This is a genomic window from Azospirillum brasilense, from assembly GCF_008365405.1.
GTDB classification, from domain to species: domain Bacteria; phylum Pseudomonadota; class Alphaproteobacteria; order Azospirillales; family Azospirillaceae; genus Azospirillum; species Azospirillum brasilense_D.
The window spans coordinates 503,356-560,016 of sequence record NZ_QOKV01000001.1 but is presented as its reverse complement, the minus strand read 5'-3'; the positions used below and the strand labels follow the sequence as shown (position 1 = coordinate 560,016).

Below are 56,661 nucleotides of genomic sequence, written 5' to 3'. Positions count from 1 at the left end.
CTGACCGGAGGTGGGGCTTTGCGAAGCGCCGCCGGACGGCTACCCTGTCGGCCAAAACAGCGTACACCGCAACGAAACCAACACGCCGGAGGAGACCACCGCGATGCCCCAGCCCGATCACGTCATGGCCCTGCCCGTTCCCGAGACGCCCGACCTCGACCCGGACATGGCCGCGCTCTTCGCCAAGTGCGAGGAGAAGCTGGGCTTCGTTCCCAACGTGCTGCGCGCCTACAGCCTGCGCCCGAAGAAGCTGCGCACCTTCGCCCAGCTCTATAACGAGCTGATGGTTGGCGAGAGCGGCCTGTCCAAGCTGGAGCGCGAGATGATCGCCGTGGTCGTATCCTCGGCCAACCATTGCTATTACTGCCTCGTCGCCCACGGGCAGGCGGTGCGCAAGCTGTCCGGCGACCCGGAACTGGGCGAGATGCTCGCCTTCAACTACCGCGCCGCCACGCTGGAGCCGCGCCAGCGCGCCATGCTCGATTTCGCGTGGAAGCTGACCAAGGAGCCCTGGACCATGGGCGAGCCGGACCGGCAAGCGCTGCGCGACGCCGGCTTCGGCGAGGAGGACATCTTCGACATCGCCGACACCGCCGCCTTCTACAACATGTCGAACCGCGTCGCCTCGGCGGTGGACATGATGCCGAACCGCGACTACCACAAGCAGGACCGCTAAACGCTGGCCCGCTGACGCCGCGCAACCACCGGAGCCCCCCCGGATGCTGAGGTTCTTTGTCCGCCTATTCGCCCTCATCGGCTTCCTCGTGGTGGCCGCCGTGGTCACCGGGGTCGTCCTGGCGGTCCGGCACGAGCCCTCCCTGCCCGGCACCGTGGTGCTGGAGTTGGACCTCCGCGACCCGCTGGCGGAAGGCAGCGTGGACCGGCTGGGCAGCTTCCTCGGCCACGAGACGACCTTCCAGGAGGTGCTCGACGCGCTGGAGCGGGGGCGCGGTGACCCGCGGGTGAAGGGCGTTCTCGCCCGCTTCGGCGGCGACGGTGTCAGCTTCGCCCAGGTGCAGGAACTGCGGGCGGCGGTGGAGCGGTTCCGCGCGTCGGGCCGCTTCGCCATCGCCTTCGCCGAATCCTACGGCGACACCGGGGCGGGAAACCGCTCCTACCTGCTGGCCAGCGCCTTCGACGAGGTGTGGATGCAGCCGCTGGGGTTGCTCGGCCTGACCGGCCTGACCGCCCAGATCCCCTTCGCCCGCGGCGCGCTGGACAAGCTGGACATCCAGCCGCAGGTGTTCCAGCGCGAGGAGTACAAGAGCCTCGCCGACAGCGTCATGCGGACGGACTTCACGCCCGCCCACCGCGAGATGATGGAGTCGCTGCTCGGCGATCTGACCAACCAGATCGTCGACGGGGTGGCGGTGAGCCGCCGCCTCCCCCCGGCCGCCGTGAAGGCGGCGATGGACCGCGCTCCCTTGATCGACCGCGAAGCGGTGGACGCCAAGCTGGTCGACCGGCTGGGCTACGCCGACGAGGCGCGGGAGGAGGCGCTGCGCCGCGCCGGGGCCGCGCCCGACGCCGACACCATGGAGGCGGCGGACTATCTGGGCATCGCCGGCCCGCCCAACCGCAGCGGCCCGACCATCGCGCTGATCCACGCCACCGGCACCATAACCGGCGGTGACAGCGGCAAGCCCGGTCTGGGCGAGGTCACCGCCGGGTCCGAGACGATCGTGGAGGCCATCGAGGACGCGGTGGACGATCCCGACGTCAAGGCCATCCTGTTCCGCATCGACAGCGGCGGCGGCAGCGTGACCGCCTCCGAAACGATCCGCCGCGCGCTGGTCAAGGCCCGCCAGTCGGGCAAGCCGGTGATCGCCAGCATGGGCGGGACGGCGGCGTCCGGCGGCTATTGGATCGCCCTGGCCGCCGACCGCATCGTCGCCTCCCCCGCCACCGTGACCGGCTCCATCGGCGTGGTCGCCGGCAAGATGTCGGTCGCCGGCCTGTCAGAGCGGCTGGGCGTGCATTGGGGCGTCCTCGACACCGCCCCCAACGCCGGCCTGTGGTCACCCTTCCGCCCCTTCGGCCCCGCCGGGGAGGAGCGGCTGAACGCCATCATCGACAGCAGCTACGCCACCTTCCTGTCCCGCGTGGCGGAGGCCCGGCACCTCACCCCCGAGCAGGCGCGGGACGCCGCCAAGGGCCGCGTGTGGACCGGCGCCCAGGCCAGGAACCTCGGGCTGATCGACGAGCTGGGCGGAGTCGCCACCGCGCTGACGCTCGCCAAGCAGGCGGCGAAGCTGGCGCCGGACGCCCCGGTCACCGTGACCGGCTATCCCCGTCCGAAGCCGCTGTTCCGGGAAATCCTCGACCTCGCCTCGGGCAAGGGCGATCTGGTGGAGGCCGTGGCGGTGCTGGCCGGGCTGCGCCCGGCGCTGGCCGAACTGGCGCCGCTGGTGACGGCGGCCCGCGGCGGTGCGGTGGAGGCGCGCATGCCGCCGCTGGGCATCGAGCGGTGACGCATCGTTCGGGCGGCAAAGCGGCTGTTGGCCGCCCGTTACTCATCCAGTTTTTCGAAGTCGAACTTTAGCCTGCCGGATTTGACCGTGTAGGTTCCGCACCACCAGAGCTTGATCTTGTATCGGAGCGGTTGGGCAGCGTTGAAGCGTTGAAAAAAGATGTAGTAACCGCTTCTGTAGCGGACGTGAGCGGTTCCGACAGGTGTAGACGGAAAAAGAATATCGCGCCTGCTTTCGGGGTGACCATCAAACGATTCAACAAGATACTCAATTATCTTTCGGCCTTCAGGATTGATCTTCGCGCGCTCTGAAAGGAAATCTCTCGTAACATGCCGTGAGCAAATTATTTGAGCGCGCGACCCAGCCAAGGGAATATTGATCTTCGTCATATTCAGCCGCCTGATTTACAAAGCTTTCAGCCGGACCCCTCGGCCAACTTAGAAGCGCTGGCAACGACCTGACTGGCTGTGCTTTTTTGTCGAAGCGGGCTATCGGCCTTCCTGTAGACTTCCCATCCGGTCCCTTTGACCGACTTGGAGAGGTGACTAAAGAGTTGGTTCGCCTTGCGCTGTTGTTCGGGCGACGCAATCCGAGGCACAATTGGAACGGCCCCCGCGACTTTCAGCACATCCTCGATACGGTCGGCGGCCTCCGCGGCTGGCGTTGCCCTTAGAGCGAAAAACCGCCATCTCTGCGCATTTCTGGCGACGAGTGATTTCGACTTCGGCTTTTTCGCGCCCATATTGGTTAATCCAAATTCAATGAAAACAGTCTTGTCTACCACTAATTCTAGTACGACACGGAAGCATCCGCAACACAATTCCGGCTATGAATATAGTTACTTGACTTCAGTTCGCGGCCTCGCATCGCTTCAGAAGACTTTTGTATGCACAAAGATCAGGCCGGCGGAACGACCGCCGGCCTGCGAAAAGTGGCTGCGTTGCGCCGTGACGAAAGCGCGCCGTCTATGGAGCGTCGTCAATGGCGCGTCGCAAGCCCCGCCGAACAGAGCATCATCAGCGAACCGGCGCTGGTCCGGTTTTCACTTTCCAAGTAACTCTGAAATCCTGGTGAGCAGACCAACCGCGCGATTTCGTCCTTCGAAAAGACCGGCAGGAAGGGATTGTTCGACAGCTCCTCGTAAGCAGCCCTGGCCACTACTCTCAGGCTAAGCGGAATCGCCGCGATATATCGGTCGAGAGCACATTCGTCCTCGCGCTCCATCTGGCGCACTCCTTTCCTACGTTTCTCGTGATTAGTGGCTACGGATTAAAGATTGCGCAAAGCACCAATCGCGTAAAGCGACATAAGCGAACGAGGCAACAGATCCTGCACAGTGTTGTGCCCGTATCACATCATACGTTTTGGGTAAGCTGTGCGCTGGTAGCAAATCCCATCGATTTTTATCTTTCACCCCCGCCACGAAACGCGGCTCGGGGAAAAAGGAACGGCGCCCCGTCACGCAATGAGTTCAGGCATTTGATCTCACAACATCGAAAAGAATAAATATGGAAAACCACGACACATTCGAAAGTCTCAATTCCTCGATGAGAGAAAGCCGAAATCGAACATCATTGAATGAACTGCAAAAAAATCCATTGGTCATATGCGCAACGTTCAAAACAGCGCGCGCTCCATCCCGGGGCTGATCTTTGGAATGCCGACGCCGCGCACCCCTTCAAGGAGCCGATTGTCCGGATTGACCGGCATGGAGGCTTCCTATATAGCCGCTGGACTCTTCGCCGTTTCAAAGCCGCCGGTGCGCACGGAAAAGGATAGGCGCCGCGCGCGCGAGGGTTTGAATGTCACGGTCAGACGGCAAATAATTCAGTAGGCCGTCCTTTACTCCCGCAGACCTGAAGTGCTCCGTGGAACCAGAAGACAACGATCATCCCATCGCCGACGCCACCACGCCGCCCGAGGAGGGTGAGGAAACGGTTTCCGTCTATGGTCCCTATCCGGAGGGCCAGGATCGGGTCTGCTGCATCGTCGGCATCGGCGCCTCCGCCGGCGGGTTGGAAGCGCTCCAGCGCTTCTTCGACAATGTGCCGGGAGAGAGCGACCTCGCCTATGTGGTCGTCCAGCACCTGTCGCCGGTCCACAAAAGCCTGATGGTGGACCTGCTGGCCAAGCACACCGCCATGTCGGTGGTGCAGGCGACCGACGGCATGGCGGTGGAGCGCAACACCGTCTATCTGCTGCCCCCCGCCAAACACCTGGCCATCGAGGACGGGCGCCTGATCCTCACCGCCAAGGACGCCGCCGGCGGCATGAGCCTGCCCATCGACATCTTCTTCACCGCTCTGGCCAGGGACCAGGGGCCGCGGGCGCTCGGGGTGGTGCTGTCCGGCACCGGGTCGGACGGGACGCGCGGGCTTCTGGCGATCAAGTCGGCGGGCGGCTTCGCCGCGGCGCAGGACCCCGAATCGGCCCAGTTCGACGGCATGCCGCGCAGCGCGATCGCCACCGGGCAGGTGGACGCCGTGAAGACGCCGGACAAGCTGCCGGGCTGCCTGATCGAACACGCCAGCCGTGTGCTGTCCCGCAACCTGCCCGCCCCCGCCAAGCCGCAGGACCGCGACAACGATCCGCTGGCGCAGATCGTGGCGGCCATCCGCTCGGTGACCGGCGTCGATTTCTCGCATTACAAGCTGGCGACGCTGCTGCGCCGGATCGAACGGCGGATGCACACCGCCGGCCTCGACTCGATGAACGACTACGCCGCCCTGCTCCGCCGCAACAGCGCCGAGACGGTCAGCCTCTACAAGGAGATGCTGATCGGCGTCACCCGATTCTTCCGCGACGAGGGCGCCTTCGCCTCCCTGGCCGACAAGGCGATCCCATCCCTGCTGGCCAAGCGCAGCCCCACCGACATGGTGCGCGTGTGGGTCTGCGGCTGCGCCACGGGGGAGGAGGCCTATTCCATCGCCATCCTGTTCGCCGAGGCGCAGGAGCGGATGGGGCGGTCCTTCGACGTCAAGATCTTCGCCACCGACATCGACCAGGACAGCATCGAAATCGCCAGCCAGGGTGAATACCCGCGCTCCATCGCGGAGGACGTGTCGCACGAACGATTGGCCCGCTACTTCACCGCCCGCGGTGATCGTTATCTGGTGTCGCGCGACATCCGCCGCATGGTGGTCTTCGCCGCCCACAACATCATGCGCGACCCGCCCTTCACCAAGGTCGATCTGGTGAGTTGCCGGAACCTGCTGATCTACATGGATTCGCCGCTTCAGCGGAAGGTGCTCAGCCTGTTCCAGTACGCGCTGCGGCAGAACGGCTTCCTGTTCCTCGGCACCAGCGAGACGCTCGGCGACCTGTCGGCGGAGTTCCACGTCCTGGACAGCCGGAACAAGCTGTTCCAGAGCCTGCGCACCGGGTCCCACCGGTTGTCGCGGCTGCTGGTCCCCACCGTCGCCGCCCCGGTGCACCGCCACGGTGACGAGGCCATGTCGCAGGCGCAGGAGGAAGGGGCCGCCATCGACGAGGCGATCTCGACCCTGATGCGGGCCTATGTGCCGCCCAGCCTGCTGGTCAACGAGCAGATGAACATCATGCACGTGTTCGGCGAGGCGTCGGCCATCCTGAAGGTGCCGCCGGGCGAGGCCACGCTGAACGCGCTGAAGCTCCTGCCCTCCTCGGTCTCGATGGTGGTGGGGACCGCGTTGACGCGGGCCTTCCGCTCCGGCGAGGAATTCGCCCTGTCCAACATCCCGGTGAAGGACCGCGAAGGGCTGCCCGCCGTCAGCCTGCGCGTCAAGCCCTTCGTCGCCCGCAAGACCGGCCGGCGCTTCGCGCTGATCGTGCTCGACCCCAGCGCCCCGGCGCTGGCCCTGCCGGACAGCGACTTCGACTTCGACACCGACACCGCGGAGCGCATCCGCGGGCTGGAGCAGGAGCTGCTTTCCCGCGGCGAGAATCTCCAAGCCACCATCGAGGAGCTGGAAACCGCCAACGAGGAACTCCAGGCGACCAACGAGGAGCTTCTCGCTTCCAATGAAGAGTTGCAAAGCACCAACGAAGAATTGCAGTCCGTCAACGAAGAGCTGTATTCCGTCAATGCCGAGTATCAGGCGAAGGTGGAGGAGCTGACGGAGGTCACCAACGACCTGGACAACCTGCTGCGCTCCACCGAGATCGGCACGGTCTTCCTGGACAGCGGCATGGTGATCCGGCGCTTCACCCCGGCGGCGGCCCGCTTCATCAACATCATCCCGCGCGACGTCGGGCGGTCGATCTCGCACCTGTCGACCAACATCGACTACCCGGACTTCCTCAAGGACATCGAACGGGTCTTCCACGACCACACGCCGGTGGAACGCCATGTCCCGGTGCGCGGCGACCGCTGGATCCAGACGCGGATCCTGCCCTACCTGACCGAAAAGAACCAGGTCGCCGGGGTGGTCGTCACCTTCGTGGACGTCACCGCCGCCAAGGCCGCGGAGCATCGCCTCCAAACGGTTCTGGACAGCCTGCCGGAGCATGTGGCGGTCATCGATTCCGACGGCGCCATCACCATGGTCAACCACGCCTGGCGCATGTTTGGCGAGAAGAACGGCGCGCCGGCGCTGGACCGTTGCGGTCCGGGTACCAATTATCTTGATGTCTGCAGCGCCGAGGAAGGAACCGAAGGCGAGGACATCGCCCGTGCCGTGAACGACGGGTTGCGCCGGATTCTGTCCGGCGACATCGAGCGGTTCACCATCGAATACCCTTGTCATTCCGACAAGGAGGAGCGCTGGTTCATGATGCACGCCTGCCGTCTGGCCGGATTGTCAGGGGGAGCGGTGGTCAGCCACATCGACATCACCAACCGGAAGCGGATGGAACTGCGCGCGAGCGGACGGCGGAACGGCGAGACGACGTCCGGGCCGTTCGCCGCCAAGGATCCGGCGGCCGGAGGCGCGGCGTGAACGGCTTCCGCAACGAACGGCTTCGCAAGCGCGCGGAACAGGCCCTCAACTCGGGCGGCTTCGAAGGGGCGGAGGTCTCGGCGACCACGCTCAAGGAAGTCCTGCACGAGCTGTACGTCCATCAGGCCGAGCTGGAGATCCAGAACGAGGAGCTGCGCACCGCCCAGCAGGCGCTGGAAGCCTCGCGCATCCAGTATCTCCAGCTGTTCCAGTCGGTGCCGCTGGCCTGCTTCACCGTCAATGCCGCGGGCATCATCTGCGAGGCCAACGTCGCCGCGGAACGGCAGTTCGGCCTGCCGCTCCGCCGGCTGAAAGGTCGCCCTCTGACCCTGATGGTGGAGTCGCTGGACCACGGGCGCCTGTTCACGGCGTTGGCCCGGCTGCGCGACTCCGGGCAATGGACACGCCAGGAATACGCCTTCGTCGGCGCGCACAGCGCCATCGACGGGTTGACCGACGCCCGGATCGTCGAGTTGGAGGCCGGGCCGGACGGTGTCGACAAGGGCGACGTCCTGCTGACCATCACCGACGTGACGGAGCGCAACGCCTGGGTCGGCGAGCTTCAGAACGCCCGCGACGAGGCGGAGCGCACCCGCGCCGCCTACCATCACATCCTGCAGGCGGTGGCCGACGGCATCTGCGGTCTGGACGCGCGCGGCGCCGTCACCTTCGTGAACGCCGCGGCCCAGTCGATGACCGGCTTCGGCGCCAGCGAACTGGTCGGCCGCTCCTTCGCCGCGCTGATCGGCGGCGACGCGGAGGAGGAAGGCCGGCGCGCCTTGACGCTGTCGCTGGCCGACGGGCTGGTCCGGCAGGTGACCGGCGGGCGCCTGCGCCGCCAGGGCGCCGACGATTTCGTGGCGGAGCTGACCGTCTCCCCAATTCTTCAGAACGGGGCGATCAGCGGCGCGGTGGTGGCCTTTCGTGACGTGACCGCCCGCCGCGCCGCGGAACAGGCCCTGGCCGAGAGCGAGCGGCGGCACCGCACGTTGGTCCAGTCCCTGTCCGAAGGGCTGGTGATGCGCGCGGTGGATGGCACGGTGATGGTCGCCAACGCCATGGCGGAACGGTTGATGACCGGGCCGACGGGCGTGCTGCTCGACCCCCTTGCCCACCCGCTCGAAAGCCGCAAGCCGGGCGATCGGACGGGCCGCGCGGCGCGGCGGCGCTTCATCGGCGCCGACGGCGCCCGGCTGACCGGACTGCCGCCCGCCGCCAAGGCGGTGAACAGCGGGAAGCCGGTCGTCGAACAGATCGTCGGCATCGCCGATGGCGATGGCGCGGCGGCCCCCACCCGCTGGCTGCGCGTCTCCAGCCACCCGGTGCCGGGCGCCGACGGACGGCCCGAGGCGGTGGTGTCCAGCGTCACCGACATCTCCGCCATCAAGTCGATGGAGCGCGACCTGAACGTGGCGCTGGACGCCAAAGAGCGCTTCATGGCGGCGGCCAGCCACGACCTGCGCCAGCCGGCCCAGGCCCTGACCCTGCTGTCCGGCCTGCTGCTGAAGGAGCCGATCCCGGAGGACGCGCGGCGCATCGCCACCCAGCTCCGCGACACGGTGGCCTCGCTCGGCGGGCTGCTCGACTGCCTGCTCGACATCTCCAAGCTGGAGGCCGGCCTCGTCACCCCCCACTCCGTGCCGGTGGAGGTGGGGTCGATCATGGAGCGCCTGCACGGGGAGTTCCGGGCGGTCGCCGCCTCCTCCGGGTTGACGCTGCGCACCGTGCCGGTACGGCTGAGCGCCTGCACCGACGGCGGCCTGCTGGAGCGGGTGCTGCGCAATTTGCTGACCAACGCCATCCGCTACACCCGGCAGGGCCGGGTTCTGTTCGGGGCGCGGCGGCGCAACGGCGCCCTCCGGTTCGAGGTGTGGGACACCGGCATCGGCATTCCGGAGAACCAGCTCGACCGGATCTTCCAGGACTTCTACCAGATCGGCAACGTTGCCCGTGACCGGCGGGAGGGGCTGGGCATGGGGCTCAGCATCGCGCGACGCCTCGTCCACATGCTGGGCGGCACCATCGAGGTGACCTCGACGACGGGCAAGGGGTCCTGCTTCGCCGTCACCCTGCCCCAGGGAGCCATTCTCGACGAGCGGCACTGCGGCGACTCGCCGGACGACTCCGCTGCGGGAGGCGGCGAAGCGGACGGCGACGCCTCGGTCCTGCTGGTCGAAGACGACGCGGTGATCCGCATGGCGCTGGCCCTGATGCTGGACGGCTGGGGCTACCGGGTGACGGAGGCCGGATCGGTGGCGGAAGCGCTGGAGCTGGTGGACGGCATGCTGGTGCCCGACCTCGTGCTGACCGACTATCGCTTGCCGGACGGCGACACCGGGCTGATGCTGATGGACACGCTGCGCCGCCGCTTCGGTCCCGACCTGCCGGGGGTGCTGCTGACCGGCGACACTTCGTCCGACCGGCTGCGCGAGGCCGCCGGCGCGCAATGCGCCCTGCTGCACAAGCCCATCCAGCCCGACGACCTGCGCCGCACCGTGCGTGCCAGTCTGGAGCGCCGCGACGCGGAGACGGAAGCGACGTAGTGGCGGGCTTTGCCCCCACCCCGGCCCTCCCCCGCGTTGCGGGAGAGGGTGCCTTCTGCGAAGCGGCGGCAGTCCCCTCCACCTCGAAGAGGGCGAGGGTTAGGGAGGGGGCAGAGCCGCTGCCTTACGGACGCTCCAAATCCGCCTGGGTGGCGCGCTTCAGGTGGTTCAGCCGCTCTTCGGCCTCATTGCGGGCGTAGGGGCCTTCCACATCCATGCCGAAGCTCACATAGAAGCCGTCGGCCTGGGCGATGTGGGTTCCGACGGGCAGATACTCGTCGGTGGCCTCGTCATTGCCGATGATCGCGCCGTTCCGGATTTCCACGATGTGCGCCATGACCCGCTCCCCCGCCGCCGTTGGTGGATGCCAAACGGGTTCAACGGCGGGGGGCCCGTCGGGGTTCCTTACGCTTGCTTCCGACGCACCAGCCGGTCGAGCCGCAGCCGGTGCCGCCGGTCGCTGAGCCGCCGCACCGTCGCCAGCGACGCCGCCAGGACGCCCAGCCCGGTCGCCCCGGAAATCAGGAACATGATGAGGATCTGGTACTTCACCGCCTCCCCCGGATCGACGCCGGAGAGGATCTGGCCGGTCATCATGCCGGGCAGGGCCACCAGACCCATGGCCGCCATGCTGTTGATCGTCGGCATCAGCGCCGTGCGCAACGCGTGGCGTAGGATGGGTCGCAGGGCCGTCCAGCGGGTGCCGCCGAGCGCGAGCTGCGCCTCGATGGCCGCCCGCTCCCGCGCCGCCGTCGCGGTCAGCGTGTGGAGGGCCAGCCCCACCCCGCTCATCGCGTTGCCCAGGACCATGCCCAGCATCGGAATGGCGTAGCGCGCGTCCCACCAGGGATCGGGCCGCACCGCGGTGGACAGGCCGAGCAGCAGGACGATCCCCGCCGCCGTCCCCATGGCCCCGGTGCCGATGCCGTAGGACCACCAGCCGGTCAGCCGCCGCTCCTGCCGGGCCATCGTCTCCTGGCCGGCGAACAGCAGCATGACCAGCGCCGCCCCCAGGGTCAGCCAGGGCGACTCCAGGGCGAACAGCCGGGTCAGCACCAGCCCGACCAGCGACAGTTGGACCACCATCCGCAGCGCCGCCACCAGCAGCGGCCGCGCCAGCCCCAAATCCAGCGCCATGGACAGGCCGCCGTTGACCAGCAGGAGCAGCGCCGCCACGGCGAGGTCGGTGTAATGCAGGGTCACCAGCATCGCCCTACCCCTCCGTCACCACGCCGTCCGCCACATGCAGATGCCGCTGGGCCAGGCGGAGGGCCTGTTCCGGCGCGTGGGTGACGATCAGCAGCCCGGCCCCACGGGCCAGCTCGCCGCGCAGCAGCGCCTCCACCCGCTCCGTCGCCTCGGCGTCCAGCGGACCGGTCGGCTCGTCGAGCAGAAGCACCTCCGGCCCCAGGACCAGCGCGCGGACCAGCGCCAGCCGTTGCCGCTCCCCCGTGGACAGGCGGGCGACCGGCCAGTCCATGACCTCCCCCGGCAGGCCCAGCGCACCGGCGAGCGCGGCGGCGCGGTCCGGCTGCGCGAAGTGGGCGCCCACCCGATCCTCCCACCAGCCCGACTCGGCGGCGACGTAGGTCACCCGGCGACGCCAGAGCGGTGCGGGCATGGTCTCCCGAAGATCACCGTTCAGCCGCACCTCCCCGGTCGACGGATCGAGGTCCGCCAGGGCGCGCAACAGCACGGATTTCCCCGACCCGGATTTCCCCCGAACGGCGACGCACTCGCCGGCCTCCAGTTGGAAACTGGCGGGCTTCAGCACGGTCGTGGACAGGTTGCGCACGCTCAGCATGGCGGATTACGGCGACTATTCCGGAAGGCGGAAGCGGAGATTAGCAGCCATTCATGGCGGAGTCCTTGCGCGGAACGTCTCGGGGGCTATGGTACGCCCCACCGCTCATTCCGGCCCGAACCGAGACCATGACCGACGCTTCCAACGACCACGCCGTCTTCACTCACCGCGAGATCATGCGGGTGTTCAGCGGGGTGGCGCTCGCCATGCTGATGGCGGCGATGGACCAGACCATCGTCGCGACGGCCCTGCCGACCATGGCCCATGACCTGGGAAGCCTGGAGAACCTGCCCTGGGTGGTCACCGCCTATCTGCTGGCCTCGACCTCCACCACCCCGATCTACGGCAAGCTGAGCGACCTCTATGGGCGCAAGCGGGTGCTCCAGGTGGCGATCTTCCTGTTCCTGATCGGGTCGGTGCTGTGCGCGCTGGCGCAAAGCATGGGGCAGCTCATCCTGTTCCGCGGCATCCAGGGGCTGGGCGGCGGCGGCCTGATGGCGCTGGCCTTCACCATCATCGGCGACGTGGTGGCCCCGCGCGAGCGCGGGCGCTACCAGGGCTACATCGGCGGCATCTTCGCCCTGTCCAGCGTGGCCGGGCCGCTGCTGGGCGGCGTCTTCACCGAACAACTGAGCTGGCACTGGATCTTCCTCATCAACCTGCCGCTGGGGGCGGCGGCGCTGCTGATGACCAGCCGGGCGCTCGACCGCCTGCCGGCGGGACGGGCGAAGCCGACCATCGATTATCTGGGGGCGGCGCTGCTGATGGGCACGGTGACCTCGCTGCTGTTCGTGGTGTCGCGCGCCGGGGTCGCCCTGCCCTGGACCTCCCCGACGATCCTCGGCCTGTGCGTCCTGGGCCTCATGATGCTCGGGGTCTTCCTGTGGCACGAGCGGCGGGTGGTGGAGCCGATCCTGCCGCTGCACCTGTTCCGGGAGCCGGTGGTGGCGGTCGCCAACCCGGTGGTGGCGGTGTCGGCCATGGTGCTGTTCGCCGGCATCGTCTATCTGCCCCTGCGCTCGCAGCTCGTCGCCGGGACCAGCGCCACGACGTCGGGCTTCCTGTTGCTGCCGATGGTGCTGGGCATGGTGCTGGGCGCGGGCGGCGGCGGGCGGCTGATTTCCAAGTCCGGCCGCTACAAGGTGTTCCCGCTGGCCGGGCTGGCGCTGGCGGCGGTGATGTATCTGGCGCTCGGCCTGTCGCCGACCGTATCGGAAAGTGGGTTGTGGTCCACGCTGATCCTGGTTCCGCTGGGCATCGGGCTCGGGCTGGTCATGCCGGTGATGACGGTCGCCGTGCAGAACGCGGTGGACCGGCGCGACCTGGGTGCGGCCACGGCCTCGGTCGGCTTCTTCCGCTCGCTCGGCGGGTCGGTCGGGGTGGCGGTGTTCGGCGCGGTCTTCGCCGCCGACGTCGAGGCCCGGCTGAACGCCGCCGGCCTGCCCGGCATCAGCGGGCGCGAGGTGATGGAGCGCGGCCCGTCCGCCCTATCCAGCCTGCCCCCCGCCGCCCGCGACGCCGCCCAGTCGGTGTTCGAGCACGGCTTCTCGACGCTGTTCCTGCTGGCCGCCGGGCTGGCGGTGGTGTCCTTCGTGCTGACCCTGTTCCTGAAGGAGCTTCCCCTGCGCTCCGCCGCCGACGCCACCAAGGCCGGGGCGGAGGTGGCTTGAGAGAAGCGGTAGCAAGCCCTTCCTTACGCCTTGTCCTCGCTGGGGAAGTGCCGCCCCTCGCCCAGCTTGTCCTCGATGTAGAGCATGTTGACCAGAACCAGCATGACGACCGCGAAGGGCGTCGCCAGGAACATGCCCATCAGCCCGAACAGCACACCCCCCGCCGCGATGGCGGCGATGGTGATGACGGGGGGCAGGTCCACCACCTTCTTCTGCATCAGGGGCATGACGACGTTGCCCTCGACCTGCTGGATCGCCAGGTAGAGCACCACCACCCACAGCGCGTCCTGCGGCGACTGGGCGAAGGCGATGAGGATCGCCGGAACCGCCGCCAGGAACGGGCCGATCAGCGGAACGAATTCCAGGAGGGCTGCCAGCAGGCCCAGCGCCGGAGCGCTCGGGATGCCCAGCAGAAGCAGGCCCGCGGTGGTCAGGACGCCGACGATGGCCATGGCCGAGAGCTGCCCGATCAGCCACTTCCACAGCGAGTCGCCCATCACGTCCATCACCTCCCGCGCCCGCTCGTGGCCGCGCGGCGGCACCAGCAGGATAACGCCGCGCTGGTAGACGCCGGGCGAGGCGGCGAGATAGATGGCCGTGAACATCACCACCACCAGATCGCCCAGGAAGAACATCACGCTCGACGCCACCGTCTGCAGCCGGTTCAGCCAGGAGGAGGCGTCCCGCCCCTGTTCCATGATCTGGTCGCGCAAGGAAGCGGGAAGCTGCTGCACGGCGCCGGAAATCTGCTGGGAGAACTGGTCGAACTGGCTGACCACCGACTGGCCCATCAGGACGCCGCCGCCGATCAGCACCACCGCCAGCAGCAGCAGAACCAGGCCGAGCGACCAGCCCTGCGGCAGCCCGGTGAAGCGCCGCACCAGCCCGGCCATGCGCTGGAACAGGATCGCCAGAAGCACGCCGGCGAAGACCAGCAGCAGCGCGTCCGCCACCTGCCAAGCCAGGAACAGCGTGCCCAGCACGCCAGCGGCGATCAGCATCTTCCAGGTGAACAGCTTCAGTTCGGTCGCGGTGTTCCGCCCGGCGGTCGCCGGCTGCCCGGCCTGAATGGGGGCTTGAATGGGGGCCTGTCTGGTCGCGTCCATCGATTCTTCCCGCCGTGTTGCCACCGGCATGCCGGTCCGATGGACAAACGCCGCCCGCAGGAAAGTGTTGCACCGCCACTCCGCTAGCACCTTCGTGCTAATACGCTTATCCGAATGCGCGCGGACGGTTGGCGCCCCATATCATGTCTGACGCCAAGGAGTCATTCTCGCTGATGTCACCTCAGAAGCCCGCCGGAAACGGCGGGCTCTTTTCTTGTGGGGAGCGTCTCGTATCGGGAGTGTCAGCCGGCGTCCGGCGGGAAGACGATGCCGACCTTCAGGCCCGGTTCGTTGTCCTCCAGCCGCAGCGACGCGTCGTGCAGCCGCGCCACCGCCTCCACGAGGCTGAGCCCCAACCCGTTCCCCGGCGAGGCCCGCGCGGCGTCCAGCCGAACGAAGCGCTCAAGCACCTTCTCCCGCATGTCGGCGGGGATGCCGGGACCGTTGTCCGCCACGGTGACCCGGGCGGCTTGCCCCGGCGCGGCGCCATCCAGCAGCAGCGTGATGCGCCCGCCCTCCGGCGTGTATTTGATGGCGTTGTCCAGCAGGTTCGACACCGCCAGGGCCAGCAGCTGCTCGTTCCCGCGCACGGTCGGCTCCGCCCGGATGTCGGTGACCAGGGTCAGGCCTTTCTCCTCCGCCACCGGTTCGTAGAGGTCGGCGGCCAGACGGACCACGTCGGCCAGCCGCACCGGTTCCAGCCCCTTGCGGTTGGCGCCGGACTCGGCCTCGGCGATGGACAGCAGCGCGGTGAAGGTGGCGAGCAGCCGGTCGGCCTCCAGGATCGTGTCCTGCAGCACGGCGCGGTAGACCTCCGGGTCGTCGGTCTCGCGGATCAAGGCCAGCTCGACGCGGGAGCGCAGGCGCGACAGCGGCGTGCGCAGGTCGTGCGCCACGCTTTCGGTCACCTGCCGCATGCCGGTCATCAGCCGTTCGATCTGGTCCAGCATGGCGTTCAGGTTGCCGGCCAGCCGGTCGATCTCGTCGCCGCCACCGCCGCGCGGCACCCGGCCCGACAGGTCGCCGGCCATGATGCGATGGGTGGTGCGGTTGATCGCCTCGATCCGGTGCATGGCGCCGCGCGCCAGCAGCAGGCCGCCACCGAGCCCAAGCACCACCGTCACCAGGAAGACCCAGCGCAGCGACACGACCATGCGCCCGCGGAGCTGGTCCAGTTCGCTCATGTCGCGGCCCACCAGCAGGCGGAACTGGCCGGGCAGGACGAAGCTGACCGCCATCGCGGTGGAGGGCCGGTTGTTCACCCCGCCATAGTCCGAAATCTTGAAGTGGGTCCAGCCGCCCGGCTCCGGCGTGGCGTCGGGCCAGCCCGACAGGTTGCCGGCCAGGATGACGCCGCCCGGCGTGGTCAGCAGGTAGATGGAGTTGGTGTGCGAATAGCCGCTGCGCTCGCGCACGGAATCGACCAGCCCGCGCAGGCCGGCGCTGCGGTACTGGTCCTGAAGCCCGGCGACCTCCAGCGCGATGGTGGCGCCGATCTCCTCCTCCAGGAACCCCGCGGTGGAGCGGTAGACCACCCCCAGGATCACCCCGACCGAAATGACGAACAGCCCCAGATACAGCAGGGCCAGCCGGAACGGCGTGGTGCGCAGAAGGCGCAGGAGGGGAATCGCCGCCTTCACGCTCCCCCGCTGGCCACCATGGCCGCCACCATCACTGCGGCGCCCGCAGGCTGTAGCCGGCGCCGCGCACCGTGTGGATTAGCGGCGTCGGGAAATCCTTGTCGATCTTCTGGCGCAGGCGGGCGATGTGCACGTCGATGACGTTGGTCTGCGGGTCGAAGTGATAGTCCCACACATTCTCCAGCATCATGGTGCGGGTCACCACGCTGCCGGCGTTGCGCATCAGATACTCCAGCAGGGCGAACTCCCGCGGCAGCAGGTCGATGGACTTGCCGGCCCGGCGGACGGTGCGCGACAGCAGGTCCAGTTCCAGGTCGGCGACCGTCAGCCGGGTCTGCGGCTGGGCCGCGCTGCGGCGGCGCACCAGCACCTCGATCCGGGCGAGCAGCTCGGAAAAGGCGAAGGGCTTGGTCAGGTAATCGTCGCCGCCGGCCTTCAGCCCCTTCACCCGGTCGTCGACGCTGCCGAGCGCGGAGAGGAACAGCACCGGCGTGTCGTTGCCGGTGGCGCGCAGGATCTCGACCAGCGACAGCCCGTCGCGGCCCGGCAGCATGCGGTCGACGATCATGACATCGTAATGCTCGGAGCCGGCCAGGAAGAGCCCCTCCTTGCCGTCGTTGGCGGCGTCCACGACATGCCCGGCCTCCTTCAGCCCCTTGGCCAGATAGGAGGCGGCTTGCTGGTCGTCTTCGATGACGAGGACTTTCATGAGCATGAGTCTACCTCATCCTTCCGACGGTCAAAAGATGAATGCCCTCGCCCCTCTGGGGAGGGAAAAGGGCCAAACGAAACGAAGGGGGAGGATGTCCGCGCGGCGGGGGCTCGCACCGCGGACACCCTCCCCCATCACACCAACGACGGGAGGATCGCCGGTGTTTTCCGGCGTCACGCCTTGCCGAGCTTCAGCGGGACGAAACTCTCGTTGCCGCCGCGGTTGACCAGCAGCAGGACCGCTTTGCGGCCATCCTTTTCAGCCTCGTGCAGGCTCTTGGTCACCTCCGCGGGGGAGGTCACGCTGTGGTCGCCGACCTTCACGATCACATCGCCTGGACGGACGGCCAGATCACCGGCCTGCGGCGACACCGAGGTGACGACCACGCCCTTCACGCCCTCGCCCAGGCCGAGGCGGCTGCGGGCCGCACCGTCCAGCGGGGCCAGCTTCAATCCCTTGACCGTCTCCACCGCGCTGTCGGCGGCGGGACCGGTCCCCTCCGCGGCGGCCATGCGCTGTTCGGCGGGCAGCGGCGCGATGTGCGCGGTCAGGGTCGTCTCCTTGCCCTTGCGGACCACGGTCATGTCCACCGAGTCGCCGGCCTTGGTGTCGGCCACCCAGCGGGTCAGGTCGCGCAGCGTGTTCACCGGCTTGCCGCCATAGGCCAGGATGACGTCGCCCTGGCGCACGCCGGCCTTGGCGGCGGGGCTGTCCGGGGTCACCTCGGCGACCAGCGCGCCCTTGGGCTGGGACAGGCCGACCGACTCGGCGATCTCCGGCGACATCTCCTGGATCTTCACGCCCAGCCAGCCGCGCTCGACATGGCCGTTCTCCTTCAACTGGGCGACGACCTGCTTGGCGATGTTGGACGGGATGGCGAAGCCGATGCCGACCGAGCCGCCGTTGGGCGAATAGATGGCGGTGTTGATGCCGATCACCCGGCCATCCAGGGTGAAGGTCGGGCCGCCCGAGTTGCCCCGGTTGATGGCGGCGTCGAGCTGGAGATAATCGTCGTAGGGCCCGCTGTGGATGTCGCGCCCGCGGGCCGAGATGATGCCCTTGGTCACCGTGCCGCCCAGACCGAAGGGGTTGCCGACGGCCATCACCCAGTCGCCGACGCGGGCGGCGTCGCTGTCGCCCCAGTCCAGCGCGGGCAGCGCCTTGTCGGACGTCACCTTCAGCAGCGCGATGTCGGTCTTGGCGTCGCGGCCGACCAGCGTGGCGGGCAGCTCCGTTCCGTCCTGGAGCGTGACCTTGATCTCGTCGGCGCCGTCGATGACGTGGTTGTTGGTCACCACATAGCCGGCCGCGTCGATGATGAAGCCGGAGCCGAGCGAGCCGACCTTGCCGCGCGGCTGGCCTTCGGACTCGTCGTCCGGAGCGCCGCCTGGGGCGCCATTTTGGCCGAACTGGTCCTGGAACTGGCGGAAGAACTCTTCGAAGGGCGACCCCGGCGGGAAGCCGGGCATGCGCGGGTTGACGCGCTCGGCCTTGGCCTGCTGGGTGGTGGAGACGTTCACCACGGCTGGCGACACCTTGGCCGCCAGATCGGCGAAGCTGCCCGGCATATTTTGCGTCAGGACGCTTTCGGCGGCCGCGGCGGTCGACTGGTTTGCGATCAGGAATGGACCGGTCAGCACCGTGGTGCCGAGGAGGACGGCGGCGATGGTACGCCGCACCCGGCTTGACCGCGGGGCGCGTCCGGCGTTGGCGGTGGTGGACATCGGTTGCTCTCCGTGACTGGCATGCGTTGTTCGTTGCCCTGAACGTAGCGGGCGCCGAGTCACGGGGGGCTTGCGGGCGGATTAAAAGTTTTTCAGGGAGGGACTATAAATCCGCGCCGCTTACAGCGCCGATCCGGCGATGCGCAGACGAATGGTCGCGGCCTGCTGGCGAACGCGGTCGAGGTGCGGGTTGATGGCCAGCGCCGCGTCGAAGGCACGCAACGCTCCCGCCGGCTGGTCGATGGCGAGGTAGACGAGGCCCAGCCCCGCCAGCGCCCCGAAATGCCGCGGTTCCAGCGCCAGCACGCGGCGGATGTCGCGCACCGCGGCGTCGTAATCCCCCAGCATGTACTCGGCGTTGGCCCGCTTGTTCCAGCCCTCGGCGTAGGTCGGGTCGGCGGCGACCACCTGATCGAAGGCGGCCAGCGCCTCGCCGTAGCGGTCGGCGTTCAGGCTCTGCACGCCATGGTGCATCAGCACGATCAGGTCGTCGCTGGGATGCTCCAGCCAGACGTCCCAGATGCGGTCCTCGACCGCCTCCGCCGCGACCGCGTCGCCGGCGGTCTGCAGGTCCTGGAACAGTCCACCGAGTCGCGCGTCCTCCTGCCCTGCCCAAGCCCGCGAGCCGGGGCCGGAAGCGCCGAGGAGCAGAAGGGCCACGACGGCCACGGGCAAGAAGATTCGCTGGGTCATTCCCAAAAACTGGGATGCGTCACTTACCAGCAACACTGATCCGAAAGTGGTATCGCCGCAAGAGGAATCCCTCATCCCGCCGGGGTGGTCCCGGCAAAGTTCCCGCCGGACAAAGAAAAAGGGCCGGCGAATCGCTTCGCCGGCCCCTTCCCCTGAAAGCAGCAGCCCGTTATCAGGCGGCCTTGTTGCTGCGGCCCGCCACGATCTCGTCGGTGACGTTGCGCGGCACCGGCTCGTAGTGGCTGAACTCCATCGTGTAGGACGCGCGGCCCGAGGTCATGCCACGGAGCTGGCCGATGTAGCCGAACATCTCGTTCAGCGGCACGTGGGCCTCGACGGCGATGTTGGTGCCACGCTCGAGCTGGCCCAGCACCGTGCCGCGGCGGCGGTTCACGTCGCCGATGACGTCGCCCAGGTAATCGTCCGGGGTGACGACCTCGACCTTCATGACCGGCTCGAGCAGGATCGGGCCGGCCTGCTTGAGGGCTTCACGGAAGCAGGCCTTGGCGGCGATTTCGAACGTCAGGGCGTTCGAGTCGACGTCGTGGTACTTGCCGTCCACCAGACGGGCGCGGAAGTCCACAGTCGGGTAGGAGGCGAGCACGCCCTCTTCCTTCTGCATCTCCAGGCCCTTCGCGACCGACGGGACGTATTCGCGCGGCACCGTGCCGCCGACCGTCTCGTCCTTGAACACGAAGCCCTCGCCACGCTCCAGCGGCTCGAAGACGATCTTGACTTCGGCGAACTGGCCCGAACCGCCGGTCTGCTTCTTGTGGGTGTAGGTGTACTCGACCGGCTTGGTGATCGTCTCGCGGTAGGCGACCTGGGGCTTGCCCATGTTGCCTTCCACGCCGAACTCCGTGCGCAGACGGTCCAGCGTCACTTCCAGGTGCAGCTCGCCCATGCCGCGCAGGATGGTCTGGCCGGTTTCACGGTCGGTCTCCAGACGCAGCGACGGGTCCGCGCGAACCATCTTGCCGAGCGCGATGGAGAACTTCTCCTGCTCGCCCTTGGTCTTCGGCTCGACCGAGACGCTGATGACGGGGTCGGGGAAGCGCATGCGCTCCAGGATCACCGGATGGGCGGCGTCGCAGAGCGTGTCACCGGTGTCCGTCTCCTGCAGGGAGACGAGCGCGATGATGTCGCCGGCGCGGGCTTCCTCGATCGGGTTGGCCTGGGCGGCGAACATCTCGACCATGCGGCCGATCTTCTCGCGCTTGCCGCGGGTCGTGTTCAGGACCGACATGCCCTTGGTCAGCACGCCCGAATAGACGCGCACGAAGGTCAGCGAGCCGTAGGTGTCGTTCAGCACCTTGAAGGCCAGCGCCGCGAAGGGCGCGTCGTCGGAGCTGAGACGCTCGCCGTTCGGATTGCCGTCCTCGTCCACCGTCTTGATGGCCTCGACGTCGGTCGGGGCCGGCAGCAGATCGACGACCGCGTCCAGAACCTGGCAGACGCCCTTGTTCTTGTAGGACGAGCCGCAGAGAACCGGGGTGAAGGTGCTGGTGATGGTGCCCTTGCGCAGGCAGGTGCGCAGCACGTCGGCCGACGGCTCCTCACCCGACTCCAGGTAGGCTTCCATCGCCGCGTCGTCCATCTCGAGCGCGGTGTCGACCAGTTCGGCGCGCAGGGCCGGGATGCTGGCGATGTTGTCCAGGTCTTCCTTGACGGTCAGGTTGAGCTTGCTCGCCAGATCGTCGGTGATGTCCCAGATTTCCCACTTGGCGTCCTTGTCGTCCGAGAACCAGACGTACGCCTTCATCTCGATCAGGTCGACCATGCCGCGGAAGTTGTCTTCCGAGCCCAGCGGAACCTGGATGCAGACCGGGCGGGCGTTCAGGCGGGCCTTGATCATGCCGACGCAACGCTGGAAGTTCGCACCCGAACGATCCATCTTGTTGACGTAGCAGATACGCGGGACGTTGTAGTTGTCCGCAAGGCGCCAGTTGGTCTCGGACTGCGGCTCCACGCCGGCCACGCCGTCGAACACGACGACCGCGCCGTCGAGCACGCGGAGCGAGCGGTTCACCTCGATGGTGAAGTCCACGTGGCCCGGGGTGTCGATGACGTTGATCTTCTTGCCGCGCCAGAAGGTCGAGACGGCAGCCGACTGAATCGTGATGCCGCGCTTCTGCTCCTGCTCCATGTAGTCGGTCGTGGTCGAGGACTTCAGGTCCTTCGTCTCGTGCACGTCGATGATCGTGTGCTTACGACCGGTGTAGTACAGGATGCGCTCGGTGGTCGTCGTCTTGCCGGCATCGACGTGGGCGATGATGCCGATGTTCCGGATGTCAGAAAGAGGCGTTTGGCGCGGCATGTTGCGAATCCATTACTGTAACGCAGCTATCGAAGCGCAACGACGGTCGTCCGCTCCGGCGGCAGAGGTTGGTCGGGGTTTTACGGATGATCTGTTAAGGCGTGATTAACGTTCTGTAAATCCGGAAGGTCAAGCCTTCCGGATTTTTTCGAAGCACGCGGCCCTCACAGTCTGGTGGGCCACGCCGGCAAACCCCAACCGAGGGAGCCGGGTCGCCCCGTTACGCAGCTTATTTGGCCGCCGTCACCTGAATTTCAACGAGATACTCCGGCGCGGCGAGCTTCGCTTCCACGGTGGCGCGGGCGGGCGGGTTGGCCGTATCGACCCAGGCTTCCCACGCCTTGTTCATCGCGCCGAAGGTGGACATGTCCGTCAGGTAGATGGTGGCGGACAGCAGCTTGCTCTTGTCCGAGCCGCCCTCGGCCAGCAGGGCGTCGATCTGGCCCAGGATCTGGCGGGTCTGCGTCTCCACGTCCGGAGTCGGATCGTTGGCCACCTGGCCGGCCAGATAGACCGTGTCCTTGTGGATGACCATCTGGCTCATGCGCGGTCCGGAATGGAAGCGCTGGATCGACATCGGTACGGCTCCGGTTACGGGGTCTTGAACGCGCGTACGTCTATGCGATTCACGTCCAAGGGCCTAGCAAAAAATGAGGCGCCACCGCTCAAAGCTGCCCCGCGCCCGTGCATCACCGCAAAGAAGGCGTATTTCCCTCCACCGCGGCCACGAAAGCGGCGCTCGGCACGGCGATGTTGCGGGGATTGGGGCCGCTGACCGCGGCCACCGCGATGCCGGCCACCGCCCAGCCCTCCCCCGCCCCGTCCGCGCCGCCATCCACGCTGGGCGTGCGCACCAGCAGCGCCGCCCCGCTCACCCCGCGCGTCCCGTCGCAGTCGTGGACGAGCAGCGGCCCGCGGTCGGTGTCGTTGATGCCGCGCGCCGCGCAGCCGGTGTCGGCGGTGACGAGGTGCGCCCGGTCCTGGCTGTAGCCGCCCAGCATCAGCGGCGTGCCGGCATCCGGCGGGACCCGGGCGAGCGGCAGCGGCGGCATCCCCTCCGGCGCGTCGCCGTCCAGCGTCAGCACCGCCCAGTCGCCGACCAGCCCGTCGAGACGCCTTTCCTTGTCGTAAGGGCCGCCGGTTTCCAGCGTGGCGACGGCGCGGTGCTGCCGGTACTCCCCACGCTCGTAGCCGAACAGGACGTGCAGGGAGGAGGCCGGCAGGAAGCGCTGCGCCCGGTTCAGCAGGCAATGGGCGGCGGTGACCACCCGGCGCGGCGCCACCAGCACGCCGGTGCAGCGCGCGCCGAGATTGCTCTGCACCTTGACGAGGCTGTTCCACGGTGCGTGCGTGGCATCCACCACCACCCGCCGGTCCTTCGCCCCGATCCCCGGCAGCAGCGGGTTCTGCGCCGCCGTCGGCAGGGCGGCCACGAGAAGCGGCGCGGCGACCACGAGTCCGCGCAGGACAGCCATCAAGTGTTCTTGATACGTTTTCATGTTCGTCTTACCATGGCGGTCATGGCCACGCTCATCATCACGGAAAAATCCAGTCAGGCAAAGGACCTGCGCGCCGCGCTGGGGGATCGCTACGGGCGCATCCTGCCGGCCGAGGGACACCTGCTGCGTCTGGCCGAACCGGACGAGGTCAACCCGGACTGGAAGCGCTGGGCGCCCACCCTGCTGAAGCCCGACGGACTCTACCCGACCCGGCCGGACAGCGGCGGTAACAAAACGGCGAAGCTGGCGGCCATCAAGGCGGCGCTGAAGGGCTGCGACCAGGTCATCCTCGCCACCGACTGCGACCGCGAGGGGCAGTTGATCGGCCAGGAGATCCTGGAGCATCTGGGCTTCCGCGGGCGGGTGCAGCGCGCCCTGTTCACCGCCCAGGACCCCAAGACGATCCGTGACGCCTTCGCGAAGCTGAAGCCGAACACGGAGCTTCGCCCGCTCTACGAGGCGGCGGTGGCCCGCCAGCAGGCCGACCAGATCTTCAACCTCTCCCTGACCCGCACGGCGACCAAGACGCTGCTGGCGCCGGGGACGCGCGGGGTGATCGGCATCGGGCGGGTGAAGACGCCGACCCTGTCCATCGTCTGCCTGCGCGAGCTGGAGATCCGCAACTTCAAGCCCGAGGATTATTTCGAGGTCGTGGCGACGGCCACCGCCGCGGGGGGCTCCTTCCTGATGCGCCACGCCCCGCTACCGAAGGACCGCATCAAGGACCGCGCCCGCGCCGAGGCCATCGCCTGCGCCGCCGACGGCCATGGCGGCCCGCTGTCGGTGACGGTGGAGGACCGGCGGCAGGCCCCGCCGAAGCTCTACGACCTGCCAGCGCTCCAGAAGACCTGCGGCCAGCGCTGGGGCTGGACCGCCGACCGCACGCTGGAGGTCGCGCAGGAGCTTTACGACGGCGAGGGCAAGAAGCTCATCACCTACCCGCGCGCCGAGGCGCGCCACCTGTCGGAGAACCAGATCGCCGACGTTCCGGCGATCACCGGAGCGCTGACCCGGCTGCGCGGCTTCGCCCATCTCGACCTGTCCCGCCCGGTGATCCGCCGCGGCAAGTCCGGCCATTTCTGCGACAAGGCGCTGGAGGGCGTGTCGCACCACGCCATCGTACCCAATGTCAACGTGCTGGACGATCTGGAAAGCCGGCTGAACCGGCTGACCGACGACGAGAAGCGGCTTTATGCGCTGATCTGCCGCTCCTACCTCGCTGCCGTGATGCCCGACTACGAGTACCGGCAGACCACCGTCCTGATGAATGTGCCCGTCGAGGGAAAATCGGTGGTCTTCCGCGCGGTTGGGCGCATCCCCCTGAAGCTCGGCTGGAAGGCGGCCTTCGGCTCCGCCGAGACGGACAGCAAACCCGACGAGAAGGAGGAGGAGCAGACCCTGCCCCCGCTGACCGACGGCGAGCCGGCCCGCCTGTCCGAGCCACGTGTGGAGGCCAAGCGGACCCAGGCGCCGCCGCGCTACAACGAGGGCACGCTGGTCGACGCCATGCAGAACGCCTGGCGCTTCGTCGAGGACCCGGCGTTGCGCGACCGGCTGAAGGAGGCCAAGGGCATTGGCACCCCGGCCACCCGCGCCGAGATCATCAAGGGCCTGCGGCGGCAGAACCTGCTGGGCGCCGACGGCAAGTGGCTGGTGCCCACCCCCGCCGGGCTGCAATTGTTCGAGACCCTGCGCGGCGCCGCCCCCACCCTGGTCGATCCCGGCACCACCGCCCTGTGGGAGATGCGGCTGGACGAGGTGGTGGTCGGGCGCGCCGACTTCCGCACCGTCATCGACGGCATCGCCGACGAGGCCGGGCGGCTGATCGGTGTGCTGGTCGGCAACCGGGGGCCGGCGGTGGATCTCGGCGTGCGCAGCGGTCCGATCCGCGCCGGACGGGGCGCCGGCCGCCGCCGCTCCGCCAGCCCGCGCGCCGCCGGTGCCGCACCGCGCACGCGCATCCGCAAGACGGCGGTCGCTGCCGTCGGCATGGACGGCGAAGCGCCGAAGACGCCCCGGCGCAGCCGCAAGGCGAAGGCCGCGCCGGAGGTTCCCGACTCGATCGCTCCGGTCGCCGACGCTGTCCCGCCGGCCCCCGCCGCACCGTCGAGCGGCGCACGGCGCAAGGCCCCGACGGACAAGATGGTCGCCTTCGCCCGCAGCCTCGCCGACCGCAAGGGTGTAGAGCTGTCGGACACGGTGCTCCAGGACTTCGATTCCTGCCGCCAGTTCCTGGACCAGCACGCGCGCTGAGCGCCTGATTGCCCCCACCCCGGCCCTCCCCCCGCTGCCGCAGGGGAGGGTTAGGGAGGGGGCACGACTTCCCACAAACCGCCCGAATCATGCCCCCACTGTGGCCCAGGCCACAGCGGCGGGGGCGGCATCCGCCTACCCTCTCCTCCACGGACATCGAGCCACACACGGCCCCACACCCCGGAGGAGACCCAGCCCATGCGCCGCCTGACCCTGATCGCCGCCGCTGCCGCCACGCTGCTCGCCGCCCCCCACGCCTTCGCCAACGATCTCAAGACCGGTGGCATGCCGGTCAACCCGATGATGATGCAGCCGGGCTTCGGCAGCCCCTTCGCCGCGGCGCCCTCCCTGTCCAGCACCAACGTCGGCGTCGCGACGAACCTCGCGGCAGGCATCGGCAACAAGGCCAAGCAGAACGTCTTCACCATGCAGCAGGGCACCGGCGGGTCGCTGGTGAACACCAACGTCGGCGTCGCCACCAACGTCGCCGCCGGCATCGGCAACAAGGCCAAGCAGAACGTCACCGGCGTCACCTTCGGCTTCGGCAAGGGCGGGCTGCTCGACACCAACGTCGGGGTGACGACCAACGTCGCCGCTGGCATCGGCAACGCCGCCGGGCAGAATCTGTTCGGTTTCAAGGCCCAGTGATCCACCCATCCGGCGCCGCCGATCCATCCGGCGGCGCCCCTTTCCGGATTCCTCATTGGAGGACTGCCGTCATGCTCCGCTTCGCCCTGCCGGTCTTCGGTGCGCTCGCCGCCATCCTGGCCCTGGCCGGAACCCCGCAGACCGCCGCCGCCGAAAACCTCGCCTGCCAGACGGTCAATGGAAAAACAGTGTGCAGCCGCGGCTCGGGCTCCCTGTCGTGCCAGACGGTCAACGACCGGACGACCTGCGTGACCGGGCCGGGCGCGCTGACCTGCGAGACCGTCAACGGTCACACGGCCTGCCGCCGCGGGCCGTCGCAGCCGGACCTGAAGCTGATGCCCATGCCGCCGCTTCCACCACAAGCCGCGCCGATGCCCGATCACCCCTTCGGCAAGAACTTCCCTTTTGAGGAAGACGTGTAAAGCGCCCCAACTGTGGCCCGCCTCACAGCGGCTCCCCGCCCGGGCGCCCTAGGATCAGCGCACACCGCCGAACAGAGGAGCCCCCGCCATGATCCGCATCCGCCGCCTCGCGCCGCTGCTGTCCGGCCTCGCCGCCCTGGCGCTGCTGGGCGGAACCGCCGCCGCCCAGGATGCCGGCGGCTTCTCCGTCAATCCGCAGCTGGGTGCGGCGGTCGGCATGTCGATGGGGATGGGCATGGGAATGCCCCCGCTGCTGCCCCGCCAGCCCGTCTTCGTCAACGCCGCCCAGCGCGGCGCGCCTCCGGGGGCGACGGTGACCAACCCCAACGTCAGCCGGCAGGCCAAGCATCAGCAGGCCATCGCCAAGATCCGCGGCGACGCCGGCTTCCTGGGCGGCTTCAACAAGGGTCAGGCGCTGGCCGCCAGCCGCCAGCCGCCGCCGGAACCCATCGTGCCGAACTTCACCTTCATCGACGCGCCCTTCATCGTGAACAACTTCGACAGCTCGCTGGCCCTGTCCTTCGGCGACAGCAACGTGACGGAACAGTTCATCTTCCAGGGTGCGGACGGGTCGACCGGCGGCGGAGGGGGCACAGACCAGGCCGGCGCATCCTCTCCCGCGAGCGAGACGCCCGCCCCGGTGCAGGCCCCGCCACCGGTGCAGGCCAAAGCACCCACGCCGAAGCCCCAGCCGGGCGTGACCACCGGCAACGGCGGCCCGCCGCCCGAGGGCTTCTTCGACCCGGTGATGAGCAATTTCGGCCCGCTGCCGCATCTGCCCGCGGCGTTGGCCAGCGGCGGTATCCAGTTCAACAACGTCGGAAGCGCCTTCAACGCCGCCATCGGACAGGGCAACCTCGCCACCCAGCAGATCACCAGCATCCAGGGCAAGAAGGGCAAGCGCTGAGGGTTCCATCCAATCCCTCTCCCGCCCCGGGAGAGGATGCCCGCGACAGCGGGCTTTCGCGCTGGCTGAAAGCCAGCGCTGACGCGGCAGGCGGACCTTCGGTCCGCCGAGAGCGGGTGAGGGTCGAGCGAGGATCAACGCGCCGATCCTTGGCCGCACCCTCACCCTTCCCACGCCTGCGGCGCGGGCCCCTTCCCTCTCCCGGGACGGGAGAGGGGCCATGAAGACAAAAGAAAAGCCCCCTTGCCGGCGGCAAGGGGGCTTTCTCCGTTCAGGGTTGCGAGGTTACGCGGCGACCGGCTCGTTGGCGGCCTTGGCCGGGGTGGCGGCGGGCTGGACCACGCCCTGCGGGGCGGGCAGCGGCGCCGGGCGCGGGGTGCCGGCGGGCAGCATGTCGCCGATCGCGAGGCCCACGGCCATCAGGTTCGGAACGGCCATCGCGGTCAGCAGGATCGCCCACAGCTCCAGCGACAGGGTGCCCAGCGGGTTGGCGAACCACGCGGTCACCGCGGAGACCAGCAGCGCACCCGACAGCCAGGCTTCCGGCTTGGCGCAGAAGGCTCCCTGGGTCCGCTTGCCGCCCTTGGCGGTGACGCGGAAGGCATCGCGCTTGCGGACCACACCGCGCAGGGCGGCGAGCGCCACCGTGGTGGACAGCGCCATGCCCACGGCGCAGGCCCCGAAGCTCTCCTTCCACGAGTTGCCGGAGGCGTAGCGCGACGCCAGCAGGCTCGACCCGGCGCGCAGGACCAGGGCGCCCAGCACCGCGGCGGTGGCCTGGACCGGCGGCAGGTGCAGCGGCAGGACCAGCGAGGCGAAGGTCCAGGTGACCGCCGCACCGGCGGCCAGCACGCCCACCGCGTCGGACCACCAGCGCGCCCAGTTGGTCAGGTAGCCGATCTTCTGGCCGACCGTCAGCTCCGTGGCGCCGGGCAGGAACTTCCGCCAGTGGGCGCGCAGGATTTGGGTGGAGCCGAAGACCCAGCGGTCGCGCTGCTTGCGGAACTGCATGAAGTTGTCGGGGGCGAGGCCCTGGCCCAGCCGCTCGTCCGTGTAGGCGGCACGGTAGCCGGCCGACAGGATGCGGATGCCCAGCTCCGTATCCTCGCAGATGCCCTCCTCCGACCAGCCGCCGACCTGTTCCATGGCGGAGCGGCGCAGCATGATCATCGTGCCGTGGCAGACGAAGGCCTGGGAGGTCAGACCCTCCTGCATGCCGACGTCGAAGAAGGGGCGGTACTCGGCGGTCATGGCGGCCTTCAGCGGCGTCTCATGGCCGTCGCGGTGCTCCTGCGGGGCCTGGACGATGCCGACGCGCGGGTCGGCGAAGGTCGGGGCCAGCTTGTTCAGCCAGTCCGGCTCCACCGTGTAGTCGGCGTCGAGCACGGCGACGATCTCGGCGCGCGGGTCGGTGTGGCGCAGCGCGGCGTTCAGCGCGCCAGCCTTGAAGCCGGAAATCTTCTTGTACCAATGGAACTTGAACTTCGGACCCAGCTCGGCGCACAGCTCCTCGACCGGGCGGACCAGCGCCTCGTCCTCGGTGTTGTTGATGAGGACGACGACCTCGTAGTCCGGGTAATCGACGCGGGCCAGCGAGGTCAGCGTGGCGGCCAGCACGTCCGGCTGCTCGCGGCAGGCGGCGATGTGCACGGACACCATCGGCTTGTGCTCCGGCACCGCGGGAACCCGCGGCAGCAGGGACGGGGCGCGGCCGGTGAACAGGCGGCGGGCCACCTCGGTCAGGTCGGCGAAGGCCACCGACATCATCAAGGCACCCAGCAGGAAGGCGGAGCCCCAGGTGGTCGCGGCGCCGAAGGTGAAGTATTCGGCGTAGGCGCCGGCGACGGCCGAGCCGACGCCGAAGCCGACGATGTTGGCGCCCACCGACGCGGCCAGCGCGTAGGTCATGTTGGTGCGGCGGCGGAAGGCGGCGAAGGCCGACAAAGCGAGGCCAAGGGCCAGCGCCACGGCGGCGCCCGCACGGTCGCCCCAGGGGGCCGGGACGTCGCCGGCCAGCGGCCATTTCGGCGCGCGGTCGGCGTCGAGCACGCCCCAGGTCGGGCCCGGCGAGCCTTCGATGCTGGACTTCCACACGCCGTCGAACGCCTCGACCACGTTGTAGTCGATGCCGAGCATCCCCGCCTCGGCGGCGAAGTTGCGGACGACGAAGGCCTGGGCCTGCGGCGTCGGGTAGGCGTCGTGGAAGTTCTCGCCGCCCGACGGCCAGCCCACCTCGCCGACGAACAACGGCTTGCCCGGATGCGCCTTGCGCACGGTGTCCAACCGGTCGCGAATCCAGGTCAGCGCGTTCTCCACGGGCACGCCTTCCCAGTAGGGCAGGACGTGGACGCCCATGTAGTCGGAGGCCGCGATGGTCTCCTTCGCCTTGACGATCTCCGACCACACGTCGGCGGTGCCGACCTTGATGTGCTTCGGCACGCCGGCGCGGACGCGGCGGATGTAGGAGGCCAGCTCCGCGTCGGTCAGCTCGGCGCGCAGCAGCGTCTCGTTGCCGACCACCACGCGCTCGATGCCGCGCACGGTGCGGGACAGCACGATGGCGCGGGCGACCTCACGCTCGTTGCGGGCCTTGTCGTCGCTCAGCCAGACGCCCAGCGTGACGTCCAGGCCGTGCTTGGCTGCGATGGCCGGCACGTCGCCCTGGGAGCCCAGCGTGGAATAGGTGCGCACACCGTCGGCGAAGCCGGCGATGGCGGTCATGTCGCGGTCCAGTTCCACCGCATCGACCACCGGCTGGTGGTTCGGGTCGTAGCTGCGGCCCGACGGGGAGTAGGAGACGGATTCGATGCGACCCGGCACGGCGTCCACAGGAGTGGGCGCGTTGCGCCAGGACCAGAAGGACGCGTGGCCGGCAGTCACGGCGAGCATCGCCGCGGCCAAGGCCGCAGACCGGATCGAACGCTTCGGGTTGCTCATGTGGGGATTTCGCAAGCCTGGGTGGGATGGGTGGCGGGCGCCACCGGACACACAGACGAACGTGCGCTGCAAAAAACTATTCCCGCACCCGCGTCGATTTTTTTTTCCGTCCACCGCCGGGGTTACCAAATCGGGAACGGCGACCGCTCCGCTCCTGTTGGCTTCACCAACCGCAACGACGGGAGACGACGAAATGACCGGCAAAAAGGTCGATGTGACCGCGCTGGAGGAAACGATGGACGAGGTGGTCGAAACCCTCGACCTCGCCGAGCAGGCCGCCGGCTATGTCCGGAAGGAGAGCACCGATCCCATGGACCAGGCCCGCGCCGCCGCGGTGCAAAAGCAGGCCGAAGCCATGCTCGACGCCGCCGAACAGGCCGCAGCGGGAGACCGTCCGCAGCGCAGCAACCCCTCCCCCCTGCCGGGCATGCGGCGCCCGCCCTCCCTCATCAATTGACGATCATTCGGCAAGGAGACATTCATGGCCGGCAAGCATGAACAGAGCCCCGAACACCGCAAGGCCCACGATCTCGCTGAAGAGGCCATAGAGACGGCGGCCCAGGGCGATACGCGCAAGGCCAAGGGCTTGGCGGACGAAGCCAAAGCCATCGACCCGAAGATCGACCGGGAGATGGCGCGCGAATTGGAAGATGACCGCCGTCAGGCCGAAAACTACAAGGGGAAGGCGGGCGAAGCCCCCTGACTCCTTATTCCCGGCTTTCCTGGGGCGGTGGCCCACCCGCCATCTGCCCCTGTCCCTCCGGGCACAAATCCAGCAACGCGCAGCGCTCGCAGGCCGGGTTGCGGTGGAAGCAGACCCGCTGCCCGTGCAGCATCATCACCTCGTGGTGGTCGTAGATCTGCTGGGCCGTCCACTCCGGGGGAAGCCGGGCCTCAAGGATGGTGTGCGACGGGCCGACCGCCACGCTGGGCGGGATCAGCCCGGTGCGCACCGCGACGCGGTGATGGTGGCTGTCCACCGGCAAAGCGGGACGGCGCAGGCTGCTGAAGCTCATCACCGCGGCGCTGGTCTTCGGGCCCACGCCGGGAAGCGTCTGCAGCCAGGCCCGCGCCTCCGGCACCGTCATCTCCGCCAGGAAATCCAGGGAGAGTTCGCCGCGCAACTCGGTGATCCGGCGAAGGATCGCCTGAATGCGCGGCGCCTTCTGCTCCGGCCATGTCACCCCGGCGATGACCGTCTCGACCTCCGCCGGGTCGGCGTCGCGCACGGCCGCCCAATCCTCCCCCCAGCGCGCCCGCAAGGCGCGGAAGGCCGCGCCGGACACCGCGTTGCGCGTGCGGTGCGACAGCAGCGAGGACACCAGTTCACTGAGCGGGTCGAGCGCACGGAAATAGGCGATCGGACAGCCGAAGATCAGGCAGAGCCGACGATGAATCTCCAGCAGCTTCTCGTCCGGCAAAGCTGAGGGGACCGAAGCTGTCGGCGACAGGGCAAAGGACGCCTGCTCGTCACTGGCCTTGAGGCGACGCCTCACGGGGCCGTCACACCGCCGGACCGGCCGCCCTCCGGAAGCATCAACCCTTCGTCGGCCGCCATGGCGCGGGCGCGGGGGTCGGCCTGCACGGCGCGGGCGGTGCTGCGGGCGCGCTCCTGGACCCGACGGAAGGCGCGGAGCAGGGCTTGGGCCTCCGCCCGCTCCTGCGCGTCGCGCCGCGACTCCGCCGCTTCCGACGCGGCGATCTTGCCGGCGGTGGAGCGCTGAGTCTCGCTGTAGCCGAACAGTCCGGGCTCCCAGCGCTTGAGGTTGGCGTAGGCCAGGGCGCGGGCGTTTGCGTCCAGCCCCTGCCCCTCCTCCCACGCGGCGCGGGCGGCGTGCAACTCGTCGGCCAGCACCCGCTGGGGCGGGCGCGGTGGTGGTGGCGGCGGCTGATGCAGCCGGGTGCGCGCCGCCCTCAGGGCGGCCACGCGGTCCGGATCGTCACGCCAACGACGGGCGTCCGCGGCGGCGTCGCGCCACGCGCCGATGAGCCGTTCCGGATCGGGCGCGGTGTCCCGCTTCGTCGATGCCATGGCCCTCCCCGCTGCAAGGGAAACGAACGCAGTGCTTTCGTTCTCAAGGATCTATGCCACGGGCGGGCGAAGGCCAGACCGGGAAGGGCGGTAACCCCGAGGGTACGGTCAGTCCGCCGCCTTACCCAGCAGATAGTCGATGTCTCCGCCTTCAAGTGCACTGATGAGACCGCTGCCCTCGATGGTTGCGTCGGACAGATTGCCTTTGCGCCGTTGCAAGTCGAGAATGCGCTCCTCCACCGTGTCGGCGGCGATCAGCTTGTAGACGAAGACCGGTTTGTCCTGCCCGATTCGGTAGGCGCGGTCGGTCGCCTGGTCCTCCGCCGCCGGGTTCCACCAGGGATCGTAGTGGATCACCGTGTCCGCCGCCGTCAGGTTCAGGCCGCGCCCGCCCGCCTTCAGGCTGATGAGGAAGACCGGCACCTCGCGGTTCTGGAAACGGTTCACCGGCTCCGCGCGGTCCAACGTGCGCCCGGTCAGCTCGACATAGCCGATCGTCGCCTCCTCCAGCCGCAGCTTGATGAGGTCGAGCATTGAGGTGAACTGCGAGAAGATCAGGATGCGCCGGCCTTCCGGCACCATCTCCAGCACCATGTCGGTCAGGGCGTCGAGCTTGGCGGTTTCCTTCACTTTGCCGGCGGCGGGGATCTTGACCAGACGCGGGTCGCAGCAGACCTGCCGCAGCTTCAGGAGCGCGTCGATGATGGTGATGGCGTTGCGCGACACGCCGCTGACCGCCAGCGCCGCCCGCACCGTCTCGTTCACCGACAGGCGGATGGTCTCGTAGAGGTCGCGCTGCGCCGGTTCCAGGTCGATGCGCACCACCACCTCGGTCTTCGGCGGCAGTTCCTTGGCCACCGCCTCCTTGGTGCGGCGCAGCAGGAAGGGGCGGATGCGGCGCATCAGCTGCTTGGCGCGGGTGCCGTCGGCGCGCTTCTCGATGGGCGTGCGGTAGCGGCGCCCGAACTCCTTGCGGTCGCCGAGCAGGCCGGGCATCAGGAAGGCGAACTGGCTCCACAGCTCGCCGAGATTGTTTTCCACCGGCGTGCCGGACAGGCAGAGCCGGTTGCGGGCGTTCAGCGCGCAGACGGCGCGGGTCGCCTTGCTGTCCGGATTCTTGATGGCCTGCGCCTCGTCGAGAATCAGCGTGTGCCAATCCCGGCGCTTCAGCACCTCGACGTCGCGGCCGACCACGCCATAGGTGGTCACCACGATGTGGGCACGGTCGAGGTCGCCCAGCTTCTCGTGGCGGTCCAGACCGTGCAGAACGACCACCCGCAGGTGCGGCGTGAAACGCTGTGCCTCGGCCACCCAGTTGGGGACGAGGCTGGTCGGAACGACGACGAGGCAGGGGTCGGTCAACCGCCCCTCCTGCTCCTCCATGGCGATGTGGGCCAGCGTCTGGGCGGTCTTGCCCAGGCCCATGTCGTCGGCCAGGATGCCGGCCACCCGGTTGGCCCGCAGCCCCTGCATCCAGGCCAGACCGACGCGCTGGTAGTCGCGCAGCGTGCCCTGGAAGCCCGGCGGCGGGTCCATCTCCGCCGGCATCTCCTGCTCCTGGATGGTGCGCAGGTAGCGGTCGATCTGGCCGGTGTCCTCGGTGCGCCGCGCGATCAGGTCGTCGATGTCCAGCAGGCCGTCGGCCTCGGTCAGCGGCACCTTCAGCGTGTCGTCGAGCCGCCGCCCGCTGTCGAGCATGGATTCCAGGACGCTGAGCAGCCGTTCGACCCGCTCCGCCGGCAGGGCCAGCACGTTGCCGTCGTCCAGCACCAGATGGGCGCGCCCGTCGATGACGCGGGTCGCGTCCATGCCGCCGCGCTCGATCAGGGTCGCCAGGATGGGCAGCAGGGCGCGGCGCTCCCCGTCGATCTCCACGCCGACGTCGAGGTCGAACCAGCCGTCGCCGGAATCGCGCACGGCGACCGCGACATCCTCGTTCGCCTCGACGACGCGGGTGCCGAAGTCGGCGCCGATCTCGACGGTCCAGCCGTCCTTGCGCAGGGCCGGCACCTCGGTGGTGAGGAAGGCCGACCAGCGCTCGTCGGCGTCCTTGCCGGTCAGCCAATGGACGCGGGTGCCGCGGGCGTTCAACTGGCCCTTGGGCGGCTCGATCCGCGCCTGGGCAAAGCCGAAGGCGGCGAGACGGTCGAGCGCGCCCTGCTCCAGCGCCTTGTCGCGGCGGACGAAGACGGCTCCGGCGGGCTCCTCGACGCGGGCGAACTGGCGCTGGTCGTCGGGCTCGATCTCCGAGGGGGAATCATCCTCGCCATAGTCGAAGGCCAGCCGCAGCACGTCCACCAGACCGCCGTCCGGCGACACCACCCGGCCCAGCCGGGCGACGACGCGCGGGTCGCGCTCGACGATGGTGGCGGCGGGGTCGGAGCCCATGCGCACGCCGCCGGGCATGCCCGCGGCGAAAGCGGAGGCCGCCGGGAAGTCCGGGCGCTCAGGCGCCGATCGCACCGGCGCGGGCCGGCCCAAGGCCTTCAAAGGCGATGCCTTCAGGGACGCCGCCTTCGAAAGAGTTGTCTTCGCAGCGGGCGGAGCGACAGGGGCCTTGGGCTTCGGCACCTCGACGACCTGCAACTCGACCGGGCAGACGGTGCCGGCCTTCGGATCGACGCACCAGTAGCCCAGCCCCTTGATCAACGCGGCGCCGGGCGGCAGGCCGGTCGGGTGCAGCTTGCGCGTTGCCGGATCACGGAAGGCGCGGATGGTCATCCCCACTCCCTCCGTCAGCACCGTGCCGCCGCGCCAGCGCAGCCGCCCGCAGCCGAGCAGACGGCGCAGGATGCGATCCACCACGTCGCCGCGGCTCTTGGCGACCGGCGTGCGCACCACCCCGCCGCCGCCGAGCATCCGGGCGATGGCGCGGTCCACGTCTCCGTCCAGGCTGCGCGGCGCGCGGGCCAGCACGTCGCGCGGGCTGGCCGGGGTGGAGACGTCGTCGCCCTCCCCCGCCCCCTCCACCGCGATGACGGCGGAGACGAACATGGCCGCGTCGTCCTTCCCCGGCTCCAGGGTCCAGCGGACGCTGAGCACCGGATCGGGGGGTGGTGGGGGTGGCTCCGGAACCGACGGCGGTGCGGGAGCCGGTTCCGGAACCGCCAGGAGCGCCGGCGGCTCCGCGACCGGGGGCGCGTCGAACAGGGACATCTGCCGCCCTTCCGGACGGGCGTCCAGAGTCATCAGCGCCGCCGCGGCCATGTGGGCGCAGGCGTTCCGCCCGCAGGTGCAGCTCTTGTCGAAGACCACCCGGCTGCGCCCGCGCACCGGAACGACCGTCACCGACAGGGTCCGGCCGAGGTCGGTCACCGTGGCGGCGATCCGCGCCTCCGCCTCCAGGAGCGTCACCGCCCCGGTCAGGATGAGCGTGCGGCCGCGCTGCAGCGTCTTCGCATCGAAGACGCGCGCCAGATCCTCCTGCGAAAAGGAGACCGTCGCGCTGGCGGTGGCGGCGGCGCGTGGAAGGGAGCCGAACAGCGACATGGGGCGGAAGGGATACCGAAAAAACAGAACGGGTCAGGAACGGGGGCGTCGGTATAAGCCCACACCATGCCCCGTCGCAAGCCCGCTCTCAACCCTCAACCGACCCCGCAAGGCAAACATTCCGGTTGCCAAGTCCAGGGAAGACCAAAGGCGGACCGCATCGGCATCCGGCAAGGAAAACGCGCTCTACAGCCGTTCAAGAAAACTGTTCAGTGGCGGCATCGGGCTGCAGACCGGTGATTCCTCACGGAGCAGATAGGCGAAATGCTTCAGCATCGGCTCCGCGTTGGTGCGATCGCCGAGCGCGTAGGTGGCGACACCGAACAGAACGACCAGGGCGAGGACCAGCGGGCTGAGGTTCAGGCGCGACGGGGTCAGCCGGTTGAAGCTCTGCGCGAAGGCCGCCACCGCCAGCCCGCCGAGGACGAGCCCGACCACCACCTCCGTCACCGAATGGTAGCGCAGCAGGATGCGCGACGCCGCGACGCCCCCCACCAGCCCGAGGGCGCCGAGGACCACCACGCCACGCCGCCAGCCGTCCAGCGAGCGCGCCGCCATCACCCCGACCGCCCCGTAGACGGCGGCGGCGAGCGCGGCGTGGCCGCTGGGGCTGGTCAACCGGTCGTCGAACAGGCGGATGCCGCAGGCATGCCCCAGGATCTTCAGAAGCGCCACCGAGCCCATCAGCATGGCCAGCACGGCCAGCCAGCGCGCCGCCGAGACCGCCGAATGGCGGCGCCACAGCATCACGATCAGGATGCCCGCCACCGGAAGCACGAAGGACGTGCTGCCGAGAAGCGAGATCGCCTTGTTGACGTGCCAGAGGTTCAGATGTCCCACGGTCCTCGCCGCTCCCTTTCCATTCAGCGCATGCGAACGAGCATCCCGTCACGGTAGTTCCAGGCCGCGGTGCTCTTTCCGTCGGACGCCGGCAGCGAAACGGTCAGCGTCCGGTCCGCCTGCTCCACCTTCGGCGCATCGCTGCAGGTCCCGAAGGGCAGCGAGACGGAGGCCTTGGCCCCGCCGAGGTCGAGCACGCGGAAGCGCGCGGCGCACTTGCCGTCCACGCTCTCCTGCAGCAGGACCAGCCAGCGCCCTTCCATGTTGTAGGCGTTCACGAAGGACAGGGTGCGCCCCTCGCGGTCCTCATAGACGACACGATCGTTGACGGTCACCTGGATGACCTTCGGACCGAGTTCGACCATCTGGACGACCTCGTTGCCGATGGCCGCGGACACCAGGACCGCAGCACCGGCCCGGTCGTCCGCCGCCTGCGCCATCCCGGTCGCCGCCGTCAAGGAAAGCGCCATCAGCGAACCCACCGGCCCCATAACGGCGCGGCTCAGAAACGTCATGCCCATAGCTGTTCTCAAATGCCCTTCTGGCTGGTCGCTCTCCACGCCAAGGTAAGCCCAACCGCCGCCATTCTGTAGTCCGTCAAAGGGCTGACATCCGCTTGCCGGAAAAATTTCACGAGCCGGACGATTTTGGTTGCCTTCCGGTCACGTCCCGATTAAAAACCGCGCCACCGCAGACGACGGCCTTGCCGCCGCCGCGGCAGAGAGAAGCGCCCGTAGCTCAGCTGGATAGAGCACCAGACTACGAATCTGGGGGTCAGGAGTTCGAATCTCTTCGGGCGCGCCACTCTCCTCTTCTCCTGCAAAGTTCCACAATGCTTCGCTGAACGCGGTTGGATCAGGCGATCCGACGGCGTTATTGTCGTTTTTGGCGGTCGTCGCGCCCGCCGCCGCGGGTGTGTTGGAGGGCAGGAAGCCGTCATGACGGGACCATGGATGGCCACGCGGCTGGCGAAGCAGGACTTACCGGTCCTCGCGGCCCTTCTCGCCACGGAAGGCTTGCCGAACCAGGACATCACCGCCGCAGGGCGGCTCTTCTGGCGCGTGGACGCCCCCGATGGGCTGCTGGGTTACGGCGGCTTGGAGGTTTATGGGCGCGACGGGCTGCTCCGCTCGGTCGTCGTGCCGCCGGAGCGCCGCCGCAAGGGCGACGGCTGCGCGGTCGTGGAGGCGATCTCCCGAGAGGCCGTGTCGCTCGGCCTGGAGCGGCTGTGGCTGCTGACCATCGGCGCCGCCGACTTCTTCGAACGCATCGGCTTCACGCGCGCGGAACGCGCCGCCGCGCCGCCGGCCATCCGCGCCAGCGCGCAGTTTGCCGGACTGTGCCCCGGCAGCGCAGTCTGTCTGCGCCGCGACATCGCCCCGCTTGCGGCGGGAATGGGCGGCCAGCGAAAACCGTAAGGAATTGGTGGGCCCGGCCGGATTCGAACCGACGACAACACCGTTATGAGCGGCGCGTTCTAACCGCTGAACTACAGGCCCCCACCAAGGGAGGCCGAATGTGCCCAGAACGGGACACTTATGCAACCCCGTTCAACAGAGACCAAAGCCCAAAATGAAAACAGGGGACCCGAAGGCCCCCCGCTTTCCACACAACCGCAATCCGTGCGGAGCTTGCGCTCCCGGAAACCTCAGGTATCGAGGAAGCTGCGCAGCTTGCGCGACCGCGACGGGTGCTTCAGCTTGCGCAGGGCCTTCGCCTCGATCTGGCGGATGCGCTCGCGCGTCACGTTGAACTGCTGGCCGACCTCTTCCAGCGTGTGGTCGGTGTTCATGCCGATGCCGAAGCGCATGCGCAGCACGCGCTCCTCGCGCGGGGTCAGCGAGGCCAAGACGCGGGTCGTCGTCTCGCGCAGATTCGCCTGGATGGCGGCGTCGAGCGGCAGCACCGCGTTCTTGTCCTCGATGAAATCGCCGAGATGCGAATCCTCCTCGTCGCCGATCGGCGTTTCGAGGGAGATCGGCTCCTTGGCGATCTTCAGGACCTTGCGGACCTTCTCCAGCGGCATCATCAGGCGTTCCGCCAACTCCTCCGGGGTCGGCTCGCGGCCGATCTCGTGCAGCATCTGGCGGCTGGTGCGGACCAGCTTGTTGATCGTCTCGATCATGTGGACCGGGATGCGGATGGTCCGCGCCTGGTCGGCGATCGAGCGGGTGATCGCCTGACGGATCCACCACGTCGCGTAGGTCGAGAACTTGTAGCCGCGCCGGTACTCGAACTTGTCCACCGCCTTCATCAGACCGATGTTGCCCTCCTGGATCAGGTCCAGGAACTGCAGGCCGCGGTTCGTGTACTTCTTCGCGATGGAGATCACGAGGCGCAGGTTGGCCTCGACCATCTCCTTCTTCGCGCGGCTCGCCTCCTTCTCGCCCTTCTGGACGGTGGAGACGATGCGGCGGAACTCGCTGATCGGCAGCTTGGCCTCATCCGAGATGCTCGACACGCCGTCGCGCGTCTTGCGGATGTCGGCCTCGTACTTGTCGTAGAACTTGCCCCAGGTCTTGGGGTTCAGGCCGCGGATGCGCTCCAGCCAGTTCGGGTCGAGTTCATGCCCGAAATAGTGGTTGAGGAAATCCTCGCGCTTCACGCGGCAATCGGTCGCCATGCGCAGCAGCTTGCCTTCGAAGCCGGTCAGCTTGCGGTTCAGGGCGTAGAGCTGCTCGACAAGCTGCTCGATGCGCTGGTTGTTCAGGCGCACCGTGTTCATCAGCTCGACCATCTCGGTCTTGAGCTTGTCGTACTTCTTGTCCGACTGCTTGGCCACGTCCTCGCCGCGCTGGATGGCCGCGATGCGGCCCTCGTGCAGCTTGTGCAGCTTGTCGTAGGTGGTCTTGATCTTCTCGAAGGTCTCGATGACCTGCGGCTTCAGCGCGGCTTCCATGGCCGACAGGGACAGGCTGTTGTCGCCGTCCTCGTCGCCTTCCTCCTCGCTTTCACCTTCGGGGCGCGGCGGACGCTCCTCATCGGTCGTCTCCGGAGCGGCTTCCACCGGCTCGGCCAGACCTTCGGGAATCTCCTCACCGTCCGGGCCGCCGCCATAGGTGGCGTCCAGGTCGATGATGTCGCGCAGCAGCATCTTCCCTTCCATGAGGGCGTCGTGCCACTCGAGGATGGCGCGGATGGTCAGCGGCGATTCGCAAATCGCCCCGATCATCATCTCGCGCCCGGCCTCGATGCGCTTGGCGATGGCGATTTCGCCCTCGCGGGACAGCAGCTCGACCGATCCCATCTCGCGCAGATACATGCGCACGGGGTCGTCGGTGCGGCCGATGTCGTCGTCGTCCAGATTGCCGGCGGACCGGCCCTCGCCCTCGCCGTCGGCGTTGGCGTTGCCTTCCGCGTCCTGCTCTTCCGATTCGACGATGTTGATGCCCATCTCGGAGAGCATGGCCATCGTGTCTTCGATCTGTTCCGAAGACGACGTATCCTGCGGCAGGGCAGCGTTCAGCTCGTCATAGGTGACGTAGCCACGCTCCTTGCCGCGGGCGATCATCTTCTTGACGGCAAGACCCATGCCGTCCATGAGCGGGCCGTCGCCGGCCTCGTCCCGGGCTTCGGAAACTTCAACGCTGTTCGCAGCTTTCGTGGCCATGCGATCGATGCCCCCGCATTACCCCATTATAAAAACCCATAGCACGCATCGCAGCGGCCCCCCGCTGTCGATCCGCACCTGCTTAAACCGGTTGTGAACCGTTCCGGAGCTTGTCCGGCCAGACCCTTCCAGGTCTCATTCCCTCCGGCCCTTCCCTTCCGCACCACGCCCGGCGGCGCCGGCCGCTAGGCATCGTCGAGATCCTCGTCATCCGTCATACCCATTCCGGACCTGATGACCTCCTGTTGAAGGGCCACGACCCGCGCGAAGTTCGCCTCGCTGTTGTCACGGGCCAAAGCCGCCTCCGCTTCTCTCAAATCGGCCATCACCTGCCTGTGATGCAGGTGATGCCATGTCGGCCACCACCCCCGTTTCGCGTCCAAGGAGGACGCATCCGGGCGTGCAAAGCCGGCATGGACATAGGTCGACTCGCTGAGCAGAGAGCGGACAATGGTATCATAGCCGGCGGAAGACAAGTGGCGACAAAGCGATGCGGCGTCAAGTCCCGAGTCGTTTTCCCGCCGTTCGGCAAGCAATCCAATGACCGCTTGGCGCAATTCCTCCAATTCCCGGTCGGGAAAAGGCAGCATGCCCAGCGATTCCCCCAACTCATCAAACAGTTCGGGGTGATTGATGATCACGGCGAGCAGAACGCGCTCCCGCGCCGCGGCGAGATTGCCGGGGTTGCGGCGGCGGTGGCCGGGCGGCGGCGCGGTGCGCAGGCCCGGCAGGCCCGGCGTGTGCCGGCGCGTCTGCTGGCCGAAACGCCCGCCCTGCCCCCCGCCCTGCCATTGCCCTGCAGGAACCCAGGGGCCGCGCTCATTGCGCGGACGCGGCGGCGGGGCGAAGGCCTCGTCGACGCGGCGGCGCATCTCCGTGCGGTAGAAGGACTGAACGTCGCGGTCGGCGATCTGCCCGACCCGCGCGTCCAGGGCGGCCTTCACCGCCGCCTTCGATTCGGGGGTGCCGGTGGGCTTGCCCTCGGTCTCCATGCGCCAGACCGCCTCGGACAGCGGAATGGCCTCGCCGAGCACCTCCTGCATGGCGCGGGAACCATGCAGGCGGATCAGGCTGTCGGGGTCCTCCCCCTCCGGCAGGAAGGCGACGCGGGCGGAATGGCCGGGGGCGAGGTGCGGCAGGATCCGTTCAACCGCCCGCCACGCCGCCCGGCGCCCGGCGTTGTCGCCGTCGAAGCAGAGGAAGGGCACCTTCTCGGCGTCGGGAATCAGCTTCCACAGCTCCTGGATCTGCGTCTCGGTCAGGGCGGTGCCGAGCGGCGCCACCGCGCCCTCGAAGCCGGCACGGACCAGCGCGATGACGTCCATGTAGCCTTCGGCGACGATCACCGGCTTGCCGTCCGCCGCCGCCTGCCGCGCCCGCGACAGGCCGTACAACAGCGTACCCTTGTGGAACAGCGGCGTGTCGGCGGTGTTGACGTATTTCGGGCCGTCGCCTTCCAGGATGCGCCCGCCGAAGGCGACCACCCGGCCGCGCCGGTCGGTCACCGGGAAGATCACCCGGTTGCGGAAAAAGCTGTAAGGCGTGCGCCCGTCCTCCGGCCGCTTGAGCAGGCCGGCGGTCACCATGTCCTCTTCCGAGAAGCCCTGCTTCAGAAGCTGGCTGCGCAGTGCGCCGGAATCGCCGGGGGCGAAGCCCAGGCGGAAGCGCGCCATGCCGTCGGTGTCCAGCCCGCGGCGCTGGAAATACTCCAAACCGGCGCGGCCCGCGGGAGCGTAGAGCTGTTGCTCGAACCAGCGGGCGGCCTGCTCCACCAGATCGTGCAGCGTCTTGCGCCGCTCATAGCGCTGCTTGTCCTCCTCGGTGGCGCGGGGAACCGGCAGCCCCGCCTCGCCGGCCAGTGCCTCCACCGCCTCCGGGAAGGCGAGGTTGTCGTGGCGCATGACGAAGCCGATGATGTCGCCGTGCGCCCCGCAACCGAAGCAATGGAAGAAGCCCTTCTGGTCGTTGACGTAGAAGGAAGGCGACTTCTCGTTGTGGAAGGGGCACGGCGCCTTGTACTCGCGCCCGGCGCGGATCAGGCGCAGACGCTTGCCCACCACGTCCGACAGGGCGAGACGGGTGCGGAGCTCTTCCAGGAATTGGGGCGGGAAGGCCATGGGCGGGCGGCACCCGTGCTAGATCGGAAACCGCACCGTCAGCAAGCCGACAGCTGCTGCTTCACGGTGCCGCTGACCTTGGCGAAGTCCATCTGGCCGGCGTAGCGGGTCTTCAGCTCCGCCATCACCTTGCCCATGTCCTTGATGCAGGTGGCGCCGATCTCGTCCACCACCGTCTTCACGGCGGCGGCCACCTCCTCCTCCGACATCTGCTTGGGCAGGAAGCCCTCGATGATGGTGATCTCCTCGCGCTCCTGCTCGGCCAGTTCCAGGCGGCCGCCCTGCTCGTACAGCTTGATCGACTCGCCGCGCTGCTTGATCATCGTCTGCAGCATGGAGAGGATCTCGGCCTCGTCGATGCCGTCGGTAACGCCGCGCGTGCGCGCCGCGATGTCCCGGTCCTTCAGCGCGGCCAGGATCAGGCGCACGGTCGAGACGGCGCGCGGGTTCTTGGCGAGCATCGCCTGCTTCAAAGCCTCGTTCAGGCGCGTGCGCAGCATTGCGTGTGTCCTTCGTGTTCGTCAGGAGTGTTCGTCAGGTCGAAACGATCAATGGCCGCTCGGCAGCATCCGCAGCATCCCGATCCGTGGGATGGCGCGGGAGACGCGGCGCGAACCGGTAATATTCCTAAATTTGCGCCGGATTGCCACGTCAATTCCGAAGAGCCGCTTCACGCCCCCAACCGCCCTTCCAACAGCCAAGCCCCACCGGTGAAGCACGGCGATTATGCAAACGCGCCGCTGGAAATCGGGGTAACAATCGTCATATACGGTTGACCGGCTCACCCGTCCCGACTAATCGATCCAGGCTCAGACACCCGACCGCAAGGAAACGGGATGGAGGGGCGCGGACCGACGACGACGCGTGCGCCCAGCGGGGCGGGACGCGGCGCCGACGCTCCGCAAAGCAGGAATATGTGGCCCGCGGCGGCTCTTGATAAGGTCTGAAGGATGGCTCAATCGACTCTCCCGGCGGGCGATGCCGGCGCTTACACCGGTGTCCTGGTTCTGGCCGATGGCACCGTCTTCAAGGGCCGAGGCATCGGTGCGGTGGGGGATTCGGTGGGCGAGGTGTGCTTCAACACCTCGATGACCGGCTATCAGGAAATCCTGACCGACCCCAGCTACGCCGGGCAGATCATCACCTTCACCTTCCCCCACATCGGCAACACCGGGGCCAATCCGGAAGACATCGAGACGGTGACCCCCGCCGCGCGCGGCCTGATCCTGCGCGCCGACGTCACCGACCCGTCGAACTGGCGCGCCACCCGCCACCTCGACGACTGGCTGAAAAGCTACGGGCTGGTCGGTCTGGCCGGGGTGGACACCCGTCGCCTGACCCGCCGCATCCGCGACCTGGGCGCGCCGAACGGCGTCGTCGCCCACGCGCCGGACGGCCGGTTCGACCTCGACGCGCTGGTCGCCAAGGCCAAGGGCTGGCCGGGGCTGGAGGGCATGGACCTCGCCAAGGACGTCTCCTGCCGCCAGACCTACGGCTGGGATGAGGGCGCCTGGACGCTCGGCTCCGGCTACGCCACCCAGGAGAGCGCGCGCTTCCATGTCGTGGCGATCGATTTCGGCGCCAAGCGCAACATCCTGCGCTGCCTCGCGGCGGCCGGCTGCAAGGTGACCGTTGTTCCGGGCACCGCCACCGTCGAGGACGTGATGCGCCACAAGCCGGACGGCGTCTTCCTGTCGAACGGCCCCGGCGATCCCGCGGCCACCGGCGAATACGCCGTGCCGACGATCAAGGGCCTGCTGGACACCGGCCTGCCGATGTTCGGCATCTGCCTGGGCCACCAGATGCTCTCGCTGGCGCTGGGCGCCAAGACGAAGAAGATGCCGCTGGGCCACCGCGGCGCCAACCATCCGGTGAAGGATCTGGCCTCCGGTCGGGTGGAGATCACCAGCCAGAACCACGGTTTCGTGGTGATGGAGGAGACCCTGCCCGCCGACGCCGAGGTGACCCACGTCAGCCTGTTCGACGGCACCAACGAGGGCATCCGGTTGAAGAACAAGCCGGTCTTCTCGGTGCAGTATCACCCGGAGGCCTCGCCCGGTCCGCAGGACAGCCACTATCTGTTCGACCGCTTCGTGGCGCTGATGGACGGCAAGCAGCCGGCCTGACGCCCGGCGGACACACCGGTCGATGACAAAAAGGGAGCCGCTTGCGGCTCCTTTTTCGTGTTCGGGTGTCCGGACACGCAGAGCCGCCGCCCCTCTCCTTTTTCGCCCAACCGTCATCACCCGATCGGGCGGTCTGGCCGGTTTTCCACTCCCTTCGATAAAAACCCTGCTCCGTCAAAGGTGTGTCCTTTGCTGCCGGACTCTGCGATGGTTACGGGCGCGCCCCTCGCCATGCATACCGGAGCATGACATCCCTTGCCTGTGCACGCTCAGGATGACAACGCACCCGCCGTGAACAACGGCGGCCTGGGCGATGACCAAGCCCAGGCCGGCGGCCTGTCGCTTCGCACCGGGCTGGTGCTGCTGGTCATGGCGGCGCTGCTGCCGATGCTGGGATTCGCCGGCTGGACGGTCTTCCGCATGGCCGAGACGCAGAGCGCCGCGATCGAGCGGTCCGGCCAGGATCTGGCGCGGACGCTGGCCGTCGCCGTCGACCGCGAACTCATGGCGATGGAAACGGCGCTCCGGGTCCTGACGACCTCCCCCCACCTGGAGAAAGGCGATCTCGCCGCCTTCCACCGGCAGGCCACCGAGCTGCTTCAGCACAAGGGCGCCCGGCGCGAGGGCGTCCACATCGTGCTGAGCAACGCCCAGGGCCAGCAACTGATCAACACGCGCCGCCCGTTCGGCGAGACGCTTCCCCGCACCGCGGTGACGGGCCTCGTCCGACGGACGGCGGACAGCGGACAGACCCAGATTTCCGAGATCTTCACGGGTGTCGTCGCCCAACGCCCGCTGGTCGCCGTCGCGTTGCCGATCACGCGGAACGGACCCTCGGAGCATGTGCTGGCCATGAGCATCCCGACCGAGATGTTCATCGAGGTGCTGCGCCAGCAGAGCCTTCCGGAGGGATGGATCGCCGCCCTGTGGGACCGGCAGGGCGTCGTCATCACCCGGACCGCGGCCTCCGACACCTTCACCGGCACGCCGATTTCAGCGGAGGTGTTCCGCCGGACCGCCTCGGCGAGTTCCGGGACCTTCACCGCCGTGGCACGCGACGGCACGCCGCTGTTCAACGCCTTCGCCCGGTCGGAGCTGTCGGGCTGGACCGTCGCCGTCGGCGTCCCGCAGACGCTGATCGCCGAGCCCATGCGCCGCTCGGTCGCACTGGTGTTGTGCGGCGGCGGCATCCTGCTGCTGGTCAGTCTGGCGATGGCCCTGGCGGTCGGGCGGCGCATCGCCGATCCGGTCGCGGCGCTGGCCGGATCCGCCCTGGCGCTGGGGCGCGACGGCCCGCACGCCGCGCCGGTGATGACCGCCCCCGCACCGATCCGCGAGGTCAACGCGGTGGCCGGCGCGCTGAACCGGGCGGCCCGCCGCCTGCGCGACAGCGAGGCGCAGCAGCGGCTGGTCATGGAGGTCGTCGGGCTGGGCGTCTGGCGCTTCGACATGCGCAGCCGCCGCTTCCACGGGTCGGACCACACCGCGGCCCTGCTGGGCGTCCCGGTGCTCGACGGAGCCTCGGTCGAATCCTGGATTCGCAACGTCGCGGCGGATCACCGCAACGCCATCCGCGCCGCCCTTTTCCGCGACGCCCCGTCGAAGGGCGAGTTGGAAGCAGAGTTTCCCGTAGGCTCCCCCGACGGACAGGTGCGCTGGCTGGCCATGCGCGGCTCCTGCCTGACCGACCCGGACGGCACCACCCGCGCCGTCGGCATCCTGGAAGACGTGACGGAGCGGCGGCGCGCCCACGAGATGCAGCTGGGCGAGCTGGTGGACCGCCACGCCTCCGACCGCCGGCTGTTCGCCGCGATCATCGAAAGCTCCACCGACCTGATCGTCGCGGTGGACCAGGAATGTCGTTACATCCTCTTCAACGGCGCCTACCAGCGGGAGGTCGAGGCGCTGTACGGCCACCGCCCGGCCATCGGCCAGCGCCTTCTGGAGATGATGGAGCATTTGCCCACCGCGCAGGTCACCGCGGAGTCCCTGTGGAGCCGCGCGCTCGGCGGGGAGCGCTTCACCATCGTGGAGGAGCTGGGCGACCCCACGTTGCAGCGCAAGCGCTACGAACTGGCCTTCGGCACCATCCTGGATTCCAGCGGACGGCGCATCGGCGCCTATCACGTCGCCCGCGACGTCGAGGAGCGGGAGCGCACCGGCCAGGCCCTGCGCGAGATCGAGGAGACGCTGCACCAGGCTCGCAAGATGGAGGCCATCGGCCAGCTCACCGGCGGCATCGCCCACGACTTCAACAACCTCCTCCAGGCCATCGGCACCTCGCTCTACCTGCTGCGCGCCGCAGGGGAAAGCGGTGGAGCCACCCACCCCCAGGCCTTGGACATGGCGGAGAAGGCGGTGGAGCGCGGCGCCACGCTGACCCAGCATCTCCTGGCCTTCTCCCGCCGGCAGCGGCTGGAGCCGAAGACGGTCGACGTCGGCGCCCTGGTCACCGGGATGGGCGGGCTGCTGGAACGCACGCTGGGCGGAACCACGCGCATCGTGACGGAGACGGACCCCAGCCTGTGGCCGGCGCGGGTCGACCCGAACCAGCTCGAAATGGCCATCCTCAACCTCGCCATCAACGCGCGGGACGCCATGGCGGCGGGCGGCACCCTGACCATCCGCACCGGCAATTGCCCGGACGACATGGAGGGACGGCCGCTCGACCTTGCCGCCGGGGACTGCGTGTCCATCGCCGTCGCCGACACCGGCAGCGGGATGAGCGAGGAGACGGCGGCGCGCGCCTTCGAGCCCTTCTTCACGACGAAGGGCGTCGGGCACGGCACCGGCCTGGGCCTGTCGATGGTGCACGGGCTGGCCGCGCAATCCGGCGGGACGGTGGTCCTGACGACCCGGCTGGGCACCGGAACGACGGTCACGCTCTATCTGCCGCGGGCCGACGCCGAGGAGGAGGCGGGCCAGGACGCCGAGCCGCCCGCCGCCCTCCAGTCCCCGCCCCGCCCCGCCACCATCCTGCTGGTGGAGGACGAGGCGCTGGTCCGCATGGCGACCGCAACGGTTCTGGAGCATGCCGGTTTCCGCATCATGGAGGCGTCCAGCGGCCCCGACGCGCTGGACGCCTTCACCCGCGAACCGGAGGTGGACCTCGTGCTGACCGATTACGCGATGCCCGGCATGACGGGGTTGGAACTGGTGCGGGAGTTGCGCGCCCGGCGCCCCGGCCTGCCGGTCCTGATGGTCACCGGCTATGCGGAGATCCAAAGGGCCTCGGCGCTGGACGGGATGCCCATCCTGCAGAAGCCCTATCAGGCCGACGAGCTGGTCGCCCGCATCCGCGCCGCCCTGCCCGCCGCGCCACCCGGCTGACGGCCGCCGCCCACTCGGACGCTTCATGCCGCCGCCCGACCCGTCCTATCCGCCTTGCCCGCTCTGCGGCCGCCCGATGGTGCCCGGCCCCAGCCTGAACGAGCACCACCTGATCCCGCGCACCTACGGCGGACGGGACACGGTGACCATGCACCGCGTCTGCCACGCCAAGATCCACGCGGTGCTGAGCGAGGCGGACCTGCGCGACCACTACCACACCATCGCCAGCCTGCGCGCCCACCCGGACATCGCCGCCTTCCTGCGCTGGGTGTCGCGCAAGCCACCGGAATTCATCGACCGTCACGCCTCCGGGCGCGGGCGCCGGCGATGACGCCCAGCTTGGTGGGTCAGACGCGCCCGAGGTAGCGGTTGATCTCGCCGTTGCAGGACTGGCTGATGCGCTCGTACTCGGCCGGGGTGTCGATGCGGGCCTGACGCGCGTTGCGTTCGCGCCCGAACTCCTCCATCAACTGGCGCATCGCCGCCTTGATCGGCTGCTCGATCGCCGCCATGACCTGCCGCTCGGAGCGGCCCTGGGCGGGTCGGGCGCGGCCGACCACTTCCTCCAGCCGGCGCTTCAGGACCGGCACATATTCGCGCAGGAGCTCCTCGTCCACCGTGACGTGGCGCATCTCGTGGGCCAGGACCTCGCCGTGGATGCAACTGCCCTGCGGCAGCTCGCGGGCCACATAGACGGTCCGCTCGTCGTAGCCGAAGGTGACGGTCAAAGTCTGCGCCGCGCCGCAGTAGCGGCCCTGCCCCAGCGACGCCGTCATGACGCCGGCCTGCCATTGCTGATTGTACTGGATCGCCGCCAGCCCCAGCGTGTGAGAGTTGGCGATCCGCCCCGCGATGGGCCGCCGCCCCGGCTTCTGAGCCAGCTGCCGGATGGATTGACTGTAGTCGGTGCGCAGCGGGGCGATTTGCAGATCCAGCACCACGCGGGCCGGCGCGAAGTCCGGACAGGCGGCGACTCCGCCTTGAACCGTCATGGATTGCGCAGCCGCGGGCGCGGAAAAGCCGAGCCCTCCCCCACCCAGGCACAGGAGCGTCAGGAGGCCGGCACGCAGACGCGGTCGAAACGGGTGGAGGGTCATTCCGCCTATGTCGGTGCGGCCCCCGCCGAGGGCAAGGGCCGCGATGCCGGAGTTCAGCGCTTGCCCGGATAGAGGAAGCGGGCCTTCAGCGTGCCCTCGATGGCGCGCAGGTCGCTCGCCACCTCGTTCTCCTCCACGTCGCCGTCGACATCCACCACGACGTAGCCCAGCTCCGGGTCGGTCTGGAGATACTGCGCAGCGATGTTCAGGTTGCGGCCCGAGAACACCTCGTTGATCTTGCGCAGCACGCCCGGACGGTTCTCGTGGACGTGCAGGAAGCGGGTGCAGCCGGCGTGGACCACCGGCAGGCCGACCTGCGGGAAGTTCACGGCGCCCATCGTCGAGCCGTTGTCCGAATACTCGATCAGCTTCTGCGACACCTCGGTGCCGATGTTGGCCTGCGCCTCCATCGTCGAACCGCCGATGTGCGGGGTCAGGATGACGTTGTCGAGCCCGCGCAGCGCGCTCTCGAACACCTCCTTGTCGCCGCCCGGCTCCTTCGGGAACACGTCGATGGCCGCACCCAGCAGGTGCTTGTCCTTCAGGGCGGCGGCCAGCGCCTCGATCACCACGACCTTGCCGCGGGCGGCGTTGATCAGGTGCGCGCCCTTCTTCATGGTGCGGATCTGCGCCTCGCCGATCATGTCGCGGGTCTGCGGCGTGTCGGGAACGTGCAGGGTCACCACGTCGGACACCGCCAGCAGCTCCTCCAGCGAGTGGCAGGGCTGCGCGTTGCCGAGCGCCAGCTTGTTCACGACGTCGTAGTAGCGGACCTTCATGCCCATCGATTCGGCCATGATCGACACCTGCGTGCCGATGTGGCCGTAGCCGACGATGCCCAGCGTCTTGCCGCGGATCTCGTAGCTGTCCTTGGCCGACTTCATCCAGCCGCCGCCGTGCACGAGGTTCGACTTCGAGAAGATGCCGCGCATCAGCATGATGACCTCGCCGATCACCAGCTCCGCCACCGACCGGGTGTTCGAATAGGGCGCGTTGAAGACCGGAATGCCGAGTCGGCGGGCGGCCTTCAGATCGACCTGATTCGTGCCGATGCAGAAGCAGCCGACGCTGAACAGGCGGGTCGCGGCCTCCAGCACCTTGCCGGTCAGTTGGGTGCGCGAGCGGATGCCCAGCATGTGGACGGACCCGATGCGCTCCAGCAGCTCCGCCTCGTCCAGCGCGTGCGGCAGACGCTCCACGGTGGCGTAGCCGCCATGCGCCAACTCGTTGATGGCGTTGTCGTGAACGCCTTCGAGCAGCAGGATGTTGATCTTGTCCTTGGAGAGCGAGAGCTTCGTCACGGCCGGCATCCGTCGAAATGAATGGCCCCGCACGCGGCGGGCCGCCAATAATGCGAGCGCGCAAGGTAATGCCAAGCGCCGGCCTTGTCACGCGAGGGATGTTGCGCCGCAGCCGCCATTCCGCATGGCGGGTTGGCGCGGCACGCGGGGCGGGTGTATTCCTGCCACCGACAAAGCCATGGCTGGGAAGAGCGAGGGAAACACCGGGATGAGCGACGTCACCATCTACCACAACCCACGCTGCACCAAGTCGCGCCAGACGCTGGAGCTTCTGAGGTCGAAGGGCGTCGAGCCCACCGTCGTGGAGTATCTGAAAACCCCGCCCGGCCCGGCCGAGTTGAAGGCCATCCTGGGCAAGCTGGGCAAAGGTCCCCGCGACATCCTGCGCGCCAAGGAGGCGGCGGAGGCCGGGATCGCCAAGGATCTCGACGGCGACGCCCTGATCGACGCATTGTCCGCCAACCCCGCCGCCATCGAGCGGCCCATCGTCGTCTCGGGCGACAAGGCCCGCGTGGGCCGTCCGCCGGAAAGCGTTCTGGAGATCCTGTAAGTGACCAAGCCCTCCCTGGACCTCACCCCCGCCGACGCGGCGACCGAGCTGCGCACCGTCCGCGACCTGATCCGCTACGGCGTCAGCCGCTTCAACGAAGCCGATCTGGATTACGGCCACGGCACCACCAACGCCCATGACGAGGCGGTGTTCATGGTGCTGGAAGGGCTGAGTCTGCCGATCGACCAGCTCGACCCCTACGTGGACGCCCGGCTGACCCTGGCGGAGCGCCGCAAGATCGCCGACCTGCTGCACGCCCGCGTCGAGACGCGCAAGCCGGCCTCCTACCTGCTGAACAAGGCCTACATCCAGGGCATCCCCTTCTATGTGGACGAGCGGGTGATCGTCCCGCGCTCCTACATCGGGGAGATCCTGTTCTCCGACCTGATTGGCGGCGACGACTTCACGCTGGTGGAGGACCCGACGGAGGTCGAGCGGGTGCTCGATCTCTGCACCGGCTCCGGCTGCCTCGCCATCCTGGCCGCGCAGATCTTCCCGGAGGCCCAGGTGGACGCGGTGGACCTGTCCGCCGACGCGCTGGAGGTGGCCAAGCGCAACGTCGCCGACAGCGGGTTCGAGGATCGCATCGCCCTGCACCACGGCGACCTGTTCGCGCCGCTGAAGAACCGCAAGTACGACGTCATCATCACCAACCCGCCCTATGTGGACGCCGAGGCGATGGCCGCCCTGCCGCCGGAGTTCCGCCACGAGCCGGAAATGGCCCTGGCGTCTGGCGAGGACGGGCTGGACATCGTGCGCCGCATCCTGAAGGAGGCGCCCAAACACCTGACTCCAGAGGGCGGCCTGCTCTGCGAGTTCGGCACGGGCCGCGAGATCCTGGAAGCCGAGTATCCGGACCTCGACTTCTTCTGGGTGGAGACCGCCAACAGCTTCGGCGAGGTCTTCTGGCTGACCCGCGACCAGCTGAAGGCGGGCAAGTAACTGGACCGCTGATCAGACGATCAGACCGTGCGCCGGAGCAGCACGCTTCCCCCCTGGTGCGGCAGCCGCTCGTGCCAGGGGATGTTGGCGCGGCCAATTTCTGCGAAGCCTTCCTTGGCATAGAGTTGGCGGGCGTCGGCGTTGTCGGCCCAGACATGCAGCGTCACCCGGTCGAACCGGCCGCGGCGCGCCCGTTCATAGACCCAGGCGAGAAGCCGGGAGGCGATGCCGCGGCGGCGCCACGCCGGATCGACGGCCAGCGCCGACAGGAAATAGCTGCCCCAGTCGTGCACCCGGTTGAAATCCTCCATATGGGCCAGCCGGTCGACCGGCAGTCCGCTGTAGTCCTGAGTCTTGATCCAGTCCACGGGATAGGCATGGGCGACCCCGACGATCCGCCCCGCCACCTCCGCCACGCCCGAGTGGCGGTGGGAGAAGGACCCCGAGGAGCCCGCCAGCCCCGGCACCAGCATCTCCGCCGCCGTCTGGCCGGGCACCAGCCCGTCGAGCAGGAACTCGTAGATGCCGCCCCCGGCCATGTCGATCAGCCGCGCCAGCTCCGGCGCGTCGTCCGGCTCGGCCGGGCGGATGTGGATGCCGTTGTCGTTCATGACCCGCGTTTCCTGTTGAGAGAGAGCGTCATTTCCCTCTCCCGTCCCGGGAGAGGGTGCCCGCGACAGCGGGCGGGTGAGGGTCGAACAAGGATCGGGCGGTGATCCTTGGCAGTACCCTCACCCTTCCCACGCCTGCGGCGCGGGGCCCTTCCCTCTCCCGGGGCGGGAGAGGGGGATTCCCGACTCCATTGACCATGGCCGCCCATCGCCCTATCCTGGCGGCCATGATGGACCGTCACCTTACCCTGGGTCTGCGAATTAGCAGCCCGGTTCTCCTGTGAGAGCCGGGGTTTTCGCGCGTCTGCAGGTCTAACCCTGCACTCATCGACTCAAGACCAAGGTCAGAGCGATCCATGTCCACCGTCACGTTGTCCACCGTCACGCTGGCGGCGCCCGCCGCCGAATCCCGTCCGACCGATCCGAACCGTCTCGTCCGCTTCGCCGTGCAGGCCGATGCCGATCCCGGCACCCTGCCCCGCGTGCTGGAACTGTTCGCCAAGCGCGGTCTCGTCCCCCTGTCGCTGAACAGCCGCCTGCTGGGCGAGACGCTGACCGTGGAGGTCGAAATGACCGGCATGGTCGCCGCGGAGTCGAGCCATGTCGGCAATTGCCTGCGGCAGATCCCGATGGTGCTCACGGTCGCCGTGACCGAACGGACCGTGCCGTTGGACCTGCCCGCCGCCGCCGAGTGACGGCAACGGCGGGCACGCCGTTCAGTCGTTGGCCGTCTTCGTGGTTTCCTGCGAAGACGGCGTTTCCGGCGCGGAAACCACGGCCTCCTCAACCGGAGTCTCCTCCGTCTCCTTCATCATCTGGGCGGCCTGCTGCAGCTTGCGGAACTGCGCAACCGAGAAGGGAAGGCTCGCCAGATAGGCCAGCCCGAGGAAGGCCAGCGTCCACCAGGGCTGGCTGACCAGCGAGGCGGCGAGCAGGCCGACGCCGACCAGACCCGGCACCACATATTGGGTCGGCACCCGCATGCCCTTGAAGGAGAAGGTCGGCAAAGTGCTGACCATCAGCCCGCCCATCGCCAGCGTCCAGGGCACGACGACGGCCGGGTGGCCGGCGATGTCCGGCCCGGCCTCGAAGCCGATGACCATGGGCAGGATGGCCAGACCGGCGCCCGCCGGGGCCGGAACGCCGGTGAAGTAGTTGAAGGCCCAGGGCGGCAGGTCGACGTCCAGCCGCGAGTTGAAGCGGGCCAGCCGCAGCGCCGCGCAGACCGCGTAGGCCATGGCGGCGATCCAGCCCAAACTGCCGGCGCCGTTCAACGCCCACAGATACATCATGAAGGCGGGGGCCACGCCGAAGCTGATGACGTCGGACAGGCTGTCCAGCTCGGCGCCGAACTTGCTCTGCCCGTTCAGCAGGCGGGCGATCCGCCCGTCCAGCGCGTCGAAGATCGCCGCGATGACGATGCAGACGACCGCCTGCTCCCACCGCTCGTGCATGGCGAAGCGGATGGCCGTCAGGCCGGAGCACAGCGCCAGCACCGTCAGCACGTTGGGCAGAAGATGGTTGATCGACAACCCCTTCAGCCGCGGATGCGGGCGGCGCGCCCGGCGCTTGCGGAACACTGCCGGCTTGAAGACCGGACGCTTCATCGGCGGACATCCCCCTGCCGTTGCGGTTCGGTGGCGGTCAGGTCGGCCAGCACGGTCTCGCCGCCGATCGCCGTCTGCCCGACGCAGACCAGCGGAACCACGCCGTCCGGCAGATAAACGTCGGTGCGGCTGCCGAATCGGATCAGGCCGAACCGCTCGCCCGCCTTGACCTCCTGGCCGGCCTTCACCCAGTAGAGGATGCGGCGGGCGACGAGGCCGGCGATCTGCACATAGGCAATCTCACGCCCGTCGGGAAGACGGTGACGGAAGGCGGCGCGCTCGTTCTCCTCGCTGGCCTTGTCCAGCGCGGCGTTCACGAAAGTGCCCTTGTGGTACTCCGCCGCCACCACCGTGCCGTCCGCCGGCACGCGGTTGACGTGCACGTTGAAGACGTTGAGGAAGATGCTGACACGGGTCAGCGGCTTGTCGCCCATGCCCAGTTCCGGCGGCGGAACCGCGGGAACGATCATGGTCACGCGCCCGTCGGCGGGGCTGACCAGCAGGCCGGGGCGCGTCGGCGTCACGCGATCGGGATCGCGGAAGAAATACACGCACCACAGGGTGAGCACGAGACCGAGCCAGCCCAGCGGCTTCGCCACGGCAAGCCCGAGAATCAGGGAGACCACGGCGAAGGCGGCAATGAAGGGCCAGCCGGCGCGGTGGATCGGAACGACTACGGTATTGAGGGCGGACATCGCCGGTTACTTCAGCCTCGGATCGTTGGAGCGGCGCATTCTAGACAGCATCCCCCGCCCTTTACAGAATTTTAGCAGGGAACGTGGAGAGTGACGCCACCGACACCACAGGAATGAGCGAGCCCCCGTGTCCGTTCCCGCCGCCCGCCTTCAGGCCATGCCGTCGCTCGCGCAGGTCTCGCAGACCGCCCTGCCCTTCAGCCCCGACACCTTCGTGATGACCCCCGAAGGCGTCCTGGGCATCGCCCAGCCGCCGCGCCCGGCGCGGCTGCACTTCATGGCCGACGGGCTGCCCTTCAGCATCGCCGTCGGCTTCGACGGGGAAAAATCGCGCTCGCAGGTGTGGGCGGAGATCGGCCACATCCCCTACACCGCCCAGTCGCCGGAACGGCGGCGCCAACTCCTGGCGATCCTGCGCGGCATCCAGGACCGCAGGGGAACGCGCTTCCTCGTCCAGGAAGGCCAGAAGATCCTGCTGTTCTCCGAAGCGGAGTATGAGGGCCAGGCGACGCCGGAGGATCTGATCCACCAGACCGTGGTCGCGCTCCAGCAGGCGCGCCCCTTCCTGCGCCTGCTCGCCCCTTACCTGTAAGGCCCGGTTCGGGAAAATTTCAGTTCGAGACCGGCAGCGCGAAGATCTGGCCGGGATAGATCAGGTCCGGATCGCGGATCTGGCCGCGGTTGGCCTCGTAGATCATCGTGTACTGCACGCCGCGCCCGTAGGTCGAACGGGCGATCCGCCACAGGCTGTTGCCGGGCTGGACGACCATCGACCGGCCGTCCGGCAGGTTGGCCGGAACCTCCGACACCTGCACCGGCAGCTCGACGCGGGCGGTGACCTTGCCCGAGTCGGTGACCTGATCGGCGCGCAGGGTGTAGACGCCCGGCGGCACGGCGCGCTCCGGGCGCAGCCGCCACTGGCCGTTCGGGTCGGTGTGGGCGCTGCCGACCAGAAGATTGTCGAGATAGAGCTGCACGGCGCTTCCCGGCTGCGCCCGTCCGCCCATGGCGACCTGCCCCGCGGCGTCGTAATCCATGCTTTCCAGCGACACCCCGCCCGGCGGCGGCGGGGCCGCCACGCCACGGGTCGCCGGGGCGGCGGGTCCCTTCGGCGCCTGCAGGACGGTGCTGCCCCCCTGCCCCTCGCCCAGCCCATCGCGCGGCATGGCGACGGCCAACGGACCGGCCAGCGGACCTGTGGGCGCGTCCGAAGACGCCCCGCCGGTGGCGGGCGGCGGGTCGGGCACCACGACCACCACGACGCGCTCCGACGGCGTCGGCTCGGCGGCGGGGGGCGCCTTCTCCGACAGGCTCAGTTCACGGGCGCCGGGGGCCAGGGGCCGGTCGGGAAGCAGGACCCATTCGCCGCGCGCGTCGGCGTTGACGGAGCCGAGCGAGCGCTCCCCGTCATGGACGGTCACCGACGAGCCCGGCGTGGCGCGGCCGGCCATCACGGTGGCGCCGTCCGGGGCGACGCGCACGATGTCGAAGCGCGGACCGGCGGGCTCCTCTGCGGCTTTCGCCGGGGCGGGGGCCGGCGGCTTGGCCGGGGACACGCTGCCCAGCGCGACGGTTGTTCCGGAACCGGCCGTTCCGGCGCGGGAGCCCGGCGCGGGCGCCGGATCGAAGGCCAGATACGCGACAACGGCGGCAGCGGCGACCGTCGCCGCACCGCCGAACAGGAGAGCTTGCTTCACCGGAGCACCGCCGCATCGTTGCCGGCGGACACGCCGGCTTGCGGCAGGATAGCAGATTGTGGCGGTGGAACTGAACACCGCCGATGGAGCAGACGCATAACCGCATCGGGACCGGCGCACCGCCTTCGCGCCGCCGGGCGGTGCTGCCCATGCTCATGCCTCCAGGCTCACTTCTCCAGCTTGGCAACCGTCTCGGAATGGCGGCCGGAAGAAAGCTCAGCCGCGGAGACGCTGGTTTCCGTCGCCTGAGCCGTCGTGGCGCCGCCCGCGTTCGCCTTGCCGCCGCCGGTCAGAAAGCCGATCCCGCCGCCGAAGCCCCCGCCAAAGCCGAGGAACAGGAACGTGGCCACCGAAA

The 56,661-nt window shown here is 68.7% G+C and carries 48 protein-coding genes and 2 tRNA genes (1 of these 50 only partly in view); 20 read left to right on the top strand and 30 right to left on the bottom strand.

The window, feature by feature from the left end; genetic code table 11:
• Window positions 1-103 precede the first annotated feature (103 nt).
• Both DS837_RS02680 and sppA read left to right on the top strand, forming a co-directional pair.
• Complete coding sequence (locus DS837_RS02680; protein WP_114860769.1) at window positions 104-676, top strand: peroxidase-related enzyme; 573 nt, start codon at window positions 104-106, stop codon at window positions 674-676.
• 43 nt (window positions 677-719) lie between these two features.
• The gene (sppA, locus tag DS837_RS02675) at window positions 720-2,471 is read left to right on the top strand and encodes a signal peptide peptidase SppA (RefSeq protein WP_149163291.1); all 1,752 of its coding nucleotides are present in this window, start codon (window positions 720-722) and stop codon (window positions 2,469-2,471) included.
• A gap of 38 nt (window positions 2,472-2,509) precedes the next feature.
• On the opposite strand, the gene DS837_RS02670 is transcribed toward sppA, so the two are convergent.
• Both DS837_RS02670 and DS837_RS02665 read right to left on the bottom strand, forming a co-directional pair.
• Complete coding sequence (locus DS837_RS02670; protein ID WP_149163290.1) at window positions 2,510-2,860, bottom strand: hypothetical protein; 351 nt, start codon at window positions 2,858-2,860, stop codon at window positions 2,510-2,512.
• Between the two features lie 589 nt (window positions 2,861-3,449).
• Window positions 3,450-3,695: a hypothetical protein gene (locus DS837_RS02665; protein ID WP_149163289.1), complete on the bottom strand. Its 246-nt coding sequence runs from the start codon at window positions 3,693-3,695 to the stop codon at window positions 3,450-3,452.
• Between the two features lie 644 nt (window positions 3,696-4,339).
• Between DS837_RS02665 and DS837_RS02660 the strand changes: the two genes are divergently transcribed.
• Window positions 4,340-7,387: a chemotaxis protein CheB gene (locus DS837_RS02660; protein ID WP_149163288.1), complete on the top strand. Its 3,048-nt coding sequence runs from the start codon at window positions 4,340-4,342 to the stop codon at window positions 7,385-7,387.
• Window positions 7,384-9,930: a PAS domain-containing hybrid sensor histidine kinase/response regulator gene (locus DS837_RS02655; protein ID WP_149163287.1), complete on the top strand. Its 2,547-nt coding sequence runs from the start codon at window positions 7,384-7,386 to the stop codon at window positions 9,928-9,930. Before DS837_RS02660 ends, DS837_RS02655 begins: the two co-directional genes overlap by 4 nt.
• Window positions 9,931-10,054: 124 nt before the next feature.
• Here DS837_RS02655 and DS837_RS02650 read toward each other — a convergent pair whose 3' ends face one another.
• From DS837_RS02650 to DS837_RS02640, 3 genes are all read right to left on the bottom strand, one after another.
• On the bottom strand, window positions 10,055-10,267 hold the full coding sequence (locus DS837_RS02650) for a hypothetical protein (RefSeq protein WP_014240891.1): 213 nt from the start codon (window positions 10,265-10,267) through the stop codon (window positions 10,055-10,057).
• A gap of 68 nt (window positions 10,268-10,335) precedes the next feature.
• Window positions 10,336-11,139 (bottom strand): ABC transporter permease, encoded by an 804-nt coding sequence (locus DS837_RS02645; protein WP_149163286.1) that lies wholly within the window; start codon window positions 11,137-11,139, stop codon window positions 10,336-10,338.
• 4 nt (window positions 11,140-11,143) lie between these two features.
• Window positions 11,144-11,734: an ABC transporter ATP-binding protein gene (locus DS837_RS02640; protein ID WP_149163285.1), complete on the bottom strand. Its 591-nt coding sequence runs from the start codon at window positions 11,732-11,734 to the stop codon at window positions 11,144-11,146.
• A gap of 128 nt (window positions 11,735-11,862) precedes the next feature.
• Here DS837_RS02640 and DS837_RS02635 point away from each other — a divergent pair, with 128 nt between their 5' ends.
• Window positions 11,863-13,404, top strand: coding sequence for an MDR family MFS transporter (locus tag DS837_RS02635; RefSeq protein ID WP_149163284.1), 1,542 nt, complete (start codon window positions 11,863-11,865; stop codon window positions 13,402-13,404).
• Window positions 13,405-13,427: 23 nt separating this feature from the next.
• Here DS837_RS02635 and DS837_RS02630 read toward each other — a convergent pair whose 3' ends face one another.
• The 8 genes from DS837_RS02630 to DS837_RS02595 form a co-directional block, all read right to left on the bottom strand.
• Window positions 13,428-14,510 carry an AI-2E family transporter gene (locus DS837_RS02630; RefSeq protein WP_149163283.1) on the bottom strand — a complete coding sequence of 361 codons (1,083 nt, stop codon included), beginning with the start codon at window positions 14,508-14,510 and terminating at the stop codon, window positions 13,428-13,430.
• Window positions 14,511-14,752: 242 nt separating this feature from the next.
• Window positions 14,753-16,150 carry a sensor histidine kinase gene (locus DS837_RS02625; protein ID WP_149163282.1) on the bottom strand — a complete coding sequence of 466 codons (1,398 nt, stop codon included), beginning with the start codon at window positions 16,148-16,150 and terminating at the stop codon, window positions 14,753-14,755.
• A gap of 31 nt (window positions 16,151-16,181) precedes the next feature.
• A complete protein-coding gene (locus DS837_RS02620; RefSeq protein WP_109070631.1) occupies window positions 16,182-16,859 on the bottom strand; it encodes a winged helix-turn-helix domain-containing protein in 678 nt (225 codons plus the stop codon).
• A 176-nt stretch (window positions 16,860-17,035) separates the two neighbouring features.
• Complete coding sequence (locus DS837_RS02615) at window positions 17,036-18,586, bottom strand: DegQ family serine endoprotease (RefSeq protein WP_149163281.1); 1,551 nt, start codon at window positions 18,584-18,586, stop codon at window positions 17,036-17,038.
• 120 nt (window positions 18,587-18,706) lie between these two features.
• On the bottom strand, window positions 18,707-19,255 hold the full coding sequence (locus DS837_RS02610) for a tetratricopeptide repeat protein (RefSeq protein WP_247889734.1): 549 nt from the start codon (window positions 19,253-19,255) through the stop codon (window positions 18,707-18,709).
• Window positions 19,256-19,451: 196 nt separating this feature from the next.
• Window positions 19,452-21,596, bottom strand: coding sequence for an elongation factor G (gene fusA, locus DS837_RS02605; protein WP_109070547.1), 2,145 nt, complete (start codon window positions 21,594-21,596; stop codon window positions 19,452-19,454).
• Between the two features lie 229 nt (window positions 21,597-21,825).
• Window positions 21,826-22,173, bottom strand: a complete 348-nt coding sequence (locus DS837_RS02600; RefSeq protein WP_014240903.1) for a RidA family protein — start codon at window positions 22,171-22,173, stop codon at window positions 21,826-21,828.
• A 112-nt stretch (window positions 22,174-22,285) separates the two neighbouring features.
• Complete coding sequence (locus DS837_RS02595; protein ID WP_247889733.1) at window positions 22,286-23,071, bottom strand: trypsin-like serine peptidase; 786 nt, start codon at window positions 23,069-23,071, stop codon at window positions 22,286-22,288.
• Between the two features lie 45 nt (window positions 23,072-23,116).
• On the opposite strand from DS837_RS02595, the gene DS837_RS02590 reads away from it, so the two are divergent.
• From DS837_RS02590 to DS837_RS02575, 4 genes are all read left to right on the top strand, one after another.
• Window positions 23,117-25,348, top strand: a complete 2,232-nt coding sequence (locus DS837_RS02590; RefSeq protein ID WP_149163278.1) for a type IA DNA topoisomerase — start codon at window positions 23,117-23,119, stop codon at window positions 25,346-25,348.
• 198 nt (window positions 25,349-25,546) lie between these two features.
• Window positions 25,547-25,996, top strand: coding sequence for a hypothetical protein (locus DS837_RS02585; protein WP_149163277.1), 450 nt, complete (start codon window positions 25,547-25,549; stop codon window positions 25,994-25,996).
• Between the two features lie 71 nt (window positions 25,997-26,067).
• Window positions 26,068-26,418 (top strand): hypothetical protein, encoded by a 351-nt coding sequence (locus tag DS837_RS02580; RefSeq protein ID WP_149163276.1) that lies wholly within the window; start codon window positions 26,068-26,070, stop codon window positions 26,416-26,418.
• A gap of 88 nt (window positions 26,419-26,506) precedes the next feature.
• Window positions 26,507-27,325: a hypothetical protein gene (locus DS837_RS02575; RefSeq protein WP_149163275.1), complete on the top strand. Its 819-nt coding sequence runs from the start codon at window positions 26,507-26,509 to the stop codon at window positions 27,323-27,325.
• Window positions 27,326-27,610: 285 nt separating this feature from the next.
• Here DS837_RS02575 and DS837_RS02570 read toward each other — a convergent pair whose 3' ends face one another.
• The gene (locus tag DS837_RS02570) at window positions 27,611-30,262 is read right to left on the bottom strand and encodes a glycosyltransferase (protein WP_149163274.1); all 2,652 of its coding nucleotides are present in this window, start codon (window positions 30,260-30,262) and stop codon (window positions 27,611-27,613) included.
• A gap of 193 nt (window positions 30,263-30,455) precedes the next feature.
• Here DS837_RS02570 and DS837_RS02565 point away from each other — a divergent pair, with 193 nt between their 5' ends.
• Both DS837_RS02565 and DS837_RS02560 read left to right on the top strand, forming a co-directional pair.
• Entirely contained in the window at window positions 30,456-30,719 is a 264-nt protein-coding gene (locus tag DS837_RS02565; protein ID WP_149163273.1) for a hypothetical protein, read from the top strand.
• A gap of 24 nt (window positions 30,720-30,743) precedes the next feature.
• Complete coding sequence (locus tag DS837_RS02560) at window positions 30,744-30,965, top strand: hypothetical protein (RefSeq protein WP_149163272.1); 222 nt, start codon at window positions 30,744-30,746, stop codon at window positions 30,963-30,965.
• Window positions 30,966-30,969: 4 nt separating this feature from the next.
• Here the strand turns inward: DS837_RS02560 and DS837_RS02555 are convergent, their stop codons facing one another.
• The 5 genes from DS837_RS02555 to DS837_RS02535 all read right to left on the bottom strand — a co-directional run bounded on the left by DS837_RS02555 (window position 30,970) and on the right by DS837_RS02535 (window position 37,138).
• The gene (locus DS837_RS02555) at window positions 30,970-31,758 is read right to left on the bottom strand and encodes an endonuclease III domain-containing protein (protein WP_247889732.1); all 789 of its coding nucleotides are present in this window, start codon (window positions 31,756-31,758) and stop codon (window positions 30,970-30,972) included.
• Window positions 31,755-32,294: a hypothetical protein gene (locus DS837_RS02550; RefSeq protein WP_149163271.1), complete on the bottom strand. Its 540-nt coding sequence runs from the start codon at window positions 32,292-32,294 to the stop codon at window positions 31,755-31,757. The genes DS837_RS02555 and DS837_RS02550 overlap by 4 nt, the downstream gene beginning before the upstream one ends.
• Before the next feature lie 108 nt (window positions 32,295-32,402).
• Entirely contained in the window at window positions 32,403-35,783 is a 3,381-nt protein-coding gene (locus DS837_RS02545; RefSeq protein WP_149163270.1) for a DEAD/DEAH box helicase, read from the bottom strand.
• Window positions 35,784-35,969: 186 nt separating this feature from the next.
• Window positions 35,970-36,623 carry a phosphatase PAP2 family protein gene (locus tag DS837_RS02540; protein WP_149163269.1) on the bottom strand — a complete coding sequence of 218 codons (654 nt, stop codon included), beginning with the start codon at window positions 36,621-36,623 and terminating at the stop codon, window positions 35,970-35,972.
• 23 nt (window positions 36,624-36,646) lie between these two features.
• Window positions 36,647-37,138 (bottom strand): hypothetical protein, encoded by a 492-nt coding sequence (locus DS837_RS02535; RefSeq protein ID WP_170295710.1) that lies wholly within the window; start codon window positions 37,136-37,138, stop codon window positions 36,647-36,649.
• Between the two features lie 212 nt (window positions 37,139-37,350).
• On the opposite strand from DS837_RS02535, the gene DS837_RS02530 reads away from it, so the two are divergent.
• Both DS837_RS02530 and arsN2 read left to right on the top strand, forming a co-directional pair.
• Window positions 37,351-37,427, top strand: a tRNA-Arg gene (locus DS837_RS02530).
• Between the two features lie 134 nt (window positions 37,428-37,561).
• Window positions 37,562-38,041, top strand: coding sequence for an arsenic resistance N-acetyltransferase ArsN2 (arsN2, locus tag DS837_RS02525; protein ID WP_211102048.1), 480 nt, complete (start codon window positions 37,562-37,564; stop codon window positions 38,039-38,041).
• Window positions 38,042-38,046: 5 nt separating this feature from the next.
• Here arsN2 and DS837_RS02520 read toward each other — a convergent pair.
• The 4 genes from DS837_RS02520 to DS837_RS02505 form a co-directional block, all read right to left on the bottom strand.
• Window positions 38,047-38,122, bottom strand: a tRNA-Ile gene (locus DS837_RS02520).
• A gap of 149 nt (window positions 38,123-38,271) precedes the next feature.
• Window positions 38,272-40,233, bottom strand: a complete 1,962-nt coding sequence (gene rpoD / locus DS837_RS02515) for an RNA polymerase sigma factor RpoD (protein ID WP_149163267.1) — start codon at window positions 40,231-40,233, stop codon at window positions 38,272-38,274.
• Between the two features lie 185 nt (window positions 40,234-40,418).
• Window positions 40,419-42,350: a DNA primase gene (gene dnaG, locus DS837_RS02510; RefSeq protein ID WP_149163266.1), complete on the bottom strand. Its 1,932-nt coding sequence runs from the start codon at window positions 42,348-42,350 to the stop codon at window positions 40,419-40,421.
• Window positions 42,351-42,388: 38 nt separating this feature from the next.
• Window positions 42,389-42,850: a GatB/YqeY domain-containing protein gene (locus DS837_RS02505; RefSeq protein ID WP_149163265.1), complete on the bottom strand. Its 462-nt coding sequence runs from the start codon at window positions 42,848-42,850 to the stop codon at window positions 42,389-42,391.
• 450 nt (window positions 42,851-43,300) lie between these two features.
• Here DS837_RS02505 and carA point away from each other — a divergent pair, with 450 nt between their 5' ends.
• From carA to DS837_RS02490, 3 genes are all read left to right on the top strand, one after another.
• Window positions 43,301-44,476: a glutamine-hydrolyzing carbamoyl-phosphate synthase small subunit gene (carA, locus tag DS837_RS02500; RefSeq protein ID WP_149163264.1), complete on the top strand. Its 1,176-nt coding sequence runs from the start codon at window positions 43,301-43,303 to the stop codon at window positions 44,474-44,476.
• Between the two features lie 291 nt (window positions 44,477-44,767).
• Complete coding sequence (locus tag DS837_RS02495; RefSeq protein WP_170295709.1) at window positions 44,768-47,806, top strand: response regulator; 3,039 nt, start codon at window positions 44,768-44,770, stop codon at window positions 47,804-47,806.
• A gap of 25 nt (window positions 47,807-47,831) precedes the next feature.
• Window positions 47,832-48,137: an HNH endonuclease gene (locus DS837_RS02490; protein WP_247889731.1), complete on the top strand. Its 306-nt coding sequence runs from the start codon at window positions 47,832-47,834 to the stop codon at window positions 48,135-48,137.
• A gap of 16 nt (window positions 48,138-48,153) precedes the next feature.
• Here DS837_RS02490 and DS837_RS02485 read toward each other — a convergent pair whose 3' ends face one another.
• The gene (locus DS837_RS02485) at window positions 48,154-48,798 is read right to left on the bottom strand and encodes a hypothetical protein (RefSeq protein WP_149163262.1); all 645 of its coding nucleotides are present in this window, start codon (window positions 48,796-48,798) and stop codon (window positions 48,154-48,156) included.
• A gap of 158 nt (window positions 48,799-48,956) precedes the next feature.
• Window positions 48,957-50,204, bottom strand: coding sequence for a phosphoglycerate dehydrogenase (serA, locus tag DS837_RS02480; protein ID WP_149163261.1), 1,248 nt, complete (start codon window positions 50,202-50,204; stop codon window positions 48,957-48,959).
• A gap of 208 nt (window positions 50,205-50,412) precedes the next feature.
• Between serA and arsC the strand changes: the two genes are divergently transcribed.
• Window positions 50,413-50,754, top strand: coding sequence for an arsenate reductase (glutaredoxin) (gene arsC / locus DS837_RS02475; protein WP_149163260.1), 342 nt, complete (start codon window positions 50,413-50,415; stop codon window positions 50,752-50,754).
• Window positions 50,755-51,696 (top strand): 50S ribosomal protein L3 N(5)-glutamine methyltransferase, encoded by a 942-nt coding sequence (gene prmB / locus DS837_RS02470; RefSeq protein WP_149163259.1) that lies wholly within the window; start codon window positions 50,755-50,757, stop codon window positions 51,694-51,696.
• A 20-nt stretch (window positions 51,697-51,716) separates the two neighbouring features.
• Here prmB and DS837_RS02465 read toward each other — a convergent pair whose 3' ends face one another.
• On the bottom strand, window positions 51,717-52,307 hold the full coding sequence (locus DS837_RS02465; protein WP_149163258.1) for a GNAT family N-acetyltransferase: 591 nt from the start codon (window positions 52,305-52,307) through the stop codon (window positions 51,717-51,719).
• Between the two features lie 356 nt (window positions 52,308-52,663).
• Between DS837_RS02465 and DS837_RS02460 the strand changes: the two genes are divergently transcribed.
• On the top strand, window positions 52,664-53,002 hold the full coding sequence (locus tag DS837_RS02460) for a hypothetical protein (RefSeq protein ID WP_094302962.1): 339 nt from the start codon (window positions 52,664-52,666) through the stop codon (window positions 53,000-53,002).
• A gap of 21 nt (window positions 53,003-53,023) precedes the next feature.
• Here the strand turns inward: DS837_RS02460 and pssA are convergent, their stop codons facing one another.
• Together pssA and DS837_RS02450 are read right to left on the bottom strand one after the other, a co-directional pair.
• Window positions 53,024-53,914: a CDP-diacylglycerol--serine O-phosphatidyltransferase gene (pssA, locus tag DS837_RS02455; RefSeq protein ID WP_149163257.1), complete on the bottom strand. Its 891-nt coding sequence runs from the start codon at window positions 53,912-53,914 to the stop codon at window positions 53,024-53,026.
• Window positions 53,911-54,609 carry a phosphatidylserine decarboxylase gene (locus tag DS837_RS02450; protein WP_014240934.1) on the bottom strand — a complete coding sequence of 233 codons (699 nt, stop codon included), beginning with the start codon at window positions 54,607-54,609 and terminating at the stop codon, window positions 53,911-53,913. Before DS837_RS02450 ends, pssA begins: the two co-directional genes overlap by 4 nt.
• A 127-nt stretch (window positions 54,610-54,736) precedes the next feature.
• Between DS837_RS02450 and DS837_RS02445 the strand changes: the two genes are divergently transcribed.
• Window positions 54,737-55,201, top strand: a complete 465-nt coding sequence (locus DS837_RS02445) for a hypothetical protein (protein ID WP_149163256.1) — start codon at window positions 54,737-54,739, stop codon at window positions 55,199-55,201.
• Between the two features lie 19 nt (window positions 55,202-55,220).
• Here DS837_RS02445 and DS837_RS02440 read toward each other — a convergent pair whose 3' ends face one another.
• Both DS837_RS02440 and DS837_RS02435 read right to left on the bottom strand, forming a co-directional pair.
• Complete coding sequence (locus tag DS837_RS02440) at window positions 55,221-56,306, bottom strand: LysM peptidoglycan-binding domain-containing protein (protein ID WP_149163255.1); 1,086 nt, start codon at window positions 56,304-56,306, stop codon at window positions 55,221-55,223.
• 167 nt (window positions 56,307-56,473) lie between these two features.
• Window positions 56,474-56,661: the 3' portion of a hypothetical protein gene (locus DS837_RS02435; protein ID WP_149163254.1), read on the bottom strand. 34 nt of this gene lie beyond the right edge of the window; only the last 188 of its 222 coding nucleotides appear in the window; its start codon lies off the right edge, out of view — the gene reads right to left on this strand; it ends in the stop codon at window positions 56,474-56,476.

What these genes read in the sequence shown, in the direction of transcription:
- DS837_RS02505 (WP_149163265.1), bottom strand. Translation starts at nt 42,850, where the DNA reads ATGCTGCGCACGCGCCTGAACGAGGCTTTGAAGCAGGCGATGCTCGCC.
- fusA (WP_109070547.1), bottom strand. Translation starts at nt 21,596, where the DNA reads ATGCCGCGCCAAACGCCTCTTTCTGACATCCGGAACATCGGCATCATC.
- pssA (WP_149163257.1), bottom strand. Translation starts at nt 53,914, where the DNA reads ATGAAGCGTCCGGTCTTCAAGCCGGCAGTGTTCCGCAAGCGCCGGGCG.
- DS837_RS02680 (WP_114860769.1), top strand. Translation starts at nt 104, where the DNA reads ATGCCCCAGCCCGATCACGTCATGGCCCTGCCCGTTCCCGAGACGCCC.
- DS837_RS02620 (WP_109070631.1), bottom strand. Translation starts at nt 16,859, where the DNA reads ATGAAAGTCCTCGTCATCGAAGACGACCAGCAAGCCGCCTCCTATCTG.
- DS837_RS02560 (WP_149163272.1), top strand. Translation starts at nt 30,744, where the DNA reads ATGGCCGGCAAGCATGAACAGAGCCCCGAACACCGCAAGGCCCACGAT.
- DS837_RS02545 (WP_149163270.1), bottom strand. Translation starts at nt 35,783, where the DNA reads ATGTCGCTGTTCGGCTCCCTTCCACGCGCCGCCGCCACCGCCAGCGCG.
- DS837_RS02460 (WP_094302962.1), top strand. Translation starts at nt 52,664, where the DNA reads ATGTCCACCGTCACGTTGTCCACCGTCACGCTGGCGGCGCCCGCCGCC.
- DS837_RS02665 (WP_149163289.1), bottom strand. Translation starts at nt 3,695, where the DNA reads ATGGAGCGCGAGGACGAATGTGCTCTCGACCGATATATCGCGGCGATT.
- DS837_RS02550 (WP_149163271.1), bottom strand. Translation starts at nt 32,294, where the DNA reads ATGGCATCGACGAAGCGGGACACCGCGCCCGATCCGGAACGGCTCATC.
- DS837_RS02535 (WP_170295710.1), bottom strand. Translation starts at nt 37,138, where the DNA reads ATGACGTTTCTGAGCCGCGCCGTTATGGGGCCGGTGGGTTCGCTGATG.
- arsC (WP_149163260.1), top strand. Translation starts at nt 50,413, where the DNA reads ATGAGCGACGTCACCATCTACCACAACCCACGCTGCACCAAGTCGCGC.
- DS837_RS02615 (WP_149163281.1), bottom strand. Translation starts at nt 18,586, where the DNA reads ATGTCCACCACCGCCAACGCCGGACGCGCCCCGCGGTCAAGCCGGGTG.
- DS837_RS02645 (WP_149163286.1), bottom strand. Translation starts at nt 11,139, where the DNA reads ATGCTGGTGACCCTGCATTACACCGACCTCGCCGTGGCGGCGCTGCTC.
- DS837_RS02575 (WP_149163275.1), top strand. Translation starts at nt 26,507, where the DNA reads ATGATCCGCATCCGCCGCCTCGCGCCGCTGCTGTCCGGCCTCGCCGCC.
- DS837_RS02565 (WP_149163273.1), top strand. Translation starts at nt 30,456, where the DNA reads ATGACCGGCAAAAAGGTCGATGTGACCGCGCTGGAGGAAACGATGGAC.
- DS837_RS02595 (WP_247889733.1), bottom strand. Translation starts at nt 23,071, where the DNA reads ATGGCTGTCCTGCGCGGACTCGTGGTCGCCGCGCCGCTTCTCGTGGCC.
- carA (WP_149163264.1), top strand. Translation starts at nt 43,301, where the DNA reads ATGGCTCAATCGACTCTCCCGGCGGGCGATGCCGGCGCTTACACCGGT.
- arsN2 (WP_211102048.1), top strand. Translation starts at nt 37,562, where the DNA reads ATGACGGGACCATGGATGGCCACGCGGCTGGCGAAGCAGGACTTACCG.
- DS837_RS02485 (WP_149163262.1), bottom strand. Translation starts at nt 48,798, where the DNA reads ATGACGGTTCAAGGCGGAGTCGCCGCCTGTCCGGACTTCGCGCCGGCC.
- DS837_RS02465 (WP_149163258.1), bottom strand. Translation starts at nt 52,307, where the DNA reads ATGAACGACAACGGCATCCACATCCGCCCGGCCGAGCCGGACGACGCG.
- DS837_RS02635 (WP_149163284.1), top strand. Translation starts at nt 11,863, where the DNA reads ATGACCGACGCTTCCAACGACCACGCCGTCTTCACTCACCGCGAGATC.
- DS837_RS02585 (WP_149163277.1), top strand. Translation starts at nt 25,547, where the DNA reads ATGCGCCGCCTGACCCTGATCGCCGCCGCTGCCGCCACGCTGCTCGCC.
- DS837_RS02600 (WP_014240903.1), bottom strand. Translation starts at nt 22,173, where the DNA reads ATGTCGATCCAGCGCTTCCATTCCGGACCGCGCATGAGCCAGATGGTC.
- DS837_RS02650 (WP_014240891.1), bottom strand. Translation starts at nt 10,267, where the DNA reads ATGGCGCACATCGTGGAAATCCGGAACGGCGCGATCATCGGCAATGAC.
- DS837_RS02640 (WP_149163285.1), bottom strand. Translation starts at nt 11,734, where the DNA reads ATGCTGAGCGTGCGCAACCTGTCCACGACCGTGCTGAAGCCCGCCAGT.
- DS837_RS02490 (WP_247889731.1), top strand. Translation starts at nt 47,832, where the DNA reads ATGCCGCCGCCCGACCCGTCCTATCCGCCTTGCCCGCTCTGCGGCCGC.
- DS837_RS02570 (WP_149163274.1), bottom strand. Translation starts at nt 30,262, where the DNA reads ATGAGCAACCCGAAGCGTTCGATCCGGTCTGCGGCCTTGGCCGCGGCG.
- DS837_RS02670 (WP_149163290.1), bottom strand. Translation starts at nt 2,860, where the DNA reads ATGACGAAGATCAATATTCCCTTGGCTGGGTCGCGCGCTCAAATAATT.
- DS837_RS02450 (WP_014240934.1), bottom strand. Translation starts at nt 54,609, where the DNA reads ATGTCCGCCCTCAATACCGTAGTCGTTCCGATCCACCGCGCCGGCTGG.
- sppA (WP_149163291.1), top strand. Translation starts at nt 720, where the DNA reads ATGCTGAGGTTCTTTGTCCGCCTATTCGCCCTCATCGGCTTCCTCGTG.
- rpoD (WP_149163267.1), bottom strand. Translation starts at nt 40,233, where the DNA reads ATGGCCACGAAAGCTGCGAACAGCGTTGAAGTTTCCGAAGCCCGGGAC.
- DS837_RS02590 (WP_149163278.1), top strand. Translation starts at nt 23,117, where the DNA reads ATGGCCACGCTCATCATCACGGAAAAATCCAGTCAGGCAAAGGACCTG.
- dnaG (WP_149163266.1), bottom strand. Translation starts at nt 42,350, where the DNA reads ATGGCCTTCCCGCCCCAATTCCTGGAAGAGCTCCGCACCCGTCTCGCC.
- DS837_RS02580 (WP_149163276.1), top strand. Translation starts at nt 26,068, where the DNA reads ATGCTCCGCTTCGCCCTGCCGGTCTTCGGTGCGCTCGCCGCCATCCTG.
- DS837_RS02630 (WP_149163283.1), bottom strand. Translation starts at nt 14,510, where the DNA reads ATGGACGCGACCAGACAGGCCCCCATTCAAGCCCCCATTCAGGCCGGG.